This window comes from Ereboglobus luteus, from assembly GCF_003096195.1.
GTDB lineage: Bacteria > Verrucomicrobiota > Verrucomicrobiia > Opitutales > Opitutaceae > Ereboglobus > Ereboglobus luteus.
The window spans coordinates 1,123,874-1,181,544 of the sequence record NZ_CP023004.1; the positions used below are offsets into that span (position 1 = coordinate 1,123,874).

General features: G+C 61.3%; 47 protein-coding genes and 1 other RNA gene (2 of these 48 running past the window's edge). 29 read left to right on the forward strand and 19 right to left on the reverse strand.

The annotated features are described in order from the left end of the window. The 6 genes from CKA38_RS04120 to CKA38_RS04145 all read right to left on the reverse strand — a co-directional run. Positions 1-552, reverse strand: partial view of a PAS domain-containing hybrid sensor histidine kinase/response regulator gene (locus CKA38_RS04120; protein ID WP_108824357.1) — the 5' portion only. Its footprint begins 1,692 nt before the window's first position; the window shows 552 of its 2,244 coding nt (coding positions 1-552); its start codon is at positions 550-552; the stop codon falls past the left edge of the window. Positions 553-664: 112 nt separating this feature from the next. After that, positions 665-898, reverse strand: a complete 234-nt coding sequence (locus CKA38_RS04125) for an SWIB/MDM2 domain-containing protein (RefSeq protein ID WP_202863956.1) — start codon at positions 896-898, stop codon at positions 665-667. 248 nt (positions 899-1,146) lie between these two features. Continuing rightward, complete coding sequence (locus tag CKA38_RS04130; protein WP_152032667.1) at positions 1,147-1,734, reverse strand: hypothetical protein; 588 nt, start codon at positions 1,732-1,734, stop codon at positions 1,147-1,149. Positions 1,735-1,804: 70 nt separating this feature from the next. Continuing rightward, complete coding sequence (locus CKA38_RS04135; RefSeq protein ID WP_202863957.1) at positions 1,805-2,128, reverse strand: protein tyrosine phosphatase; 324 nt, start codon at positions 2,126-2,128, stop codon at positions 1,805-1,807. Between the two features lie 51 nt (positions 2,129-2,179). After that, positions 2,180-2,536, reverse strand: a transfer-messenger RNA (tmRNA) gene (gene ssrA / locus CKA38_RS04140). A gap of 167 nt (positions 2,537-2,703) precedes the next feature. Continuing rightward, a complete protein-coding gene (locus tag CKA38_RS04145; protein ID WP_161554717.1) occupies positions 2,704-3,195 on the reverse strand; it encodes a class I SAM-dependent methyltransferase in 492 nt (163 codons plus the stop codon). Between the two features lie 382 nt (positions 3,196-3,577). Here CKA38_RS04145 and CKA38_RS15650 point away from each other — a divergent pair, with 382 nt between their 5' ends. From CKA38_RS15650 to hpt, 10 genes are all read left to right on the forward strand, one after another. Next, complete coding sequence (locus CKA38_RS15650) at positions 3,578-3,739, forward strand: RagB/SusD family nutrient uptake outer membrane protein (protein WP_161554718.1); 162 nt, start codon at positions 3,578-3,580, stop codon at positions 3,737-3,739. 62 nt (positions 3,740-3,801) lie between these two features. Beyond that, entirely contained in the window at positions 3,802-4,557 is a 756-nt protein-coding gene (gene rsmI / locus CKA38_RS04155; RefSeq protein ID WP_108824363.1) for a 16S rRNA (cytidine(1402)-2'-O)-methyltransferase, read from the forward strand. Positions 4,558-4,695: 138 nt separating this feature from the next. Further along, positions 4,696-5,625, forward strand: coding sequence for a Ppx/GppA phosphatase family protein (locus CKA38_RS04160; protein WP_108826404.1), 930 nt, complete (start codon positions 4,696-4,698; stop codon positions 5,623-5,625). Between the two features lie 123 nt (positions 5,626-5,748). Then, entirely contained in the window at positions 5,749-6,975 is a 1,227-nt protein-coding gene (locus CKA38_RS04165) for an MFS transporter (protein ID WP_108824364.1), read from the forward strand. Positions 6,976-7,075: 100 nt separating this feature from the next. Continuing rightward, the gene (locus tag CKA38_RS04170; protein WP_152032668.1) at positions 7,076-7,723 is read left to right on the forward strand and encodes a hypothetical protein; all 648 of its coding nucleotides are present in this window, start codon (positions 7,076-7,078) and stop codon (positions 7,721-7,723) included. 103 nt (positions 7,724-7,826) lie between these two features. Continuing rightward, complete coding sequence (locus CKA38_RS04175; protein WP_108824366.1) at positions 7,827-10,970, forward strand: DUF2339 domain-containing protein; 3,144 nt, start codon at positions 7,827-7,829, stop codon at positions 10,968-10,970. Then, positions 10,967-12,256, forward strand: coding sequence for a DUF3999 family protein (locus CKA38_RS04180; protein ID WP_108824367.1), 1,290 nt, complete (start codon positions 10,967-10,969; stop codon positions 12,254-12,256). Before CKA38_RS04175 ends, CKA38_RS04180 begins: the two co-directional genes overlap by 4 nt. A 170-nt stretch (positions 12,257-12,426) precedes the next feature. Beyond that, complete coding sequence (locus CKA38_RS04185) at positions 12,427-12,903, forward strand: YiiD C-terminal domain-containing protein (protein ID WP_108824368.1); 477 nt, start codon at positions 12,427-12,429, stop codon at positions 12,901-12,903. 92 nt (positions 12,904-12,995) lie between these two features. Beyond that, positions 12,996-13,586: a dual specificity protein phosphatase family protein gene (locus CKA38_RS04190; RefSeq protein WP_202863958.1), complete on the forward strand. Its 591-nt coding sequence runs from the start codon at positions 12,996-12,998 to the stop codon at positions 13,584-13,586. 76 nt (positions 13,587-13,662) lie between these two features. Continuing rightward, positions 13,663-14,238, forward strand: coding sequence for a hypoxanthine phosphoribosyltransferase (gene hpt, locus CKA38_RS04195; protein ID WP_108824369.1), 576 nt, complete (start codon positions 13,663-13,665; stop codon positions 14,236-14,238). Positions 14,239-14,258: 20 nt separating this feature from the next. Here hpt and purB read toward each other — a convergent pair whose 3' ends face one another. After that, positions 14,259-15,704, reverse strand: a complete 1,446-nt coding sequence (gene purB / locus CKA38_RS04200; RefSeq protein WP_108824370.1) for an adenylosuccinate lyase — start codon at positions 15,702-15,704, stop codon at positions 14,259-14,261. A gap of 298 nt (positions 15,705-16,002) precedes the next feature. Between purB and CKA38_RS04205 the strand changes: the two genes are divergently transcribed. Next, a complete protein-coding gene (locus CKA38_RS04205; RefSeq protein WP_108826406.1) occupies positions 16,003-17,250 on the forward strand; it encodes an L-rhamnose isomerase in 1,248 nt (415 codons plus the stop codon). A gap of 145 nt (positions 17,251-17,395) precedes the next feature. Beyond that, a complete protein-coding gene (locus CKA38_RS04210; protein WP_108824371.1) occupies positions 17,396-18,700 on the forward strand; it encodes an O-acetylhomoserine aminocarboxypropyltransferase/cysteine synthase family protein in 1,305 nt (434 codons plus the stop codon). A gap of 118 nt (positions 18,701-18,818) precedes the next feature. Here CKA38_RS04210 and CKA38_RS04215 read toward each other — a convergent pair whose 3' ends face one another. The 5 genes from CKA38_RS04215 to CKA38_RS15935 all read right to left on the reverse strand — a co-directional run bounded on the left by CKA38_RS04215 (position 18,819) and on the right by CKA38_RS15935 (position 23,013). Then, entirely contained in the window at positions 18,819-20,042 is a 1,224-nt protein-coding gene (locus CKA38_RS04215; RefSeq protein ID WP_108824372.1) for a COG3014 family protein, read from the reverse strand. A 224-nt stretch (positions 20,043-20,266) separates the two neighbouring features. Beyond that, positions 20,267-21,004 carry a hypothetical protein gene (locus tag CKA38_RS04220; protein WP_108824373.1) on the reverse strand — a complete coding sequence of 246 codons (738 nt, stop codon included), beginning with the start codon at positions 21,002-21,004 and terminating at the stop codon, positions 20,267-20,269. Between the two features lie 38 nt (positions 21,005-21,042). Beyond that, positions 21,043-21,471 carry a DUF1425 domain-containing protein gene (locus CKA38_RS04225; protein ID WP_108824374.1) on the reverse strand — a complete coding sequence of 143 codons (429 nt, stop codon included), beginning with the start codon at positions 21,469-21,471 and terminating at the stop codon, positions 21,043-21,045. A gap of 123 nt (positions 21,472-21,594) precedes the next feature. Beyond that, positions 21,595-22,248 carry a penicillin-binding protein activator LpoB gene (locus CKA38_RS04230; RefSeq protein WP_108824375.1) on the reverse strand — a complete coding sequence of 218 codons (654 nt, stop codon included), beginning with the start codon at positions 22,246-22,248 and terminating at the stop codon, positions 21,595-21,597. A gap of 120 nt (positions 22,249-22,368) precedes the next feature. After that, on the reverse strand, positions 22,369-23,013 hold the full coding sequence (locus tag CKA38_RS15935) for a hypothetical protein (protein WP_108824376.1): 645 nt from the start codon (positions 23,011-23,013) through the stop codon (positions 22,369-22,371). Positions 23,014-23,538: 525 nt separating this feature from the next. Here CKA38_RS15935 and CKA38_RS04240 point away from each other — a divergent pair. The 13 genes from CKA38_RS04240 (at position 23,539) to CKA38_RS04300 (ending at position 37,998) form a co-directional block, all read left to right on the forward strand. Continuing rightward, positions 23,539-23,916 (forward strand): NADH-quinone oxidoreductase subunit A, encoded by a 378-nt coding sequence (locus CKA38_RS04240; protein ID WP_108824377.1) that lies wholly within the window; start codon positions 23,539-23,541, stop codon positions 23,914-23,916. Positions 23,917-24,151: 235 nt separating this feature from the next. Beyond that, positions 24,152-24,748 (forward strand): NADH-quinone oxidoreductase subunit B, encoded by a 597-nt coding sequence (locus tag CKA38_RS04245; protein WP_277509290.1) that lies wholly within the window; start codon positions 24,152-24,154, stop codon positions 24,746-24,748. Between the two features lie 166 nt (positions 24,749-24,914). After that, a complete protein-coding gene (locus CKA38_RS04250; protein WP_108824379.1) occupies positions 24,915-25,580 on the forward strand; it encodes an NADH-quinone oxidoreductase subunit C in 666 nt (221 codons plus the stop codon). 25 nt (positions 25,581-25,605) lie between these two features. Then, positions 25,606-26,856: an NADH-quinone oxidoreductase subunit D gene (locus CKA38_RS04255; protein WP_108824380.1), complete on the forward strand. Its 1,251-nt coding sequence runs from the start codon at positions 25,606-25,608 to the stop codon at positions 26,854-26,856. Between the two features lie 174 nt (positions 26,857-27,030). Continuing rightward, positions 27,031-27,708, forward strand: coding sequence for a 4Fe-4S dicluster domain-containing protein (locus CKA38_RS04260; protein ID WP_108824381.1), 678 nt, complete (start codon positions 27,031-27,033; stop codon positions 27,706-27,708). 12 nt (positions 27,709-27,720) lie between these two features. Continuing rightward, entirely contained in the window at positions 27,721-28,953 is a 1,233-nt protein-coding gene (nuoH, locus tag CKA38_RS04265) for an NADH-quinone oxidoreductase subunit NuoH (protein WP_108824382.1), read from the forward strand. 147 nt (positions 28,954-29,100) lie between these two features. Further along, positions 29,101-29,631, forward strand: coding sequence for an NADH-quinone oxidoreductase subunit J family protein (locus tag CKA38_RS04270; protein WP_108824383.1), 531 nt, complete (start codon positions 29,101-29,103; stop codon positions 29,629-29,631). 100 nt (positions 29,632-29,731) lie between these two features. Beyond that, positions 29,732-30,049 carry an NADH-quinone oxidoreductase subunit NuoK gene (gene nuoK, locus CKA38_RS04275; RefSeq protein WP_108824384.1) on the forward strand — a complete coding sequence of 106 codons (318 nt, stop codon included), beginning with the start codon at positions 29,732-29,734 and terminating at the stop codon, positions 30,047-30,049. A 157-nt stretch (positions 30,050-30,206) separates the two neighbouring features. After that, entirely contained in the window at positions 30,207-32,297 is a 2,091-nt protein-coding gene (locus CKA38_RS04280) for a proton-conducting transporter transmembrane domain-containing protein (RefSeq protein ID WP_108824385.1), read from the forward strand. 152 nt (positions 32,298-32,449) lie between these two features. After that, entirely contained in the window at positions 32,450-34,015 is a 1,566-nt protein-coding gene (locus CKA38_RS04285) for a complex I subunit 4 family protein (RefSeq protein WP_108824386.1), read from the forward strand. 40 nt (positions 34,016-34,055) lie between these two features. Beyond that, on the forward strand, positions 34,056-35,636 hold the full coding sequence (locus tag CKA38_RS04290) for a complex I subunit 4 family protein (protein ID WP_108824387.1): 1,581 nt from the start codon (positions 34,056-34,058) through the stop codon (positions 35,634-35,636). A 1-nt stretch (position 35,637) separates the two neighbouring features. Further along, positions 35,638-37,164 carry an NADH-quinone oxidoreductase subunit N gene (locus CKA38_RS04295; protein WP_108824388.1) on the forward strand — a complete coding sequence of 509 codons (1,527 nt, stop codon included), beginning with the start codon at positions 35,638-35,640 and terminating at the stop codon, positions 37,162-37,164. A gap of 210 nt (positions 37,165-37,374) precedes the next feature. After that, positions 37,375-37,998 (forward strand): plasmid pRiA4b ORF-3 family protein, encoded by a 624-nt coding sequence (locus tag CKA38_RS04300; protein ID WP_108824389.1) that lies wholly within the window; start codon positions 37,375-37,377, stop codon positions 37,996-37,998. Positions 37,999-38,022: 24 nt separating this feature from the next. On the opposite strand, the gene CKA38_RS04305 is transcribed toward CKA38_RS04300, so the two are convergent. Further along, positions 38,023-38,247 carry a hypothetical protein gene (locus CKA38_RS04305; protein ID WP_108824390.1) on the reverse strand — a complete coding sequence of 75 codons (225 nt, stop codon included), beginning with the start codon at positions 38,245-38,247 and terminating at the stop codon, positions 38,023-38,025. Positions 38,248-38,493: 246 nt separating this feature from the next. Here CKA38_RS04305 and CKA38_RS04310 point away from each other — a divergent pair, with 246 nt between their 5' ends. Next, positions 38,494-39,030, forward strand: a complete 537-nt coding sequence (locus CKA38_RS04310; protein ID WP_108824391.1) for an NADPH-dependent FMN reductase — start codon at positions 38,494-38,496, stop codon at positions 39,028-39,030. A 117-nt stretch (positions 39,031-39,147) separates the two neighbouring features. Beyond that, complete coding sequence (locus CKA38_RS04315) at positions 39,148-39,843, forward strand: SIR2 family NAD-dependent protein deacylase (protein ID WP_108824392.1); 696 nt, start codon at positions 39,148-39,150, stop codon at positions 39,841-39,843. Between the two features lie 6 nt (positions 39,844-39,849). Here the strand turns inward: CKA38_RS04315 and CKA38_RS04320 are convergent, their stop codons facing one another. Continuing rightward, positions 39,850-42,753 carry a DUF748 domain-containing protein gene (locus CKA38_RS04320; RefSeq protein ID WP_484489034.1) on the reverse strand — a complete coding sequence of 968 codons (2,904 nt, stop codon included), beginning with the start codon at positions 42,751-42,753 and terminating at the stop codon, positions 39,850-39,852. Between CKA38_RS04320 and CKA38_RS16255 the strand changes: the two genes are divergently transcribed. Beyond that, on the forward strand, positions 42,740-42,979 hold the full coding sequence (locus CKA38_RS16255) for a hypothetical protein (protein WP_236919150.1): 240 nt from the start codon (positions 42,740-42,742) through the stop codon (positions 42,977-42,979). The genes CKA38_RS04320 and CKA38_RS16255 overlap by 14 nt on opposite strands. A 23-nt stretch (positions 42,980-43,002) precedes the next feature. Here CKA38_RS16255 and CKA38_RS04325 read toward each other — a convergent pair whose 3' ends face one another. Next, entirely contained in the window at positions 43,003-44,046 is a 1,044-nt protein-coding gene (locus CKA38_RS04325; RefSeq protein WP_108824394.1) for an outer membrane beta-barrel protein, read from the reverse strand. A 341-nt stretch (positions 44,047-44,387) separates the two neighbouring features. Between CKA38_RS04325 and CKA38_RS04330 the strand changes: the two genes are divergently transcribed. Further along, on the forward strand, positions 44,388-44,831 hold the full coding sequence (locus tag CKA38_RS04330; protein ID WP_108824395.1) for a hypothetical protein: 444 nt from the start codon (positions 44,388-44,390) through the stop codon (positions 44,829-44,831). A 61-nt stretch (positions 44,832-44,892) separates the two neighbouring features. Here CKA38_RS04330 and CKA38_RS04335 read toward each other — a convergent pair whose 3' ends face one another. From CKA38_RS04335 to CKA38_RS04350, 4 genes are all read right to left on the reverse strand, one after another. Next, a complete protein-coding gene (locus CKA38_RS04335) occupies positions 44,893-45,807 on the reverse strand; it encodes a diaminopimelate dehydrogenase (protein WP_108824396.1) in 915 nt (304 codons plus the stop codon). A 645-nt stretch (positions 45,808-46,452) separates the two neighbouring features. Continuing rightward, entirely contained in the window at positions 46,453-47,682 is a 1,230-nt protein-coding gene (locus CKA38_RS04340) for an ABC transporter permease (protein WP_108824397.1), read from the reverse strand. Continuing rightward, complete coding sequence (locus CKA38_RS04345) at positions 47,679-48,461, reverse strand: ABC transporter ATP-binding protein (protein ID WP_108824398.1); 783 nt, start codon at positions 48,459-48,461, stop codon at positions 47,679-47,681. The genes CKA38_RS04340 and CKA38_RS04345 overlap by 4 nt, the downstream gene beginning before the upstream one ends. Positions 48,462-48,655: 194 nt before the next feature. After that, positions 48,656-57,671: the 3' portion of an autotransporter-associated beta strand repeat-containing protein gene (locus CKA38_RS04350; protein ID WP_108824399.1), read on the reverse strand. The gene runs 4,673 nt beyond the window's last position; 9,016 of the gene's 13,689 nt are visible here — the last part of the coding sequence; the start codon falls outside the window, past its right edge — the gene reads right to left on this strand; its stop codon occupies positions 48,656-48,658.

Genomic DNA, 57,671 nt, shown 5'->3' on the forward strand with positions numbered 1-57,671 from the left:
CGCCATGTTCCACACGCTGATCTCGCCGTCCAGGCGCATGATGTTGTGTTTGCCGTCAAACGAATCGACCGGCACATAGGTGGTAACCCACCTGCCCGTGGAATCGGACTGGAACTCGTTGACGGTCGTGGCGCCCGTGCGCAAGGTCGTGAGCACGTCGGCCTCGTTGATCTGGCCGGGAAAGGGATCGCCGGGGCGCAGCATGCGCGGCGAGTCAAACGGCTCGGAATCCGCGAGGCAGACGAGCGCGCCTGTTTCCGGGTTTTGCCGGAACAGGTAGATGTATTCAACGTTGGGATGGGCGGTGTTGAGCTTTATCAACTGGCGCTTGATTCGCCCGTAGGCATCGGTGCCCTCGTCGGCGCGCGTGCCGGTGAGTTTGGAAAGTTGCTCGGGGTGGATGGCGAGCGCGCTGCGCCGCGCGTTGCCCGCCACCGCGGCGAGGCGGGCCTTGTGCGCATTGCGATACTCCCACAAGCCGGCGGCGAGCCCGGCGATCACTATGGCGATCACCGTTATCGTGATTTTTGTCCTGTAGGAAAACATCGGCATGGGAGGTGCGGCGATTGCTTATAACATTTGTGCGGACACAAAAGCACAAAAAAAACCGCCGCTATTTGGAAGCGGCGGTTTTTCTTAAACAAAGCAGGGGATGCCTTGGCTCTTATTTGACGAGGTGCGTCGAGACGAGCTTGGTCATGTCGAACATGTTGACGGACTTCTTGCCGTTGAAGACGGCCTTCAGCTTGTCGTCAGCATTGATCTGGCGCTTGTTCTTGGCGTCCTGGAGACCGTTCTTTTTGATGTAGGCCCAGAGTTTCTTGGTGAGCTCCGTGCGGGGGAGCGCTTTGTTACCGACGACGGCCGCGAGGGCTTCATCGGGCTGAACAGGCTTCATGAAAGCAGCGTTCGGCTTGCGGGTGGTTTTTTTGGTTTTAGTAGATTTTTTAGCCATACAGGAATCCGGTGTAGTGCGGCGTTTTGCGAAGGCAACATATTTTCAGAGGGAAAATTTTTCATTTCAGAGGGAGAAAGTTTGCCAAGTCGTTGAAAAAGGTCTTGGCGGTGCGCGCGATTTTTCACCGCGCCCGTGTTGTATCAAGATTTTGGATACACAACTCGCCGGGCCCGCCGGACGGCAATCACTTACCGGCGCTGCTGGTTTTGCTGCGCGCTCGCCTCGCGCTGGGCGCGGCGGCGGGCGACCTCGGCGCGAATCGCCTCGAGCCGCTTGGCCTCGTCGGCGCTTCGTTGCTGCGTGTTTTGCTGGCCGGGGGTATTGGCGCGGGGCGTGCGCCCCTGGACGGGTTGCGCGACGTTTGTTCGCGCGCCGCCCGCGGGCACGGGAGCCGAAACCGCGATGCTTTTGCCGGGCCCAAACTTGGGCTCGACAAGCGCGATGGTCTGTGTCCTGCCCTGGTAGTCGACATTGATGCGATTCGTGGCGGCGTCGTAGGAACGCACGACAAACGGCTGCCCCGTCTCATCGACACTCACCCACGTGCCCTCTTTTTTGGCGGGGTCGTAAATCGCGAAGCGCGGGCCGTTTTCGTCGGACACGATCGCGCGCAACTCGATGGGCGTGTTGTTCGCGATCTTGCCGGCCGCGGCCGAGCCGCGCGGAACAAATGGGGAATCGGTCGAAACGCCCGCGCGCATTGCGACGCAGCCAAATGCGATCAGGACAAAAATAATGCGGCGGATGTTCATGGCAGGGTGTTTGATTCTTGTCATGACGAAATCAAACGCACGAGGTTGCGTCAAGGCGGGTAAAAGAATCGCCCGGGTGCCGGGCCGCCATGGCCTAACCGTTGTTTGCAAGCAAGTGATCGATTTCCGGGTCGAGCATGGTTTTCAGGATTTCGACGAGGTCCGGCTCCATGAACTCGAACTCGTCGGGAACATCAAGGACGTCGACGGGCGGAAAGCTGAAGTCGGAAAGGCCGGCGAAACGCGTGGCGATGGCATGCTTGTGCTCTCGTTCCATGACAAAAACAACATCCGCCCAGCGAAGATCGTCCTCTGAAACGCGGCGGTTTGCGCCGGTTCGCACGCCGGCGGACCGGACTTCGACGCGCGGATCATTGCGATAAATCCGCTCGGCTGTCGAACTGCGCCGCCTGTTCATTGCGCAGACAAAGAGTATTTTCAAGCGACGCGCGCGCATTAGTTTAAAAATTGGTGGAGGTGGCGGGATTTGAACCCGCGTGCCCCTGACCTTCTCATATCGCATCTACCGTTATAGTGTCGTGTTTATCTCGCTGATGTCACGCGACTCCACGCGCTTGGGCATCAGCCAACTCCCAGATTTGAAGTATACGGCGCAAGGACTGCGAGTCTCTCCATGCGCTATGCCTGCTGTCGACGCTCGCAGCGGCTAGCAGGTGTCGCCGTGCGAACGAGGCCGCGCTTAGGCGGCCAAGGGCATCTCTTCGTAGTTGCCTATTATTGGTGTGAAGGATGATTAACGAGGCCAACCTTCATCCTCGAACGGCAGCAATATAATCCAACCAAGGGTCGAATCCAGAACACCCCCAAAATGATATTGGATTTCGCGACGCGGGTTTTTGATCGCTCAAATCGCGCGCCTGAAAAATCCGACTGGTGTGTTTTGCCAGTCAAAGAACGAGGCGCAAACGATGCAGGTTCCCCGTCGGAGTGCAAGCGACGAAATTCGCGCCCGCGAAACCGGAGAAGGCCGAGTCACTCGCTCACGCACTTATACACAAAGGCCGGCGGAAAATTCAACGGCGTGTAACCGAGTCGCACCGTCTCAAAATGCCGCTTCATCAAGCGGTAATCGAGCAGCGAATATTGGAACTGGCTGAAATGCCCGCCCGGCTTCAAAATCGCCTGCACCGTGCCGAGGACGGCCAGCTTCGTGCGCCTGCCGAAATTGCCCATCGGCAAACCCGACACGATGTTGTCCACGGAGCGCGGCTCCAGCATTGTCGCGGCCAGCGTGGCCGAGCCGTGAACCGCCGTCAGGCGGGGATCGGTCTCCGCGATCGATTTGATTTCCTCGTAAAAAACCGCGTTCAGCTCGAAACTGATCAGGCGCGCGTCCGGCCGCATCCTGCGCAATATCTCGCGCGTCACGTAGCCGCTGCCCGGCCCGAATTCGACGATCAGCCTCGCCTCGGAAAAATCCACGTCCGCGAGCAGGGAGCCGACCAGATACCTCGAGCTGTGCATCAATGTTCCGACCTGCCAGAAATGGCGCACGGATTCCTTAAAAAATTTCCACCTTTTACCCATGGTTTTGTGTTGAGGCGTTTAAAGCCCGACGATGAGTGGCATCCCGGCCTTTGCACACCATGGGTGACACTGGATAAAAAAATTACATGAACACCAGCCAAAATCGTGACATTTTTTTTGAACGCGCGAGGCGCCGGAAACGCAAAGGGCGGCGCGCCGCAAAACCTTGCGGAACCAAACCGCCTCCGCGCAAGTCCGACAAACATCGACAAACATCGACAAACATCGACAAACATCGACAAACATCGACAAACACTCGCCTTGCACTCCGCCGACCAAACACCCATACATTTCCCTCACAGCCGATTCTCGAAACACCATGAAAAAATTTCTCATTGCATTTATGGCCGCCGCGCTCCTCGCCATTTTCAGCGGATGCACAACCCAGGACTCCACGGACACCACGATCCCGTGGAGCCGCCCCGCCGACTGGGAAGGCGGCATTCCCGGCATGGGCAACGCCGGCGAGCAACGCCGCTGATTTTTGCCGCGCGCACTCTCTTTTGTTTCGCAAAAAATCCGGTCCTGTGACCGGATTTTTTTATGTCCGCAACCGACGACACGCCATCAACGCCCTCGCCGCGCCCCTCCAACGCCTCGCTCACCCCGCTCCCCGGCTATCTCTACGTCGTCGCCACGCCCATCGGCAACCTCGCCGACCTCACCGAGCGCGCGCGCGCCATCCTTTCCTCGGTCGACCTCATCGCATGCGAGGACACACGCACCACCGGCGCGCTCCTCAGCCGCCTCGCCCTGCCTCGCCGCGAACTCACCGCCTACCACGACCACAACGAAACCGAGGCCGCCGAACGCCTCGCCGCCCAGCTCGCCGCGGGCAAGTCCGTCGCCGTCGTCAGCGACGCCGGCACGCCCGCGCTGAGCGACCCCGGTTTTCGCATCGTGCGCGCGTGCCGCCGCCTCGGGCTTCCCGTGGTGCCCGTTCCCGGCGCGTGCGCCCTCGCCGCGGTCATCAGCGCCGCCGGCCTGCCGACCAACGGATTTCTCTTCGCCGGATTTCTCCCGCCCAAAACCTCCGCCCGCGCCGCCTTCCTGGAAAAGTATCGGGATTTTGAATACACACTCGCGCTCTACGAAAGCTGCCATCGCATCGACAAATTCGTGGACGAAATCACCGCCGTGCTCGGCCCCAAACGCGTGATTTGCGTCGCGAAGGAAGTCACCAAGCTCCACGAAACCTTCCTCACCGGCCCCGCCGCCGCCGTGCAAGCCCGCCTCGCCAAAACCGCCCTCAAGGGCGAGTTCACGCTCCTGATAGCGCCAAATGGATTTGTCCTCTGATGCGCATCCCTAACTCGCAATTCACCCGCATGCTTTTGAATTCTCGATTTTGTATTGGGAGCTTTCGCTCCGTTTTCGTTTCGAGCCCCGCGCGGTAGCGCGCAATCCAAAATCGAGAATCCAAAATCCAAAATAACAATGACTGTCGCCGTCATCGATATCGGTTCCAATTCGATCAAAACACTTGTCGCCACGCGCAATCCGTGCCGCGAACCCGTTTCGCTTTTCTACAAAACGCTCGAGGCGCGCATCAGCGCCGGCATCGACCGGACAAACCCCGCGCTCACCGGCGAATCAATGGCGCGCGGGCTCAAGGCCATTCAGGAACTGCTCGCCGACACCGCGCAATTCGCCCCCGACCGCACAATCCTCGTCGCGACAAGCGCGGTGCGCGACGCAAGCAACGGTGATGAATTCCGCGGCATGGTTCGCGCCGCCACGGGACACGACATCCTCATCCTCACCGGCGACGAGGAGGCCAGTTACATCGGGCGAGGGCTCGCCTGCGATCCCGCGCTTTCCGGCCTGCGCGATTTCTACGTCTTCGACCTCGGCGGCGGCAGCCTCGAATGCCTCGCCTTTCGCGACCGCCGCATTGTCCGCGAAAAAAGCCTCCAGCTCGGCTGCGTGCGCCTCAGCGAGCGCTTCGTGCCCGACATGGCGCAACCCATTCCCGTCGCCGCCAGCCGCGCCATTTCCGGGCACGTCAAGGCGACGCTCGAGACGGGCGGTTTCACTTTCGACCTGCCGCCCGTCGCCGCCGCCATTGCGACCGGCGGCACCACCACCACCGCGCGCGCCGTCATCGGCGCCGCCGCGGGCAAAATGCTCGCCGAGACCAGCCCGCGCCTCGCGCTTCCCGATCTGCGCGCGCTTTACGAACGCATCGCCGGCATCGACCTCGCATCGCGCCGCCAAATCCCCGCGATGCCCTTTGGCCGCGCCGATGTTTTTCCGACCGCGCTCGCCACTTTCATCGCGCTCGCGGAGTTCGCGCATTTCGAGACATTCGAAACCTCGCTCTACAACCTGCGCTGGGGAATCGCCGCCGAGGCGCTCGACGTTTGAAGCGCGAGCAGCGGCGAAGGGGAACAGCCTCCATTTGGCTTCAAAGATTTCGCGTTCGGCGGGCCGAAGCCTCGCTCAGTTCATGCTTGTCAAGGCCCCGAGGAATCGGGACTTGGTTGCGCGGTGGAAAAATGGAAAAAAGTTTTTGCGATCATTTGGGCCGGCCAGTTCCTGTCGATCCTTAGCTCCACCATTGTCAATTTCGCCGTCATTTTGTGGCTGAGCATCGAGACCGGTTCCGCGCAAATACTCGCGCTCGCGGCCATCGCGGCGATGCTGCCGCAGGCGTTGATCGGACCCGTGAGCGGCGTCTTCATCGACCGCTGGAATCGCAAATACACGATGATCGCGGCGGACAGTTTCATCGCGTTGTGCACGCTCTTGCTCGCGGTTTTGTTTGCGCTGGGGATTGCGGAGACATGGCATATTTTCCTGCTGCTGGCGCTGCGCTCGGTGGGATCGGCGTTTCACATGCCGGCGATGCAGGCCTCGGTGCCGTTGCTCGCGCCTGAATCGCAGCTGACGCGCATCGCGGGCATCAACCAGATGATTTATTCGGTCGGCAACATCGCCGGTCCCGCGCTGGGAGCGCTGTGCATCACGATTTGGGACATGCAATATGTGCTGCTGCTGGACGTGGCGGGGGCGTTGTTTGCGTGCGGCACATTGCTGTTTGTCGCCATTCCGAAACCCGCCGGGACCGAGGCGCGCGCGCAATCAATCGCGCGCGAAATGAAGGAGGGGTTCCTGACCGTGTGGGCGAATCGTCCGCTGAGCCTGGTTTTTCTTTTTTCCATACTCGTGATGTTTTTCATCATGCCGGTGAGCGTGCTTTTTCCGCTGATGACGCTGGAGCATTTCAAGGGGAACGCGTTTCAAGTGAGCCTCGTGGAAGCGTTGTGGGGAGTCGGCTCGCTGGTCGGCGGAGCCGTCATGGGCATGAAAGTTTACAACATAAACCGGGTCGCGCTCGTGAACTGGATGTATCTGTTGCTGGGCGTGACGTTCGCGCTGTCGGGCACGTTGTCGCAGAGTGGCTTTGCGTGGTTTGCCGTTTACACGGCGATCGGCGGCGTGGCGGGCGCGGTGTATATGGCGACATTCACCGCGATCATACAAACGAACGTGGCGTCCGCGTCGCTGGGGCGCGTGTTTTCGATGTTTCACACGGTGAGCATAATCCCGTCCCTCATCGGCCTCGCGGGCATCGGTTTTTTTGCCGAAAGGCTGGGGCTCACGCTTTCGTTCGTTGTCTGCGGGGTGATCATTTGCCTGATCGGTCTCGCGGCGTTCATGGCGCGCTCGACCTTGCAAATTGATAAAAAGCAACCTGCGCCGGCCAATGGCTAGCCGTCCATTTGTGCATTGTTTGTAAACCGGCCCGGCTTTCGAAAAATCATTTTGCGAACAACACATTTTGGGATTTGTTGTCTTACTAAACATGAAACCCATGACCAAAGCATTGCCGCAACTGTTGGGCGCGTGCGCCGTCCTGTTCGCCGCGTTGCAACTTGGCGCGCAGACAACCACGGCATCGGGAACCTCGACGACCGTGCAACCGCCGCAACCGGAGCGCGCGCTGTCGCCCAGGGCGTCGGCGGCGATAACGGCCGGGTTCAAATATACACCGCCCCCGCCGCCCAAGCCGGTGGATGAAGACGACGAGGTCGATCTGCGCGACGTCGACAAGCCGAAAAATGAAATCGTCCGCCTGCCGCGATACACGGTGACCGCAAAAAAACCGGAGGTTTTCACCGACCGCACACTCTACACGCAAGACGAGCTCAAGAAGCTCGCAATGTCGCGCCACTTGAGCGGGCTCGACACGGGACTACTCAACAAATGGACGGCCTCCATGCGCCTTAATTCGTGGACGACGGTCGGTTTCGGCGCGTCGAACGAGGAGCGGGCGATGGGAATGTATCTCGAGGATGAGCGACTCCGAAACATGGCCGGCATGAAGGACGAAATCTCGCTCATGCGCGCGACCGGCGAAACAGAACGCGCCGACCAGACCCAGGCCGATTATTACGACATGTTCCTGCGCCGCCGCGACGACGTCCACACGGACGCATTCACGCGCCAGCAGGGCAAATGACCGGTTGAGCTGCTTGCGCCGGGGCGCGGGACTCCGCGACGACAAACCTTGCACCGGCGCGATGCGGGCGTGATATTGTCGCGAACAAATATCCGCGCCCATCATGGAGCCAATCCTCATACTCCTAGCATTCCTGCTGCTTCTCGCCTTCATTGCATTTCCAATCTGGGTCATCGTGCGCATCGCGGACCTGTCGCGCGAGACGCGGCGCATGCGCGAAGAAATGGCCTCGCTCCGCGAGCGCGCGGGGAAAACACCCGCCGCGCCAGCGCACCCGCAAGAGCGGGCGGAACCGGAAAAAACGCCGGCGACCGCCCCGGTTGCACCGCCTCCAATGGCAGCGGTGCCGCCGGCGGTTCCCAAAGTCGAAACACCCGCCCCGGCCATCCCGAAGCCGCCGCCGATTCAAGCCAAGGCGCCCGCGCCGCCCGTTTTCACTTTGCCACCCAAGACGGCCGCGCCCGCCTCCCCGGTTTTGCCGCCGCCAGCTCCGCGGGCACCGGAGCCGAAAAAAGCGGAACCCGCGTTCAACTGGGAGGTTTTCATGGGCACGAAGTTTCTCTCGTGGCTCGGCGCGGTGGCGGCGTTTCTGGCGGTGGCATTTTTCCTGAAATACTCAATCGATCGCGGGCTCATTCCGCCGATCGTGCGCGCGGCGATGGGATTTGTTTTCGGCGCGGGGCTTGTTGCCGGCGGGTTGTTCGCCGTGAGGAAAACATATCCGATTCTCGGCCACGCGCTTTGCGCGGCGGGCATCGTGAGTTTGTATGGCGTCACGTTTGCGTGCCGGGCGCTGTATCATTTTCCGTTTTTCGGAGTCGTGCCGACGTTTGCGCTGATGTCGCTCATCACGGCGGCGGCGTTCACGCTGGCGGTGCGGTTGCGCGGAAAATTTATCGCGATCCTCGGTTTGCTCGGCGGTTTCGCGACGCCGGCCATGCTTTCGACGGGCGTGGACAATCCGCTCGGGCTCTTCGGCTACATCGCGCTGCTCAACATCGGTCTTTACGCGGTGGCGCTGCACCGGCGCTGGAATTTTCTGGTGGTGCTCGGCGTGATAGGCACGGTCTGCATGCAAGTCGGCTGGGCGGTGAAATTTCTCGGCGACCACAACACGCTCACGGCGATGATCGTGTGCCTCGTTTTTGACGCGCTGTTTCTCGCGGGTTATTGCGCGGCGCGGCGAATGGGGCGTGAAACCGCAACGCACGGCCGCAGTGTCGCGGCGATGGTGTTTGTTTCGCTTTGCTTTGCGCTGTATTTGGGCGTCGACACGGTCGCTGCGTGGCGCCCGTTGTGGCTGCTCGGTTTTGTGTTTCTGGCCGACGCGTGCGCTCTGGCCGTGGCCGCGCTCGACCGGCGCGCGAAGGATTCGGTGTGGCTGCCCGCGGTCGCGGGCAGCGCGGTGTTTGCCGTGCTCGCCGCATGGACTCCCGTGAACGTGAACCCGCACTCGGGCTTGCTGCCGTGGGCGCTCGGCGCGTATTTTGTTTTTGCGGTGCTGCACACGGCGTTTCCGCTGATTCTCGCGCGGGTGCGCCCGGAGCTGAATCGCGCCGCGGGCGGATTGGTCGCTCAGTTTTTCGCCCCGCTTGCGCTGCTGCTCGTCATCATGCCGGTGCTCAAGGATCCCAACGTGCACTGGCTCGTGTGGCCGGCGATTTTGCTGATCGATTTTGTCGCGATCATTTGCGCGGCGATGACACGGTCGCTTGGCAGCGTGGCGGCGTCGCTCGTGCTGACGCTGGTGACGGCGGCGGTCTGGGTGTGCAAGATTCCCGTGACGATGGCGGCCATCCCCGTGCCGGTGCTGCTGGTCACGGGCGGGTTTGCGATTCTGTTTTTCGCGGCGTCGCTCTGGCTCGGACGGCGGTTCGGCGGCGCGGACAAATCGCCGGATGGATTCAAGCTGGCGCTGCCCGCGCTCTCATCGCTGCTGCCGTTCGTGCTGATCGTGATGATGCTGGCGCGAATCACGCTGGTCGACCCGACACCGGTGTTCGGGCTCGGGCTTGTGCTCACCGTGATGACACTCGGCCTCGCGAAGATTTTGAAAAACGAATGGCTGCCGGCGTGCGCGCTCGCGGGCGTGCTGGCGATTTGCTGGGTGTGGTTTCAGGACGCGCACAAGATGGCCGTTGTTTTCGACGCCGTGCGCATGATTGGCAAACCGCCCCCCGCAAACGCGTATATCGGCCTGGGATGGTTTGCCGGGTTCTATGCGATCTTCGCGGTGTTTCCGTTCGCGTTCCGTGGTTGTTTTTCAAACACACGCGGCCCGTGGCTGACCGCCGCGGCGGCGGGCGTGCTGTTTTTCCCGCTCGTTTATTGGATGATAAAACTGTGGTGGCCGAACGACGTGATGGGGCTCGTCCCCGCGATGTTCGCGCTGCCCGCGCTGACGAGCCTGACAGCGGTGTTGCGCTATGATCCGCCGGGGCATCCGCGCCGCATGGGGCGGCTCGCGCTTTTCGGCGGGGTGGCGCTGCTTTTTGTCACGCTGATATTTCCGATTCAGTTCAGCCGCGAATGGGTCACCATCGCGTGGGCGCTCGAGGGCGCGGCGCTGTTCTGGCTCTACACGCGCGTGCCGCATCGCGCCCTGCCCTGGGCGGGCGCTGCGCTGCTCGCGGTGACGTTTGTGCGGCTGGCGCTCAACCCCGCCGTGTTCAGCTATCATGTGCGCGGCGATGTGCCGGTTTTGAACTGGTATCTCTACACCTACGGCATCGCGATTGCGTGCATGTTTGGCGGCGCGTGGCTGCTGAGGCAGGCGGTGGCGCAAAACAAGTTCACCGCCGTCACGGCAAAAATTCTTCCCGGACTCGGCGCGGTGCTCGCATTTCTGCTGCTGAACATCGAGATCGCCGATTTCTTCACGGCGCCCGGCAGCCGCGTGCTCACACTGGAGTTTTCCGGCAATTTCGCGCGCGACATGAGCTACACGATTGCGTGGGCGCTGTTCGCGCTGGCGCTGCTGGTGGCGGGCATCTGGCGGCGCCAGCGTGTGTCGCGTTACGCGGCGCTGGGGCTGCTCGCGATCGTGGCGATCAAGCTCGTGTTTCGCGACCTCGACAAACTCGACACGCTCTACCGCGTCGGCGCGCTTTTTGCCGTGGCGATTGTGATGAGCCTCGCCTCGTTTCTTTATCAAAAATACATCGCGCCACGCGAGGGCGGAAAAACATCCGCGCCGCCACCCATTCCTTCGGATACTCCGCCGCCGCAACCTCCTTCCGAATCATGAAAAAACTACTCGCACTCATCCCGGCAATTTTTGTTTTCGGCGCGACTGCGCACTGCCTCAACCAGTCCGACTGGGAGTGCCGCCAGTCGTTTGATGTCGCGCAAGCCGGCCCCGCGCGCGTCTCCGTGCCGATCGACACGCTCGGGCGCGCCCAAGCGGATTTGCGAGACCTGCGGATCGTCGGGCCGGACGGCGCCGAGCTGCCCTACGCGATGCTGGCGCTGCCCGATGCGCGCGCCGCCTATCGCGTTTCGCAAACCGTCGCGCCGCGCGCATTCGGCGCCGCGCTCGACGGCACGACCACGGTCGTCACCATCGAGACCGGCGCGGACAAGCCGATCGAAAGCATCGAGCTCAGCATCCCCGACGCGAAAGACTACATGAAACCCGCGCGCGTGGAGGTTTCGACAGATCGGAAAAACTGGACGACGATCGCCGGCGGCCAGCCGCTTTTCCGGCGCAACCAAAGCGGACGTTACGACGCGGTCGCGCAAAACACCCTTCCGCTCGGCGGGCGCACGGAGCCGTTTGTGCGCGTCACGATTTACGACCAGGGACACGAGCCGATCGCCGTCGCAGGAGCAAAACTCAAGGTGGTTGACGAGGTCGCCGCGCGCGGCACCGTGCCGGATGAAAATGTCGCCGCGACGATCACAAACGTGAAACAGCTCGCGGACGAAACCGTGCTCACAGTCGATCTCGGCGCGGCAAATCTCCGGTTGACCTCGCTCAGCCTCGCCGTCGGCGATTCGCTCTTCGCGCGTTCGGTGACCGTCACGCTGCCCGCCGCCGGGGACGACACGACGGAACGGGAAAGCACGCTCGCGCGCAACCGGCCCGTTTATTCGCGCACCTCGATCGGCGGCATCGAGACATCCGGCAAAACAACGGTGGCGCTCGGTGGCGCGCCCGTGCCCTCGCGGACGATTCTTGTGCGCATCGCCAACGGTGACAGTCCCCCGCTCGATATTCGCGGCGTGGTCGCGACACGACGTCCGGCGCACCTCGCCTTCAACCCGTCGGTCGCGGGTCGCCACACATTTCTTTCCGGCAACCCGCAGGCCGCCGCGCCGCGCTACGACATCGCGATGCTCTCCAGGGAACTCGCGCGCCTGCCGTTGACGGAGATCGCCGCGGACACGCTTGCGGTGGCGCCCGACTATCGCGCCCCCGCCGCGCCTTCGGGACAAGTCACCACGCGCGTCCTGTTTTGGATCGCGCTGGCCGTGACTGTCGGCGTGCTGCTTTACGTGATCGGCCGGTTGCTGCCCAAAACGGACAAGTGACAACGCTGGTTTTTGCTTTTACAAGGAGCGCGCAACTTGATTCAATCCAACAGATTACAAGAGTTATCATTTTCTTTTGAAAATTGATTTCAGTCTGATTTTGACGAACGCAATAAACTTGTTCATTTTATGCGACTCTAGTTTTTCGATCAGTCACGCCAATTCGAACCATGAAGCCGGTCAAAATTCCAGCATTTGAGCATTTCCTGCACGAGATGATTCCGCTCGCGAAGGCGATGGGCGTGGGCGTGGATTTGAGCGATGAAAACGCGCTCGTGCTCCGCGCGCCAAAGGAGCAAAATCGCAATTCGCTCAACACCGCGTTTGGCGGCAGCCTTGTTTCGCTGGCCACGCTCGCGGGTTACGGCGTCGTTTGGGATGTGATGCGCAGCGAGCCCGCGGACGGAAAGGGCGCGACCGAAAAACCCCAGTGGCACATCGTCGTGAAGGAAAGCAAGGCCGCTTATCGCCGCCCCGTGATCGGCGACCTGATCGCTATTTGCGAGCGTCCCGCGCAAGCCGCCATCGCGGAGTTCAAGGACGCCTTCTCGCGCTACGGCAAGGCGAAGTTGAAGTTGCGCGCGCGCGTCGTCGAGGATGGCAAGACGGCGGTTGATTTTCAGGCGGCCTACGTCGTGTCGAAATAAGCGGCGTCATGAAAGCGCGGGCTTTGCATGTGGGGCAGCCGGAACGCCGATTCTCCGGCGGGAGGCCCTTACGGCTTGTGTTGTTTTTGTGCGTGTTTGCCGCATGCGGATGCAACAGCACAAATGCGACGCAACCGGAAACAACCGAATCCGCGAACGCGGAGGCGCGCAATCCGGAATGGGCCGTGCTCGTCAACAAGGAGATGAATCTCTGGCGCGTGACGCCGACGTTTTACCGCTGCGAACAATTCAAAAAAAGCGAGGTTGCCGAGCTGCAGCGGCTGGGCATCCGCACGTCGGTCAATCTGCGCAATTTTAACTCGGACGACAAGGAGCTGGAAGGCTCGACCATCAAACAAGTGCGCGTGCGCATCAACACATGGAGCATCACCGACAAGCATGTGGTTGCGGCGCTGGCCGCGATCCAGGCCGCGCAGGCGGAAGGCCCCGTGGTGTTGCATTGCCAGCACGGCGCGGACCGCACGGGGCTGGTGACGGCGATGTATCGCATCGTTTACCAGGGATGGACAAGGGATGCCGCGCTCGACGAGTTGCGCAACGGCAGCTACGGTTATCACTCGATCTGGAAAAACATCCCCAAGTATATCCAAAAAGTGGATACGAAAAAAATCCGGAAGGCCGTTGACAGGCGGCTCGCCGAAGAGGCGGCAAAAGCCGGCTGAGCGAATTCCAAAAAGGAAACCAGTTGCCAGCCGGCGACACCGCCGCTATCGGTGGGAAACTTCATTCATAAATCCCATGCCTCGCAAAAAAGTCTCCGTAAAAGCGCCGTTGAGCTCCGATCTTGCAAGCGTCCTCGTCACACCCGCCGCAATCAAGCGCCGGCTCAAGGCGCTTGGCGCGAAAATCAGCAAAATCTACGGCAAGGAGGAGGTCACCGTGGTGCCCATCATCAACGGGGCGATTTTTTTCACGGCGGATTTGCTCCGGCATGTGCACAACCCGATCCGCCTGGATTGCGTCCGCATTTTCAGCTACCGCAACAGCACCAAGTCGCACGGCAAGCCGAAGCTCCTGCACAGCCTCACGCTCGACATCAAGGGCAAGCATGTGCTCGTGATCGACGACATTCTCGACACCGGCAAAACGCTTTCCGCCGTCGTCAACCTGCTGAAAAAACAAAAGCCGGCGAGCCTGCGCACATGCGTGCTCCTCGACAAAAAAGTCCGCCGCGAGGTGGACTTCGAGGCGGATTTTGTCGGGTTCGAAATTCCCGACAAATTTGTGGTCGGCTACGGCCTCGACTACGCCGAGCGTTACCGCGGCCTGCCGTGCATCGGCGTGCTCAAGCCGGAAAAACAGAAGCTGGAGTGAGGCCGCAAAGGCGCCCGGACTTACAATAATTTCCCCGGCTGGTAGGTGGATGCGCCCTTGACCTTGGCGGCGGCGCGCTTGGCACCGGCGACAAACACATCGACCTGTTGCGGAGCAGCGCCGACAAAACGCGCGCTCTCGCCGAGAATCGACTCGAGCTTCGCGCGGGTGAGCCTGAGACGAGCATCGCCCGCGAGCCGTCCGACGAGATCGGGATCGCCCCCGCCGGTGCGCATCGCGTTCGCCGCGGCAAGCGCGTGCTCCTTGATCGCCTCGTGCGCCGTTTCGCGGCCCGCGCCGGCCTTGACCGCCTCCATCAGGATTGTGGTCGTGGCGAGGAAGGGCAGATTGCGCGTGTTTTCGGCGGCGATCGCTGCGGGAAAAACATTCATCTGGCGAAGGATTGTCAGGTAGGTTTCAAGCAGTCCGTCGATGGCGTAAAACGCGTCGGGCAGCGCGATGCGGCGCACCACCGAGCAGGAAACATCGCCCTCGTTCCACTGGTGCCCGGCGAGCGCGCCGGTCATGGTGACGTAGCCCGAAATGATCGTGGCAAAACCGCAAACGCGCTCGCAGTTGCGCGCGTTGACCTTGTGCGGCATCGCGGACGAGCCGACCTGGCCCTTTTGAAAACCCTCGGTGAGAAGCCCCTGCCCCGCCATGAGCCGGAGCGTGGTGGCGAAGCTCGCCGCCGCCGCCGCGACCTGATGAAGCGCGGAGACAACATCAAAGTCCAGCGAGCGCGGATAGACCTGGCCAACGGCGTTAAACGCGGTGCGGAAACCGAGGTGCTTGACAACGCGGGCCTCGAGTCGCGCGACTTTTTTCGCGTCGCCGCCGAGAAGCGTGAGCTGGTCGAGCTGCGTGCCGACGGCGCCCTTGAGCCCGCGCGCCGGATACCGAGCGCAAAGCTCCTCGAGTCGCGTGAACGCGAAGAGCAGTTCCTGCCCGAACATCGCGATGCGCTTGCCAAGCGTGGTGGGTTGCGCGGGCACGTTGTGCGTGCGCCCCGTGATCATGAGCGCGCGATGCGCGCGCGCCTGCTTCGCGAGGGCGAGAAGCGCGGCCGCGGTTTTCATGCGCACGACGGCGAGCGAGCGCTGGATTTGCAGCTGCTCGACATTTTCCGTGAGGTCGCGGCTGGTCAGGCCGAGGTGGATGAACTCGTGGCCGGCAAGATCGGAAAACTCCTCGATGCGCGCCTTCACATCGTGAAGTGTGACGCGCTCGCGCGCGGCGATGCTGGCGAGGTTGATGTTGTTTTTGACGCGCTCGTAATCGGCGATTGCCTTCGCGGGAATCGCGACGCCGAGATCACGCTGCGCCTTCATGACTGCGATCCAAAAATCGCGCTCGATGGCGATGCGCCCCGAAGGCGACCAGATGGCCTTGAGCGCGGGCGAGGCATAGCGCTCGGCGAGGACGTTGGGAATGGAATCAGCGGCGGAGTTGTCAGTGGTCGTCATGGAAATTGAAAAATAAAACTGATGCAGGAAAACCGTGTTCGCGCAAGGAAGCGCTGCAACGAAAACGGAAAGTGGGAATCCGGCTGTGCTCCCCCATGCCAATTGAAGCGCCCTGCCGCATTTTCACCATGCCGCCAAGGTGCAAATAGCGCTCGTTTTTATTTGCGCGACTCCAGTCATATCCGGTAGTGTTTCTGACTGTTGGATGCCCGCCGCTGTTTCAACGGCGGGCATTATCCCGCAAGTTCTCCCGAAAGTTTTTCCCTCAACACTAATTAATCCCAACCCTTCGTATCACATGGATGCCTTCAACCTCGCCAAAGAACGCTACGCCGAAATCGGCGTGGATGTCGAAAAAGTCCTCAAGACGCTCGCGCGCACACCCGTCTCCCTCCAATGCTGGCAGGGTGATGACGTCGGCGGCTTCGAACGCGCCGGCGCCGAGCTGACCGGCGGCATTCAGGCCACCGGAAACTATCCCGGCAAGGCCCGCACCGCCGACGAACTGCGCGCCGACCTCGACAAGGCCCTCTCGCTCATCCCCGGCAAAAACCGAGTCAACCTCCACGCCTCCTACGCCGAGCTCAATGGCAAAAAAGTCGACCGCGACGCCTACACGATCGCGCAATTTGAAAACTGGGTCGCCTGGGCCAAAAAGCGCCGCATCGGACTCGACTTCAATCCCACCTATTTCTCGCACCCGCTTTCCGCCGACGGCTTCACGCTCTCGCATCGCGACGCCGGCGTGCGCAAATTCTGGATCAACCACGGCATCGCCTGCCGCAAGATCGCGCAGGAAATGGGCCGCCGTCTCGGCAAAACCGTGATCACCAACTTCTGGATGCCCGACGGTTTCAAGGACACCCCGGTCAACCGCCGCGAATATCGCGAGCGCATGGAGGATTCGCTCGACAAAATCTTTGCCGTCAAGATCGACCAGAAGCTCAACCGCGACGCGGTCGAGAGCAAACTCTTCGGCGTGGGCGTCGAGTCGTGCACCATCGGCTCGCACGAATTCTACATGGGTTACACCGTGAAGAACAAAAAAATCCTCTGCCTCGACGCCGGCCATTTTCATCCCACCGAAACGCTCGCCGACAAGATTTCCGCCATCCTCCAATTTGTCCCCGAAATCCTCCTGCACGTGAGCCGCGGCGTGCGCTGGGACAGCGACCACGTCGTCACACTCGACGACCAGACCCGCGCGCTCATGGAGGAAATCGTGCGCGGCAATTATCTAGACCGCGTGCACATCGGCATGGACTTCTTCGACGCGAGCATCAACCGCCTCGCCTGCTGGGTGATCGGCGCGCGCAACACGCAAAAAGCGCTGCTGCTCGCCCTCCTCGAACCCGCCGCGCAACTCCGCAAATACGAGGCCGCCGGCGACTACACCTCGCGGCTCGCCCTTCTTGAGGACGCGAAGGTGATGCCCTTCGGCGCCGTTTGGGACGAGTTCTGCAAACGCAACAACGTTCCCACCGGCCATGCCTGGCTCGCCGAGGTGAAAGCCTACGAGAGCGATGTGCTCGCCAAGCGCGCGTAAACGCAAGCACGCCAGGATCGCAACTTCCCAGCCAATGCGCGTCCCGCATTGGCTTTTTTGCATATAAAAACCGGCCAACCGTTTTTTGCATCACGCCGCCGCTTGCTTTCCACCCGCTACTCGCTAGCATTACCCGATACTTTTTATGAAACTCACAGGACTTGGCACCAAAGCGCTTCACGCCGGACAAAAACCCGACCCGACCACGGGAGCCAGCGTGGTGCCCATTTACCAGACCAGCAGCTACGCCTTCCGCGACACCGAGCACGCCGCGAATCTTTTCGGCCTGAGGGAGTCGGGCAACCTCTACACGCGACTCGGCAACCCCACGACCGACGTGCTCGAGCAGCGCGTCGCGGCGCTCGAAGGCGGCAGCGCGGCGCTCGCCTTCTCGTCGGGCCAGGCCGCCATCACCGCCGCAATCCTCAACATCGCCGGGGCGGGCGACCACATTGTCTCCGTCGCGCAACTCTACGGCGGCACCTACACGCTCTTCCACTACACGCTCAAAAAGTTCGGCATCGACGTGAGCTTTGTCGACGCGCTCGATCCCGAGGCGTTCCGCCGCGCCGTGCGCCCGAACACAAAAGCCTTTTACGGCGAGGGCCTCAGCAACCCCGCGCTCAATGTGTTTGATTTCGAAAAAATCGCCGCCATCGCCCGCGAGTCCGGCGTGCCGCTCATCGTGGACAACACCTGCCTCTCGCCGATTCTCAACCGCCCATTCGAATGGGGCGTCAATGTGGTCGTGCATTCCACAACCAAATACATCGGCGGCCACGGCAACTCGATCGGCGGCATCGTCGTGGACGGCGGCAATTTCGACTGGGGCAAACACGCCGCGAAATTCCCCGGCTTCACCGAGTCCGACCCGAGCTACCACGGTCTCTCGCATTGGGACGCGTTCAAGGCCTTCCCGCCCGCCGGCGGGGCAAACGTCGCCTACGTCATGAAAATGCGCCTGCAGCTTCTCCGCGACACCGGCGGCTGCCCCTCGCCCTTCAACTCCTTCATGATGCTCGCCGGCATCGAAACGCTGCACCTGCGCATGGCGCGCATCTGCGAAAACGCGCTCAAAACGGCCGAGTTTCTCTCCGCGCATCCCAAGGCGGCCTGGGTCAACTATCCCGGCCTTCCCGCAAGCCCGCACCACGCCAGCGCAAAAAAGTATTTGAAAAATGGATACGGCGGGCTTGTCGGCTTCGGCGTGAAAGGCGGCTACGAGGCGGGCAAACGCTTCATCGAGTCACTGCAAATGTTCTCGCACCTCGCGAACATCGGCGACGCGCGTTCGCTCGCGATTCATCCCGCGAGCACGACGCACAGCCAGCTCAACGAGGACGAGCTGAACGCCTCTGGCGTGTCGCAGGACTTCATCCGCCTGTCGATCGGCACGGAGGATTTTGTCGATATCCAAGCCGACCTCGAACAGGCGCTGGCAAAGGTCTGATCGCTTGCAACCGTGAGCGCGCGTCAGGTTTTTTGAAGACCAAACGCGCGGCGGGGTCGGCGTTTCGAGCAATAGCGGCAGTCTGCCAACCGGCCGGCCACACTTGCTCTAACGCCGCTCAATTTCGCATCTGGCTGCGGTAGATAACCACGTCTTTGGACGCCGCCCCGATAGGCAGCGCGGCGGGGTCGGGCACGGTGATCATGAAATTCTGAGTCTGTTGTTTGTATTGGGCTCCCTTTTCATCGAAGAAAGCGAGCTCGGCTTGGTGCGTGCCGGGCGGCAACTGAATCGCGGCAAAACTGAGATAGCGCGGAAGGTTGTCCCAGCAGCGGGTGTCGGCGCGCGTTCTGGTCGAGGCGGAGATGATTTTTGAGGCGAACCCCGCGAGGAGCAGCGCGCCGGTGATGATCTGCGCATCCTTGCTATCGGAGCTGTTCGACACGGCCATGGCGCCGATCAATCCGACATCGCCAATGGTGTCGGTCGTGCGCTTGAAGGCGGCTTTGTTGCCGAGGATTTGATCCATGACGCGTCCGCCGCGCGTGATGGCTTGAAAACTCACGTCGTCGTAGGGCGGCAGCGCGTAACTGCGGCCGCCAACGCTCAGGCGCGCGGAGGTCGCCGAGGGCGGCAGGACGCGGTAGAGGAGTTGCTGGCCGCTGTCGCCGCCAGCATATTTTTGCGGCCCGGCGCCATAGTCAACAAACACCATGACGTTGGCAGCCGTGTCGTAATCGGGAGGCGCGGCGCGCTCCTGCGCGGCGGCGCTGGCACGGGCGCGCTTGAGCGCGTCGGCACCGGCGTCGGGACTGTGCGGGTTGAGTTTTGCCGAAACGTAGCCGTCGAGGTAATCGAGCAACACGTAGTCGCCCGCGTATTCCTTGTTCAACGTGTCGGAGTCGAGCAACTGCCCGGTGCGGAAGAGGGCGCGCGCATTGTCGGGCTCGCCCGCGGCCCAGTAGATAATGCCGCGATAAAAATTGGCCATGACGCGCTCGTAGGCCTCGCCGACAAAGGGTTTGCTGGCCTCCTGGGTGAACATGCCGCGCGACTTGGCGGCGGCCTTGTTGATGTTGCCGTAATTGGCCGCGACAAGGGAGAGCGCGTCGTCGAGGGCCGGCTTCGCGATGCCGGCCTCGCCCCGGCGGAGCGCGGCAAGCCCGAGCCGGTATTGCCAGAGGGCGCGATCTTTTTCGGGCGCGGCGTCGAGCTGGTTTTGGTAATCCACAACGGCGTCGCCTGTGAGCGGCGGCGGTGGTGGACGCGGAGGCGTGGTCGTGCAACCGCCGGCAATGAGCAGGAGGGCGAGGATGGCGGTGCTTTGAACGACTAAACGCATCTGGAGGGTGGAAATCTCAAATCACGAAATCCCAAATCCCAAATAAATTTCAAACTCCAAAATCTCAAATCACAAAAGAAAACCAACGGAACCGAGGCCGGGCGCCTGCGTTGAGATTTTGTGATTTTGTCGGTTGGAATTTATTTGGGATTTGGGATTTGGGAGTTTGTGATTTGAAAATTATATATAATTATATCGAAAAAACATTGTGTATAAACACCCCGTCACTTCGCCCGCGCGGTCATGTCAGCCATGAGGTTGAACGCGGTGGCTTCGAGAGCGTCCTGGACGCCCAGGGTTCCAAGCGAGGCGGGTGGCAGCTGGTTGATAATGTCGTTGGCGGTGGCCTGCCCGATGATCGCGGCATCCGAAAGGCGGATGGCCGTCATTTGAATGTCTGGAATCGTGACGGTCGGGTCGTTGCCCGAGATCGTGGGAACGATCACCTGGCGGCTGGTCACGAGGGTTTCAATGGCGACGTCGTTGCTCGCGGGCGCGGGTTCCGCGGTGCCCGAGGCGAGCGCGGCGGCGGTGGCCTGGTCGGCAATGGTGGCGCCGGCCTGGGTGAAGGGCCGCGCGGCGATGCGCTCGATGTCGCGCGCGGTTTGCTTGTCAGCCAGCTTGTCCTTGGCGGAATGCGTTTTCGAGGACGGCCGGGCCTTGCCCTTGAGGTCGCGGTTTATATAAAACACGAAACGGGGCTTGCCGAGCTTTTCATAAACGGGTCGGAATTCGTTTATTATTTCCGCGGCGTGCGTGTATTGGGGAAGCGGGACGCCCTCGGTTCCATACAGGCGCTGGTTGTCCGCGCGCACGGTTTCGTTTTGCGGGGCGGCGACCGTCGTCACCGACGTGACGGGCGCGGGCTCGGAGGGCTGTGTTTTATATCTGCTGGCGCAACCCGCGAAAAGGGGAATCGCCGCAAGTGCCGCCGCCAGCGTGAACGCGAATGGGATTTTCATGATTTGTCGGCTTTCCGTTTATATTATTTAATTATTGCTCAGCGCGACTGGCGCACCCGGATTGTATATGTCTTGGATTGCGCGTTGGAGGCGGTGAAGCGGACGGCCTCGGTGGCGTTTTCACCAAGAATCAGTGTTTGCCAGGGCGTTTCGTCACCCGTGGAAAAACGCTGGGCGTCCTTGAACACGCAGCTGATCTGGACTTGTATGCGACGAATCTCGCGGTTTTTCACGTTCGCCACGATTTCGAGGCGTCCGTCGGCCGTGGTGCGCTCCTGCAATCCGGTGCAGGTGATCGAGTATTGCGCGGCCTGGTCCATGAGCACGAAATTCTCCGTGTTTTCGATCGTGTATTTGGTGGTGTCCTGCGGCAGGTAGGGACCGGTGCCGTGCGTGTTTTTCGACGCGCAACCGGCCGTCACGAAAAGCGCGGCTGCAATGGCGAGGACTGAAAGGAGTGTTTTCATGATGTTTGGCGATTTTATAATTTTTATATTAACCACGGGCGCGGGCTTCGTCTTGCTTGTATTTGTCCGTGATATCCGTGCAATCCGTGATTAGTATAATTTTGGCATGTTTTGTTTTATATATTAACGATACGCGGCATCCTCGAGGCCCTGCTTTTTGATTTCGGCCATGTCTTCCCAAACGATTGCCGAGGTGCGCGCATTGATGAGCTGGAATGAATACATGACGTAGTCGCTCAGGCCCTGGCTGGTGCGGGTGGAAAGGCTGCTGAGTTTGCCCGTGAGAAAATAATCGGCGCCCTTGAACTCGACTGTGTTGGGATCGGCGCTGGCGGTGACCTGGCCGCTTTGCTTGAGTTGCTGCTCGCGCTGGAGGGCGGCCATGCGATCGCGCGCGAGGAAGGTGACCTTGCCGGCGGCCTTCTGGTTCAGCGAAATGCGGATGCGGTCGAGGAACATGTCCTTCTGGATCGCAAAGCGCGTGTCGTTGACGACGGGATCGAGGATGATCACAGGCGGCGTGACGGCGTTGGCGATTTGCGGGATGCCGAGGATGCTGCGCGCCATCTTGTCGGTCACGGCGACGAGGTCCTGCGATTCGATGCCGGTGCCGGCGACGGAGCCGCGTTCGTCGGGGTTGACTTCGACGACGGGAACGCCGGATGGATATTGCACGCCCTTGCTCGTCGAGGAGCAGGCGCTGATGAGAACGAGTGCGGAGAGCAGCGAGGCCGCGAGTAAAAGCCTTTGGGCGGCGGTTGGTTTGCGTGTGTTCATATTAGAAGTTTGCTTGGTGCGGGTGAGGTCTCGAGACAGCAAAGAACGCGCGGGAGTTCAATAAAACAACCTTCAAGTTCGTTTTTCGAAGAATTATGACGGCGAGCAACGGCACGCGGTTCAGCGTCCGAAAAGCGCGTTGGCCTGGCTCATCGGCGTGCTAACGGGCGCGGTTTGGCGGCGCGGTTGTTGGGGTGCCGGCGTGGAGGGCTGCTGGACGGCTGGCTGCCGGCGGAGATAGAGCATGTTGTCGGCTTCGATTTGGGCGGCTTGCTGCTCGGCGCGTTGCTGGCGCACGGCGGCGTTATCTGCCGCGCTTCCGGCAAGGAGGCCGATGGTGCTGCCGATGGCCGCGCCCGCCCATGTGTTGTGCCTGCCGGAATTGTTTCCAATTATGCCTCCGAGAACACCACCGGCGAGCGCGCCGCCGAGCGCATAACCGGGCGCGCCAGAATCGGCGTAGGTCGTGTAGCTCACGCTCACGCCCGGATAAGTGTATCCGTATGAACCGTAATAATATGGATACGAGCTCGTCACATAATAGGGCCATCCATAATAACCGTGGCGATACCGGTAATGGCCATGCGGGCGGCTATAGTGGGAACGGTGCACGACGGCAGGGCGCGACGAATGGCTCGGACGCTTGTTATAATGATGCGAGCCTTGCGCCGACGGACGGCGATTGGGTTGCGCGCTGGCCACATCGGCTCCCGCAAATGCAAAAATCAGCCCAAGGACAAGAAGTGGTGTTATTATTTTTTTCATAAGCGATTGTGGGTCTTGTCTGTTATTGGTTGTCCGCGCGTTTGTGCGAATGAGTGTCTTTCGGTTAGACGCCAATTTCACAAGAAAGGTGCCGTTAAATTGCGCCTTGAGAGGGAATATCTGGAGATTTCAGGTCAAATACACGAAAACAAAATCGCGCATCACAAATATGTGCGTTTTTTGGATACGGTTTGCGCGAATATTGCACTTGGTTGGTGGTTTTTGTGATCCGCGTGGAATCGTTGGATCATCGCCATTGGTCACCTCGCAACATGGGATCGGAGGTAAACAATTTGAGATAAAAACACATCATAACCTATTGTTATACAATCTGTTTCAAGTTTCAAAAATTCAGGGGAATAAACAAATTCTCATCATCGCAAAGCGAATATTTAATCAAGAAACAGCTAGTTCTCGCCAAAAAATGGATGCCCTTTCCCGTTGAATGCTCACCCACACAAGGTTTTACTAATCATCTTTTTTCTTAATCTTATCTAATTTCAGTTTTTCCCACCGCACCAAGCCATGACAATCGCTTCGCATCCCTACGCATTTATTGCCCTTTTTGTTGCCGTCGCTGCCGCGTTTCCGCTCGGGCTGTTGCTGGTGTGCCGCCTGTGGGTCTGGGCTTTCCAGCCGCCAAAACCCAGTCCGGTCAAAAACGGAATCTACGAATGCGGTCTCGAGTCGAAGGGCGACTCGTGGATTCAGTTCAAGGCGCATTATTATTTGTATGCGATTTTGTTCCTGATTTTTGACGTCGAGGTGCTGTTCCTGCTGCCGTTCGCGGCGTCGTTCAACGTGCTGCCGTGGCAGGCGCTTCTTGTGATGCTCGCGTTCATCCTCCTGCTCGCCGAGGGCCTCGTATGGGCATGGAACCGCGGACACCTCGAATGGAAATAAAGGAAAAGTAGGAAGTGGAAATTAGGAATTCCAAACAGACGCAACAAAACCGCACCCGCATCTTTTTCATTCATAATTTCCACAGACCAGCACACGACGAAGTCCGATTCTTTTTAATTTCTAAATCCTAATTTCTAATTTTCCCCCGCTCATGAGCAATCCCGCCAACACACCAACATCGACGCACCTTCCCACGCCGCCGCCGGCGGGCATTTCGGTGGAGGAGCGCGAAAGCATGCGGAGGCAGGGCGTCCTGCTCACGAGTTTCGCCGAAATCTACAATTGGGGCCGCGCCAACTCCATCTGGCCGCTCCAGTTCGGCCTCGCCTGCTGCGCGATCGAGATGATTTGCGTGGCCGCGGCGCGTTTCGACATCGCGCGTTTCGGCGCCGAGATTTTCCGCGCCTCGCCCCGCCAGGCCGACCTCATGATCATGAACGGCACCGTCACGAAAAAAATGCTCCCGCAAGTCGTCCGCCTCTGGAACCAGATGGGCGAGCCGAAGTTTTGCATCGTCATGGGCGCGTGCGCCAGCTCCGGCGGCCCCTTCAGGGAAGGCTACAACGTCGTCAAGGGCATCGACCGTTTCATCCCCGTCGATGTGTATGTGCCCGGCTGCCCGCCGCGCCCCGAGGCGCTGCTCCACGGCCTCATGGAGATTCAGAAAAAAATGCGCGAGGAACCGCTCACCGGCCCTGACGCCCCGCGCTACTTCCGCAAGGACACCACCTGCGAATATCCGATCCCCGAGTTCGGCGAGCACGACCTCGTGCCACCATACAATTCCGAACTCTGGAAACCGCCCGCGCCCATCGTGCGCGAGGGAAAGTAACTGCCGCCCTGTTTTCAAACCATTCAACCACGGAGAACACTGAGAGACACAGAGCCAAGCCAATGGAATATTCAACCCATGCAATTCGTCCCGATTTTCTCCTCTCCGTGCTCCTCCGCGACCTCCGTGGTTAATTAATTTCATATTCAAATTTTCAATTTTTCCCGTGGAAACCCTCGAACAAATCCGTGACCGCATCGTCGCCAAGTTTGGCGCCGACACCGTCACGCTCATCACAAACCCAGGCCCCTCCGCGCAACACTCGCTCCTGCTCGTGGCGCACGCCGCGCGCGACATCGCCCGCTTCCTGCACGACGACCCCGCGCTCCGCCTCGACTACTGCTCCAACGCCACCGGCGTTGACTGGCCCGACAAGGAAATCGTCGAAACCGTAAAGACCACCCAGCCCGATCCCGCCGGCGGCCCCGACAAAGTCGTCGAGACAAAAACCAAGCGCATCCAGCCCGGCTGCCTCGAAGCCGTTTACCACCTCTACTCGATCGCGTTGAAAAGCGCCGAGCCCGTTATCATCCGCATGCGCACGGCCAACCGCACCGACGACGTCACCCTTCCCTCGCTCACCCCCGTCTGGCGCTCGTGCGAGTTTCAGGAGCGCGAAATCTACGACCTCTACGGCATCGTTTTCACCGGCCACCCCGACCTCCGCCGCATCCTCATGTGGGACGAATTTAAAGACCACCCCATGCGCAAAGACTACGTCGGCCCCGACGACTACGAATGGGAACCCACACCTCACGGCGAGGTGCTGGAGCGCGCCAAAGCCCATTATCCGACACCACCAGCCAGCACCTCGCCGAAGAGTGAAGAGTGAATGGTGAAAAACAAACAGCCGTCTCATGAATAACGCATCCACATCTTCCGCTCCCACAACAGCAAATGCCACCGAAGCCGAAGCTCCGGTTTCACCCTTCCCCCTTCACTCCTCACCCTTCGGGCCGTCGTCCGCAAGCGGAGCGACTGTCCGGGCGGTGAACGACGAATTCCACGGCGACCTGCTCGAAATCTCCCTCGGCCCGCACCACCCCTCGACTCACGGCGTGTTCCGCATGAACGCCGCGCTCGACGGCGAGATCGTCACCAAGCTCAAGCCCGTTTTCGGCTACCTGCACCGCAACCACGAAAAACTCGGCGAGACGAACTCCTACCTCGCCAACGTCCCCTACACCGACCGCCTCGACTACCTCGCCTCGCTCACCAACAACTGGGCCTACGTGCACGCCGTCGAAAAACTCGCCGGCATCACCCCCACCGAACGCTGCGAATACCTCCGCGTCATCCTCGGTGAACTCGGCCGCATCATCAACCACGTCTGCCTCGTCGGCTTCCTCCTCAACGACCTCGGCACCTCCTTCACCCCGCTCCTCTACTCCCTGCGCGAACGCGAACGCATGCTCGACCTGCTCGAGGAACTCACCGGCGCGCGCATGATGTATAATTTCTTCCGCTTCGGAGGCCTCCGCACCGACGTCTCCGCCGACTGGCTCGCCCGCCTCAAGCACTACCTCGAAGGCCTCTTCGCGCGCTACCTCGACGAGCAGGACGCGCTCCTCACCGGCAACGAAATCCTCCTCGCGCGCACCCAGGGCACGGGCATCCTCAAGCCCGACCTCGCCATCAACGCCGGCTTCACCGGCCCCGGCCTCCGCGCCAGCGGCGTCGATTACGACATCCGCAAAGTTGACAAATACTCCATCTACGACCGCTTCGATTTCCGCGTCCCCCTCGGCGAGCACGGCGACACCTACGACCGCTTCATGATGCGCATGCTCGAAATGCGCGAGTCGGTGAAAATCATCCTGCAAGCCATGCGCGACCTGCCCGACGGCCCCGTCAACGACCCCAAGGCCAAGTCGCGCGGCCTCCGCCCGAAAGCCGGCGAAGCCTACGGCCGCATCGAATGCCCGAAAGGCGAACTCGGCTTCTACCTCATCAGCGACGGCACGCCCAATCCCTATCGTTACCGCGTGCGTCCGCCCTCGTTCATCAACCTCACCATCCTCGAGGACTTGTGCCTCGGCCAAACCCTCGCCGACACCATCATCATCCTCGGCAGCATCGACATCGTGCTCGGGGAAGTGGACCGCTGACGCGCTGCGCGCTAATGAAAAATGAACAATGAAAAATGTATAATGATGAAAACCTCCAAATTTCCCGATTCTGATATTTTTCATTCGACAATCGGATGCCGCGGTTGGTGCGAACAGCGCGCCAGCGTTCCGGCCATTATACATTCTTAATTATAAATTATACATTTTCTTCCCATGCTCGGCTTAGGCATACTCAAAGGTTTTTATATAACGGCGAAAAATCTCGTCGGCAGCTATTTCACGACCGAGCGGTTGACGACCCTCGAGTATCCGGAAGTGCGCGCCAAGCTCCCGCCCGCCTCGCGCAGCTTCCCGTTCCTCGTTTACGACGGCGACAACCCGGTTGACGGACTGCGCTGCGTCGCCTGCCGCATCTGCGAAAAGGAGTGCCCGCCGCAGTGCATCTACATCGTCCCCGAGCGCGACGAAAAGGGCAAGGTCATGAAAAAGCCGCGCATCTTCGACATCGATTACAGCGTGTGCATGGGCTGCCAGATTTGCGTCGAGGCGTGCCCCTTCGACTCGATCAAGATGGACAACATTTACGAAATCGCCGTGCGCAACCGTTACGAGCCGCTCCTCATGCACCGCGAGCAACTCTCGAAACCCAACACCTACTTTCACGAAATCAACCCGGTCGACGCGATCGAAGTGGACACCCGCCTCGCCGAGGAAAAACGCAAGGCAGAGGAGCGCGCCAAGGCCGCCGCTGCTGCAAAAGCGGTCGCCGCCGCGAAAGCCGCAGCAGCAACTCCCGCCGCCCCCGCCGACGCAGCGCAGACTGCCAAGTCTGCCCCCGCTCCCGCGCCCGCGCCGACCCCCGCCAAACCCACCACACCCGAAACCAAATAAGCATTTCCAAGCATGAACCCTTTCACTGCCACAATTTGGTTTGAATCCTTCGCTCGCCGGGCCGAAAGCCTCCCCGTCCGCATCCACGATTGGATACTCGGCCTCCTTCCCGCCTGGCCCTGGCTGCACTGGCTCGTCACCGCGCTCCTCGCCATCGTTGTCATCCTCACATTTTACGGGCTCTTCTTTGCGATGATCACCGTCACCGAGCGCAAGGGCTTGGGACGTTTTCAAAACCGCCCCGGCCCCAACCGCACCGGCCCGTGCGGATTGCTCCAGCCCTTTGCCGACGCCATCAAGGCCATCTGCAAGGAGGACATCGTCCCCGCGACCGCCGACAAAGTCCTTCACTTCATCGCGCCCTGCGCCACCGTTTTTTTCGGCCTGCTCACGCTCGCCATCATCCCCGCCGGACCGTATTTCACGGCGCTCAACCTCGACGCGGGCGTGCTCTATTTCTTCGCCGCCGGCGCCGCCTCCGAACTCGCCATCTTCATGGCCGGCTGGTCGTCGCATAACAAATACTCGCTCATCTCCTCCATGCGCGCGCTCGCGCAGCTCATCTCGTTCGAGCTCCCGCTGCTCCTCATCTCCGTGTCCGTCGTGATGGCCGCCGGCACGCTCTCGCTCCCCGGCATCGTCGCCGGGCAAAGCTCCTGGACGCTCGGCGGCATCATCCCGCAATGGAACATCCTCACGCCCTGGGGCATCTTTGCCTTCATCATCTTATTCATCGCCGCGCTCGCCGAGACGAACCGCTGTCCGTTCGACCTTCCCGAGGGCGAGTCCGAAATCATCGCCGGGCACCTCACCGAGTATTCAGGATTCAAATACGCGCTCTTCTTCATGGGCGAGTATTTCGGCATGCTCGCCCTCTCCGGGCTCGCCATCACGCTCTTCTTCGGCGGCTGGAACGCGCCCTGCGAATTCCTGCAATTCATCCCCTCCTACATCTGGTTCCCGGTGAAACTTTTCATGATGATGTGCCTCTTCATCTGGATACGCGCCACGCTTCTGCGCCTGCGCATCGACCAGCTCATGCGTTTCGCGTGGAAGCTCCTCGTGCCGCTCTCGCTCGTCAACCTCGTTGTCGTTGCGTTCTGGATGCGGACGGGCGACTGGGCGGGCCCGCTGCAACTCGTCCGCTGGGCCGGCGCCTTCGCGCTCGAGTTCGTGCCCTTCCTCCTCATCGGCCGCCACATGAGCAAGGGCCTCGGCCCGAGAAAATACAAATACGCGCAGTAATTTTTCCAAACCAATCAACCACGGAAAACACGGAGCAACACAGAGCCAAGCCAATGAAGCACCCATCGCCATGTCTCCTCTTACTTTCCTCCTCTCCGTGCTCCTCCGTGCCCTCCGTGGTTAATTAATTCCGAAACCGCATTTCCCATGTCCCTCTCGCTTCTCATCTTCATCCTCATCGCCATTGCCACGCTTGGCTCGGCGGCGGTCGCGCTCGCGTTGAAAAACATCATCCGCGCGGCGCTCCTGCTTGTCGTGAGCTGGATCGGCATCGCGTCGTTTTACCTGTGGGCCGACGCGCAATTCGTGGCCTTCGCGCAAGTGCTCGTTTATGTCGGCGCCATCTCGATGATCGTTCTCTTTGGCGTCGTGCTCACGCGCCGCGCGCCCGTCAGCGTTGTTGACACCACCGTCACGCCCTCGATGCGCGCGGTCGCCGGGGTCGCCTCCGCCGGGCTCGTCGCGCTCGCCGTCGTCTGGGGAATTCTCGGCACCGAGCTGCCGCAAACATCATCGCGCGCCGCCGCGCCCGTCGTGGACATGCGCGCGATCGGCCTCGAACTCATGGGCCAATACGCCGCCGCCATCCTCATCGTCGGCGCGCTCCTCACCGTCGCGCTCCTCGGCTCCGTCGTTGTCGCTTCTCATGAAGAGAAGCTAATGAAAAATGAAGAATGAAAAATGAAGAATCAGGAGAAGGCCTCCGGCTAATCCGAAAAAGCAACCGACGACGCATGCGCCATTATCCATTATACATTTTAAATTATACATTTTCCTCATGAGCGCCCTTCACCTCTGCCTGATTTTTTCGACGCTGCTATTTGCGCTAGGCCTCGCCGCCGCGCTCTCCCGCAGCAACGCCATCCTCGTGCTCCTCGGCGTCGAGCTGATGCTCAACGCGGCCAACATCAACTTCATCGCCTTCTGGCGTTTCTCGCCGCAATTCGCGAGCAACCCGCACGCCGGCGTCATCTTCGCGGTCTTCTCGATCGCGGTCGCCGCCGCCGAGGCGGCAGTCGGCCTCGCACTCATCATTGCCGTTTACCGCCACTACAAAAACGTGCGCCTGCAAGACGCCGACCAGCTCAAGGGCTGATTTTTCAAACCAATCAACCACGGAGAACACGGAGAAACACAGAGCCAAACCCATGAAGAATTTAACTCATGCAACCCGTCTCCTTTTCCGCCTCTCCGTGCTCCTCCGTGCCCTCCGTGGTTAATTAACTCCGAGAAAAATTTCCAAAACACTCTTCATGCTTTCCGCAAAATACATCTGGCTCATTCCGTTGCTTCCGCTCATCTCCGCGGCAATCGGGACATTCCTCCCGCGCGGCGGCAGCTCGCGCAAAATCGCCTCCGCCTCCGCGATCCTCTCGATGGCCGCCGGATTTGTGCTCTCGTGCCTCGCGCTCCGCGGCGCGCTCGCCAATCCCGCCGCGCACGACACTTGGAATTTTCGCTGGCTCGATTTCGGCGCCACCACGCTCGAACTCGGTTTCATCAATGACCCGCTCACCGCGTTCATGCTCGTGATGGTGACGTTTGTCGGTTCGCTCATTTTTATTTTCAGCACCGGCTACATGAGGGAGGACGCCAACGCCGCGAAGTTTTTCTGCTACCTCTCGTTCTTCGCCGCCGCGATGCTAGGCCTCGTCGTTTCCAACAGCCTGCTTCTCCTCTTCGTGTGCTGGGAACTCGTCGGGCTCGCCTCGTATCTGCTCATCGGTTTCTGGTTCACAAAACCCGCCGCCGCGGCCGCCGCGAAAAAAGCCTTCATCACCACGCGCATCGGCGACCTCGGCCTGCTCATCGGCATCTGCTGGCTCTACAACGCCGGGGGCACGCTGCTATTCTATGACGGCGGCAACGGGTTTCTCGAAACCAGCGTCCTCGGGGCACTCACCGTCGTGCTGCCTTGCGGACTTGCCGTCTCGACCGCAATCGGCCTCCTCATCTTTTGCGGCGCGGTTGGCAAATCAGGCCAGTTCCCGCTGCATGTCTGGCTCCCCGACGCGATGGAAGGCCCGACACCCGTCTCCGCGCTCATCCACGCCGCAACAATGGTCGCGGCTGGTGTGTTTCTCATTGCCCGCGTTTATCCGCTCATGGCGCTGGATCAGGCCAACATTTTACGTGATGGATTCGATGCCGTGCTCAGTGGAGCGCCTCTCGAAATTTATTCCTCCACCGGTATCAAGGCCCTCACCGTCGTCGCCATCATCGGCGCAATCACCGCGCTCTTCGGCGCGGTCGTCGCCGTGGCACAAAACGACATCAAGCGCATCCTCGCGTTTTCAACCGTCTCCCAACTCGGCTACATGATGCTCGCCATCGGCGTCGGCGCGTGGCCCGTGGCGATCTTCCATCTTCTCACGCACGCGTTTTTCAAGGCGCTGCTCTTCCTCGGCGCGGGCAGCGTCATCCACGCCGCGCATCACGAGCAGGACATCCGTTATCTCGGCGGACTCGCCCCGCGCATGAAAATCACCTTCGCCACCTTTGCCATCGGCATGATGGCGCTCGCCGGCGTGCCGTTCCTCTTCTCCGGTTTCTGGTCGAAGGAAGGCATCCTCAACGCCGCCTTCGAGTGGGGCTATAATTATAATGCCATACCTTTTGTCGCCGCTCTCATTGCCGTCATTCTCACCGCCTTCTACATGACGCGCCTCGTGTGCGAAGTTTTCTTCGGTAAAGCCCGCTCGCACGCTGCCGAACATGCGCACGAAAACAACCCCGCGATGACCGTGCCACTTATACTTCTCGCCATTTGTTCAATCGGTCTCGGTTTTCTCGGTATGCCATCATGGCCTTGGATCCAATCAATGCTTGAAGGCATTCCTTCCGATAAAATTCACGCCCACTCTGGCGAATCAATTGTCATGGTTGCTTCCATCGTGCTCGTCGCGCTCGGCATCGGCGTTGGTTGCGCGCTCTATTATTTCCTGCGCAAACGCAACACCACCGGCGAACTCGACCCGCTCGAAAAAGCCGCGCCCGCGCTCTGGACCGCGCTCGCCAACCGCCTTTACTTCGACGAACTCTACGCCGCGACCTTCGGACGCCTCTTCGACGCCATCGCGTGGCTCTCCGACGCGTTCGACCGCCACGTTTGGGGCGGCCTCATAAACCTGATCGGCGGCCTCGGCCTGTTCGCTGGCGGCGTGAACCGCGAGTTCGACGAAAACACCCTCAACGGCGGTTTCGACACCGTGAGCGAGGACCTCCGCAAAACCGGCAAGGCATACAGCCGCGCCCAAACCGGCGACGCCCACGGCTACCTCCGCACCATGGCCCTCGGCTTCGCCGGTCTCATCGCAATCGTAATCCTCATCGTCGCCATCTGATTTTTAACCACGGAGAACACGGAGTAACACAGAGCCAAACCAATGAAACACTCACTGCCGCATCCTTTCTTCCTTTTTCTTCTCTCCGCGCTCCTCCGCGCTCTCCGTGGTTAATTAATTCCGCACTCCGAAATCCGCATTCCGCATTTTCCGTGAACTCCATTCCGCTTCTTTCTCTCATCATTTTTACGCCGTGGGTCGGCGCGCTTTTGGTCGCGCTGCATCATCCGCGCAAACCCAACGCCATCTCGCGCGCCGGCGCGGTCGTCTTCTCGCTCTCGACGATCATCTACGCCATCGCCGCGATCGTGCTCCCCGGCGGATTCAACCCCGACGCCGTCGGCCTCCAGCTCACCGAAACACACTCGTGGATCGACTCGCTCAACGTCCGCTACTCGCTCGGCCTCGACGGACTCTCGCTCATGCTCGTGCTCCTCACCGGCATTATCGGCCCCACCGCGCTCGTCGCCTCGTGGCGCGTCGCGCCCGTCACGCGCGAATCGAATCTCTACCCCGTCCTCTTCCTCCTCCTCCAGGGCGCGTCGCTCGGCGTGTTTCTCGCGCAGGACTTTTTCCTCTGGTTCCTGTTCTGGGAGCTGAGCCTTTTCCCGGCGTTTTTCCTCATCAAAATGTTCGGCGCAAACGCCGCCAAGGCCACGCGCGCAGCGTATCAATTTGTCATCTACACGATGGGCGGAAGCGCGTTCATGCTGTTCGGTTTCGCCGCGCTCTACGCCACCACCGGCACGCTCGATTTCACCGCGCTCGCGCAACTCGGCGCCGACGGCACGCTCGTCGCGAAGCTCGCCGAGATCGGCGGCATCTGGCCCGGCGTCGTGTTTGGCGGCGTGCTCCTCGGCCTCGCGGTGAAAGTGCCGCTGTTTCCCTTCCACACCTGGCTGCCCTCGGCCTACGCGGAGGCGCCCGCCGGCACGTCGATGTTTCTCACCGCCGTGCTTTCAAAAATGGGCGTTTACGGATTCATCCGAATCCTCTGGCCGATCTTTCCCGCGCAACTCTCCGCCGCCGCGCCTTGCCTGATGGTGCTCGCGCTCGCGGGCGTGGTGCTCGGCGCGTTCGCCGCGATGCGCCAGCGCGACCTCAAGCGCATGATCGCGTATTCGTCGGTCAACCACCTCAGCTACTGCCTGCTCGCGCTCTTCGCCGTCGCGCGCGTGGCGGGGCGGACAACCCACGACGCCGCGGTGTCGTCCGCGCTCAGCGGCACGATTCTGCAAATGTTCAACCACGGCCTCTCCGCCGCCGCGCTCTTCTATTGCATCGGACTGCTCGAAAAACGCTCGGGCGGCTTGCGCGGCATCGGCGATTTCGGCGGCATGCGCGCAGTCGCTCCGGTCTTCGCGGGCCTGTGCGGCGTGGCGATGTTCTCCTCGCTCGGCCTGCCCGGCCTCAACGGTTTCGCGGGCGAGTTCCTGATCTTCCGCGGCGTGTTCGGACTCGCGCCGTGGTTTGCCGCCGCCGCGACACTCGGCCTGCTCGTGACCGCGCTTTTCCTGCTAACCTTCTGGCAAAAAGTTTTCCACGGCCCGGTCGGTGAAAACGTCAAGGGGATGAAGGATCTTTCCTGCTGCGAAATCGCGCCTCTCGTGCCCGCCATCGCGCTGATGTTCGTGCTCGGCATCGTCCCGCAAGTGCTCGCCGCGCTCTTCAACCCGCTGGTCGCCCAATGGACAACCAGCATCTCCAGCCTGCCTTAATTTTTTCACTCTTCACACTTCACCTTTCACTCTTCGACTCATGTCGCTTCTTCCCTGGACCATTTACCTGTCGTTTGCCGGCGCGTTTGTCGCGCTGATCGCGGGCGCGCGCTGCAAATGCGCCGCGCGCGTCACCGCGCTTGTGTTCTCGCTCGCCGCGCTCGGCGTCACCGCGTTCGCGGCTTTCGACTTCACACCCGGCCCCGCGCTGCAAACCCTCGTCAACGTGCCGTGGATTCCGCAGCTCGGCGTCAGCTACCACCTCGCGGCCGACGGCATCAGCCTCACACTCGTCGTCCTCACCGGCATCGCGTCCGTGGCGGGCATTTTGTTTTCGTGGAACATCGAGGAAAACGTCGGCGAGTTTTTCGCGCTCTACCTCGGGCTCATCGGCGGCGTTTACGGCGTGTTCCTGAGCGCCGACGCGTTCGTGCTTTTTGTCTTCTACGAAATCGCCATCGTGCCGAAATACTTCCTCATCGCGAAATGGGGCTCCACCAACCGCGAATACGGCGCGATGAAGCTCGTCCTCTATTCGTTCATCGGCAGCGCGCTCGTCATGGCCGGGCTGCTGTGGGCGTTCGCCTCGGCGGCGACGATCCTCAAGGCAAACGGCTACGCGCCCTCGTTCTCGCTTTCCGTGATCGCGCAAGTGGCCGTGCAATTTTCGCACGCGCAGCAACTCGGCATGTTCGCGCTCGTGTTCACCGGCTTCGCGGTGCTCGCGGGCATGTTTCCGTTTCACACCTGGGCGCCCACCGGCCACGTCGCCGCGCCCACGGCGGCGTCGATGCTGCTCGCCGGCGTCGTCATGAAACTGGGAGCCTACGGATGCCTGCGCGTGGCCATCCCGCTCTTCACGGAAGGCTACGCCGCGTTCGCGCCCGTCATCGGATGGCTCGCGGTGATCGGCATTGTTTACGCCGGATTGGTCGCGCTTGTGCAGGAGGATTTTAAATTTGTCATCGGTTACTCGTCGGTCAGCCACATGGGTTTCGTGCTGCTCGGCCTCGCCGCCGGAAACCTCGCCTCGCTCGGAGGCGCGGTGCTGCAAATGTTCTCGCACGGCATCATCGCGGGACTGCTCTTCGCCGTCGTCGGACGCATGGTTTACGAGCGCACGCACACGCGCAACCTCGCCGACCTCACCGCGATGCCGTTGCACAAATTGATGCCCTTCGCCGCGGTCGTCTTTGTGCTCGCCGGACTCGCCTCGATGGGCATGCCCGGCTTCAGCGGGTTCCCCGCCGAGCTCAGCATCCTCGTCGGCGCGTGGAAAACCTCGCACATCTGGACGCTCGTCGCCGCGTGCGGCGTGCTCATCGCCGGCGCGTTCACGCTGAAAGTCGTGCACGTTTCGTTCTTCGGAAAAGCGAATGTTTTTGAAGGGAGTCAGGATAAGGCGCGCGCCGCGATTTCCGCCATTCCGCATTCCGAAATCCGCATTCCGCATTCATCACTCCCACCAATAACGTGGCCCGAAAAAATCGGCGCGCTCATCCTCGTCGCCTCGATGATCATCATCGGCGTCAAACCCGGACTGCTTTTGAACTGGATAAATCCCGCACTCGAATCGCCTGCCTTCCAAGCCGCGATGAACGCACTGAAAGGAGGCCTGTAATATGAACGCGACGATCAACTACGCCGAACTCGTTTACGCCCTGCGCCCCGAAATCGCGCTCACGCTCGGGCTGCTGCTGGCGCTTGGCTACGACATGGCCTTCGGGCGCCGCATGTCCGATTGCGCGCGACGCGGCGTCGCCGTGCTCATCGGAATCGTGACGCTCGCCTCCGCCGTTTTCCAAACGCTCCACACAAACGTGCCGCCCGTCGGCCACGCGGCGTATTGGTTTCACGGCGCGTTTGTTTACGACACGCTCGCGCACGGCGTGCGGCTGGGCGTCTTCGGCCTGTCCGCGCTCACGCTGCTGCTCATCGCCGGTTCCATTCCGCATTCCGCGCTTCGCACTCCGCATTTCAAACACCCCGCCGAATACGTTGCCATCCAGCTCCTCGCCACGATGGGCTTCTCGCTCATGGCGGTGTCGAACAACCTGCTCATCGCGTTTCTCGGCTTCGAACTCGCGAGCCTCTCGCTCTACGTGATGGCCGGCTTCGACAAAACCAGCCGCGCCTCCGCCGAGGCCAGCCTCAAGTATTTCCTCTTCGGCGGCATGGCGGCGGCGTTCATGCTCTTCGGCTTCTCGCTCATTTACGGAATGACCGGCACGATCGTGCTGCCCGAAATCGCGCGCTCGCTCGCCGTGCAAGGCCCGAGCCCGCTGCTCCTCGTCGCGCTCGTGATGGTGCTCGTCGGCTTCGGTTACAAGGCCGCCGCCGCGCCCTTCCACCAATGGGCGCCCGACGTCTATCAAGGCGCGCCCGCGCCGGCCGCCGCGCTCATCGCCTCCGCGTCGAAGCTGGCGGGCTTCGCGTTTTTCGCGCGCCTGCTCTTCAGCGGACTCGGAACCGTGTCGGGCGACGCGATCAATTTCGGCGGCCCCGCCGGATGGATAATGGTGGTCATAATCATATCCGCCGCCTCGATGCTCCTCGGCAACATCGCCGCGCTCGCGCAGACAAACGCGCGCCGCCTGATCGCGTATTCGGCGATCGCGCACGCCGGCATCATGCTCCTCGGCGTGATCGCGGTGCGCGCCGAAGGCGCGGGCCCGCTGTTTTATTACGCGCTCACCTACGGCATCGCGACCATCGGCGTGTTTAGCGTGTTCGCCGCGATCGAACGCACGGCGCCCTGCCAGCGCATAAGCGACCTCGCCGGCCTGTGGAAACGCAGCCCGTTCCTGGCGCTCGTGCTCTTTGTCTGCGTGCTCTCGCTCGCCGGCATCCCGCCGCTCGCGGGCTTCTTTGGAAAATTTTATCTCTTCGCCGCCGCGCTCTATTTGAACGGCCTGATGTCCCCCGCCGGCTGGCTGGCCTTCCTCGCCATCGCCATGAGCGCCGTCGGACTCTACTATTATCTCATCATCCTGAAAGCCGCGCTCGTGACAAACGCCACCGCCGGCGCTTCCGCCGCAACAGAAAAGATTCGCGTCCCGCTGAGCACAGTTATCGCCCTCGCCACCTCTGCCGCCCTGACAATCGCCCTCGGCATCTGGCCGGACGTGGTGCTGGGATTGTTCAAGTAAGGCATTCCCAATGATAAAAATAAAAAGCGCGGCACCACACAGCCGCGCTTTTTTGCGGCCGGCCGGGTGCGATGCAACGTGACACCCCGAAATCATGCATGCGATCAGGAGCGGTGTTTTCCCCAATTCCCAAAACTTGATTGCGTCGATTTGTGATTTGCCCGGCGGCGCGAGGCTGGTTTTCTAACGGGAGTATTTTTTCCGAACTCAATGATCTCAACCCTTGACGGCCAACACGGCGCGCCAGCCGAAAAGAAACCCAACGACCGGGCGCTGGTTCTGCTTGCCCGCGTGGCGGGGTGCGAACCGCTCATTTGGCGGCGCCTGACCGTGCGTGAATCGATGTGGCTGCACCAGTTGCACGATGCCATCCAGATCGCGTTCGACTGGTTCGACTACCAAACGCATGAGTTTGCCATTGGAAACACGCGTTATGGAAACCCGTTCAAGCGTGACAATATCGTCATTGAGGATGACCGCGATGTGACGCTTGCGGACGTCGGCCTGGCAACGGCGGGGATGGCGCTTTACCGCTATCATTTCGGCGAGGGATGGACGGTGGAGTTGCAGGTTGAGAAGACGGAACCCTGCAAAAAGAATTTCTCCCCTCCGACGTGCGTCGCGGGCGAGCGCGCGGGTCCGCCGGAGGATTGCGGCGGTGTGGAGGCTTACAACGACATGCTCGCGTGCATCAAGGAACCGCACACCGAGATCGGCCAGGAGTGGATCGAATGGCTCGGCCCCGAATACGACGCCGAAAGATTCGACATCAACGCGATCAACAAGGCGCTAAAGGAACGCGCCAAGCATGAGGGCAAAAAGGACGGGGAATAGGGCGTCGCCGGGGCGAACGCGGGTTTACTTGAACAACCGCCTGGCAGTCTTGGAAATTTTCTCGGTGGTGTCCGCAGCTTTGTTCACGGTGCTGTCGGCGGCGTTGATGCCGTCGGCAACCCGGTCGGTTTCCTTTTGTCCACGCTGCGCGGTCTGACCCGCCGGGGTTGAGCAGCCCGCAAATGCGAAAACGGCGCCCGCGAGCGCGAATGTGGAAATAATAATACGAACGAGGTTGCGTGTGGTCATTGTATATTACAGTTAATGTTATTGTGAAAATCAGGTGAATTTTTGCGCGATGAGATTGATCGCATGAATGCTGCCTTTCGGCGCGCCAAAAAGTAAATCCCCTTGTCATTACAAATGTTGGGAAATTTTGTAATCTCCGCCCGCGCAATCCAACCCGGCGATTAGTATCGCGCCGCCAGTCCGGACATCGGGCATTATCTTCGTGCCGAAATTGATTATCACGATTTTCTGTGCAATATATACAGCATGATCGAAATCATTAGTGGAACCAATCGCCCCGGCAGCAATAGTCGCAAAGTTGCCGCGCAAATTTTGGAAATTTATAAAAGACACAATGCAGCCGCGCGGATTTTTGACATCGCGGAGATTCCTGCGGAGATTTTTTCGCCCGCCTCCTACACCGAAAAACCCGCCTCGTTTGCTCCGTTTTCACAACGCATCCTTGATGCGAAAGGCCTGCACATCATCACGCCGGAATACAACGGCTCGTTTCCCGGCGTGCTGAAATACTTCATCGACATGCTGCAATTCCCCGAGAGCTTCGAGCACAAGCCCGTCGCGTTCACCGGCATCTCGGCGGGCATGTGGGGAGCGCTCCGCGCCGTCGAGCAACTGGAGCCGATTTTCGGCTATCGCGACGCGCATATTTTTCCCGCGCGCGTATTCATTCCGGGCATTTTTAACGAACTCGACGAATCCGGAAAAATCAAGTCCGCCGAACTCGTGCAACGACTCGAAAAACAGGCGGGTGGTTTCGTCGATTTTGTGAAACGCATCGGGTAGATTTTCCCGTTTCATCGCGCGTTTTGGCGCAGACTGCCAAGTCTGTCTTCAATAAAAATCGCGCGCTTTGCGGAAGCAGACTTGGCAGTCCGCGCCACGCGCGGCCATTTTGGTCGCATGAAGAAAACCCTTGTTGTCCTCACCGGCGCCGGCATGAGCGCGGAAAGCGGAATCCCGACGTTTCGCGACGCCGGCGGCTTGTGGGAGGGACATCGCGTCGAGGATGTCGCGACGCCCGAAGCATGGATGCGCAATCCCGCGCTCGTGCTTGATTTCTACAACCAGCGCCGCCGCAAACTCGAACAGGTCGAGCCCAACGCGGGCCATATCGGACTCGCATCGCTGCAGGAGCATTTTGAAGTGCATATCATCACGCAAAATGTGGACGACCTGCACGAGCGCGCGGGTTCGAAAAGCGTGCTTCATTTGCATGGCTTGCTCACGCAGGCGCGCGGCACGCAGGCGGGTCCCGGCGAGCAAGGCAACACAATCATCGACATCGGATATCGCGATATTGCGATCGGCGACAAATGCCCGCGAGGCTCCCAACTGCGTCCGCATATTGTGTGGTTCGGCGAGGATGTCCCAATGATCGGCCCCGCCATCGAACTCGCGGGACACGCCGATCTATTTGCAATCATAGGCACGTCGCTTGTCGTGTATCCGGCCGCGAGTCTCATCGACCATGTGCCGCCCGGAGCGCCGGTTTACCTGATTGATCCGGCAACAACATCGGGACGCCTGAACGTGCGTCACATCACAACCGGCGCCAGCGAAGGCGTGCGCCAGCTTATGACGGAATTGGTATCGTAGCGCGCCTCACTGCAGTTCCAGGCTCGCGAGCGCGCCGGTGGCGGGTTTGCCGGAGAGTGTGACACGGGATTCCGCGACTCCTTTATCAACAAGGAAGCTCCTCACCGATTCCGCGCGCGCGGCGGCCAGTTGGCTCAACTGATCGTCGTCGATCCGGATTGTTTCGATCAGTTGCGCCCGCATCGCCTCGGGTGTCGGCGGCGTTTCGGCGCGGGCTTGTTCCGCCGCGGGGATTTTTTTCCGGTAAAGGATTTCAACAAGGCGGGCTTCGATGGCGGGCGCGAGTTGCAATGCGTCGGTGGAACCGGCGGAGACTTGTCCACCGCTGTTTTCGTTCAGGTATTCCTGTTTCAGGTCGGCTGAAAAGCGGATGCTGCGAAGCGCGGCGCTGTCGGTGTCGGCATCGAAGCCGCCGGAGATTGCGAGGTGCAGCGCGGGGCGTTCGCCAAGCGCCTTGGCGAGCAGGGTGAGTTTCTTTTGGCTGGCTTCGTTCAACGTGTTCGCACCCGCGTGGAACTCGGCGCGGGAAAGGTCGAGCTCCGCGCCGCCGTCCGCCTTGCCGCCGATGCCGAGCACGGAGGTGAGCAGGGAGAAGGGCGCGGTGGCGGCCTTCATGATGATGTTGGCGAGCGCGTGACGGACGGCGCGGCCGTATTTGAATTCGGGGTCGTCGAGGCTGCCCTTGATTGGCACGTCGAGGATGATTTTTCCGTTGCGATCGCGCAGGAGCGACACGGCGAGGCCGACCGGCAGGCTGGTCGCTTCGGGGCTGCCGGTGTGCTCGCCAAACTCGAATTGGTCGAGCGTGATGACATTCGCGCTGTCGAGAAAACGCTTCGAAACTTTTGTGCTCACATCGACATTGAGCGTGCCGCCGGCGAGCGTGCGCCCGGCGTATTTTCCGGCGTAGGGACTGAGCGGCGCAAGCGCGGCGCTGTCGATCGCGAAACGCAGGTCGGAATAAACATCATTGCTGAGCGGGTTGACCTGGCCGGTGAGCGAAACGGGCGCGGCGCCGTTGATTTTTGCACGAACATCCACGTCGGCGTGGGCGATGTTTTCCGAGGAGAGCCCGGAAACCGCGCCGTTGATTTCATCAAGCGACATTTTGACAACGGGCGCGATTGACTGGTCGGAAAACGCGACGCGACCTCCGTTGAGCGTGACTTTGCCAATGGTGACGAGCAGGCGCGGCTCGCTTGCCGTGGATGCCGCCGGCGCCGCCGGCACGGGTGTTTGGTTTTCAGCGGACGGTGCGGGTTGCGGCGGCTCGCTTTGCTTGGCGAGGGCGGCGATGTTGAGCAGGCCGTCCGGCGAGATGTTTATTTGCGTGCTGGAGCCGTCGAGCGCGATTTCAGTGATCGCAATTTTTGCGGCGGGCTTTTCGGCGTAGACGATTTCGCGCACGGCAAGCGTCTTCCACGATTGAAGCGGGCCGCCGGAGGCGTCTTTTACCGCGAAGTCCGTGACACTCGTGCTGCCCGCGACGGCGAGGCCGCTTTCGGGATCAATGGTCGCGGCGGCCTTGACGGCGAGGCGGCCTTTCTCGATGCGCGCGTTGAGGAACTGGCTGACGTGGGCGTCGGCGAGCGTGAGGGGAAGGTTGCCCAGTTCGGCGGAAATTTTTCCGCGCATTGGCGAAAGGGCGAGTTCGCCGCCGGCGCGGAGTTCGCCTTCGTCGGCGATGCGCATGGCGAGTTCGATCGCGAGGGGCGAGTCGAGTTTTGCGAGTGAGAAATTCTTGGCGCTCATCGTGTCGATGACGGCCTTGGTGAGCAACGGCGCGTCGAGCGTGGCGTCCTCGATGTTGATGGTGAAATCGCGCACGGCGACTTCGCCCACCGTTATATCGGGCGCGGGTGCGGGTGCCGCGGCGGGGGCGGGTGCGCTTGTGGCGAAGGCGGGCGAATCGGTGGCCGCGGGGGAGAAAAGCTCGGCGAGGTTGATTCCGCGCGCGTCGTGGCGCAGCGCGACGGCGCCGTTGTCGAACGCAATGCGCCCGATGCGCAGCACGGGCGCGGCGGGTCGCGCGGTGTGGATTTCGGCGGTGATTTCGGAGAGTGCGATCGCGCCGATGCCGACGGCGGGGACGGGTTTGCCGCGCTCGGAAATCTGGAGGTCGCGGAGCGCGATGTCGCTTTGGGCGGTTCGGATGGCGATGCCGTCCGCGTCGGCTGCGACTTCGTAGCGCAGGTTGATGTCGAGCTTGCCGTCGGTCACGTCGAAGCGAACGAGGTGCCCGTAAAAGGGCGTGTATTTTTTAATGGCGAGGTTTCCGACGCGGATTTCGCCGCGCGAGGAAACCGGGGCGACGGCGAGGCTGCCGCGCCACGAAAGCGTTTCGCCGGACTCGGTGGTCGCGGAAAACTCGCCCGGCGCGAGGTCGGGGCGGCCGGTTTGGAAATCGCGCACGGTGAAATTGACCGGGCCGAGTTGCGTGGAGAAAGGTTGCGGCAGGGAAGCGTCGGAGTAGTCGATGCGCGCGTTGGTGACCGAGAGTTCGTTAATGTGGAGGGGCGCGGATTTTTTGTTTTCATCGGACGCAACCGGCTCGTCTTTTTCATCCGGAATCAGGTCGGCAAAGTTGGGTTTGCCATCGGGCAGGATCGCAATGCGACCGGCGAAACCGTCGAGCGCAATTTTGCGCAGACGCCATTCGCGAGAGATTAGCGTTCGCAAGTCGAGGCTTGCCTGAAGGCTGTCCCAACTGACGAGCGGATCGCGTCCGCTGGCGGTTATGGAAAGGCCCTCGACGGAGCAGGAGAGCGCGAGGGGATTGATGCGGACGCGCTCGATTTGCGCGACTCGCGTGACCCGGGGCGTGGAAAGATGCTTGGTGAGCTGCTCTTCGAGGATGTTTCTAGCGATGGGCGGCGCGATGAAAAAGCCGGCCAAAATGAGAACGATCACAACGATTGCAATGACGCGAACTATGCGCGCCCATCGCGGCCAGCGGCGGCGCGTGTTTTTGTCTGTGGTGCGTGGAGTTTTGTTACTGTTTGCCGGGGATGTCATAATTGAATGTCACTTTAATCTTGTTGTGCGACTCGCGCAACTCTCGGGGAGTCAATATATCATAAAACAAAACCCCGATGGCATTTTCGCCACCGGGGTTTCGCTGCTTAAAGCTGAATAATATTAATCCGTTTCGGGATTATATTAGAATTTGAAGACGGCCTGGACACCGGCGAACCACTTGCTCTTGCCGTAGCCGGAAATAACCTTAGCGTCCTTTTCATATTTGGTGTAGCTGACCTCAGCGCCAACGCTAAGGTTTTGGGTGACGGCGTAGGCAGGCTGCACTGAGAGTTTCCAGAAGTCGAGTTTCAGCTTCTTAGGCAGAAGATCTGATTTGATCTCTTCATTTCCGAGGCTGAAACGTCCGGCGAGGCTGAATTTTTCGGTGAACTGCTGCTTGACCATCACGAGGCCGTAATAGTCTTCAACATTGTTGCTGGAGTTTTCACGGCTCTTGCTGTAGAAGAGTTCCGCACCGATCGTGGTTTTGTTATTGATAACATATTGAGCCCAGACATCGGCGATATACGTATCGCCCAAGAGGATTGGGTTGTAATCATATTCACGGTCGTCGCGGGTGTTCTGGTAGGCGAGCGTGGCACCGATGGAGAGAGCGCCGTCGTTGTAGCCGAAGTGACCTTCAACACCGTAGCCGTCGCTGAGACTGCCATCACCGCGATATTTGTCCTCAATGTTGTAGACGGAGTTAACAACCGCGACGCCGAAGCTCATCTTGTCGAGGGCATAGTCAAAACGAATGCCTTCGTGGAAGTTCGGAATGATCCATCCCAGCATATCCGTGCCGTAGGTGATGAAGTTGCAGTTCGGGATATCGAACGCTTCATAACCGATCCAGCTTTGGAAACGACCGCCGGTGAGGCTGAAACCGTTGCCAATGTCGTAGGTGGCGTTGGCCTCAAGGATGTTGATTTCGTCGGCACCATGATCGGCATAAACGCTGATCTTGGCGGTGACGGGAGCGAAATTAAACGCGAGACCAATCTTGGCGGCGTCGAGATCCATCTCGGTGTCCGAATTACCCTTGTCGGGCTTCGAATACTGGACGGAACCTGCGGCGTAGCCGTAGACGCTCACATTCTGGTGAATGGCAACGTCGGCGCGGGCCGAGAGAGCAAAAGCGGCGGCGAGAGCCAGACCGGCAACTTTGATGATGTTCTTGTTCATAGTTTGGTTTAGGTGTTCTTTCAATGATTAAGGGAGAATCTGGCGGGGTGAACCGCCGCTGCTGCCTCAACAAGTCAAGATGCATTGAGACAGCCAACTCAGACAGCAGGTGTCGAGGAAATGTTACAAAAAATTAAGTTGGGTTCAAAATTTAGCATGATTTTTTTGAAACACATAATACATTGCATTACAATACAATACGAATAACCCAGACGAACCGAAATCGTTTTGCAAAAAATATTTTCCGGAAAATCCCCATAAATACACCCGTTTAGTCGCAAAAAACGGAGCCCAAATAATTCGCCCTCGCCCCTTCCCTCTCTCAAGACAACCTTCAACACATGAAAACCGACCTCCCACGCACGCTGAAAATTTCGCGGCGACCATTCGTTTCCTTCGCGGTGGCTCTGGCACCCTTGCTCGTGCTCGCGGCGGTTCTTTTTAATCAACGCGGCTTTCAACCCGTCATCCTCTTCCTCGCACTCATACCGGTCGTTCTTTACGCCGCCGTCATCACCATTGTTTTTTCGCAGCGCATCACGATCCATCCCGACGGCATCGAAACCGTCACCCTGTTTCGGTTTCGCCGATTCGTCCGTTTCTCGGAAATCATCCGCACGGAAATCGACCAGCCCACCGGCCGCGACCGTCCCGTCCTCGCACATATCCACACAAAAAATGCGCAAGATCCCGTGGTTGCCCTGCGGCTGAAAGCGCTCGCCCCCGAGGACGCCGCGTGGCTTTGCGCATTGCCGGAATTAAAATCGGCGCAGCCCTCGACGTGAATCGACCCAAATCGACTTATGTCGCTTTGAGTCGAACAAAGCCGGCTTCAAAAACCGCAACTCACACCAGTGTCTTCACGAGCGTCTCGCGGTCGCCCGGAAGCAAGTCCATCGGCGCGATCTCCGGCATCGTGTAGGCGCCGGGACGCAACCGCGTCGCAGCCGCTCGCGCGCACGCCACCATAATCTGAGCGGTCAGCGCGGGGTTGTTGATCCGCATGTTGAATTCGAGCACTTGGTTGTGCGTGCTGCCGCTCACGCCCTTGCGCACCATGTTCACGCCGTGGCCCATGTCCTTGAGCGCGTCCACGCTCTCGACCTGAAACACCCGCGTGTCGTCCTTTGCAAAATAGTCGTCCGTCTTGATTGCCTTTTCGACGGCGGCGAATTTCGCGCCCTTCTCAAGCTCGACGTAAACCATGCGGCGATGCACTCCCGTGCCGGTGGGAATTGTCATCGAAAGCGCGTCGCGCACGCCCTTCTTCGACTTCGCGCACACCGAATGCCCCATGCTCATGCCGGGGCCGAAATTCGTGTAGGTGATCCCGCGCGGTGCCATCGCGAGCATCAGCGTGCGCACCATCGAGTCGCTGCCCGGGTCCCAGCCGGCGGAAATCACCGCCGCGCACCCCGACGCCTTGCCCGCCTTGTCGAGCGACTGGCGCAATTTCCACAACGCCTCGCCGTGGATGTCGAAACTGTCTACCGTGTGAATCCCGCGCTTCAAATACTGCGGCGCGGTTTCGGGAATGCTCCTCGTCGGCCCGCAAAGAATCGCCGCGTCAACCTTGCCCAGCTCGTCCACGTCGGACACGACCCTCACGCCCGCAAGCTCCGGCGGCACAACGGATTTTTTGACCGACGCGGCGCGGCGCACCACGCCCGCCAGCTTCATATCCGGCGCCTCGCGCACGGCATCGACAGCGAAACGACCGATGTTTCCATAACCCACGACAGCGATATTGAGAGTTTTCACGAATAGCACGCATACAAAAAACCTCCCGCGCCGTCACGCGGTAAAACCAAAACCCGCTCGACAATTATTTTTCGAAATATCGCGCGCGCAAAGTAGAAGCGAAGGCGAAGGCGAATGTTTGTGGGATTTTGCCGGTCGAGACATTCGTTTAACGTCGAGGCTGAGAGTTGAGCCGCCTTTGCACGTCAAAGACGCGCCACAGCTTATCCCAGGGTGGGGCTTGCGATACCCTGGGACTGTTTTTTAAAAATTCACTCCCACGAATGGGCGCAACAAATCGTCACGACACCCGCAACATTGTCGCGCCCCTTACAGGGCGCCGGTCTGCGTGTTATTGGCAACCCGGGGTTGCGCGCTTTACGCGCACCCCGGGCTAAGTTGTGTGACGCCTTTGGCGTCATGCTTGCCACTATTCTTTCAACGCCTTGACCAATCCCGAGCCGGAAACATCGCGTGGCAGTTTCATCGCGCAAACACTACGTCACGAACAAAGTGCAGCCGGATAATGCGAGGGACGTCCATGGATTCGTCAAAATACGCCTACACAGCCTCTTTTACGTTGGCGCGCAATTCGTCCAAGCTGTCACCCTCGGATGAATACCCGCGCCGAGAGCCGAGGCGGTATAGCCGCCGTCAACCTCTTCCTCACGCACGGAAAATCACGCTCTCCTTCTTAAACATCCGCACGGCGATTGCCAGGGCGGCGGCGGCGTATACGCAGGTTGAGCCGAAGATCAGGGCGATCATGCCAATCGGGAAATTGCCCGAGACCATTTCCTTGCTCACAAGCGCCACGTTCAGGAGCGGCACGAGGGCGTATTTTGCGTTCAACTCCACGCCCGGGAGCATCGCAAGCGCCGCCGGCAATATGATCACGAAAATGAGCGGCGACACATAACTCTGCGCCTCCTTGTAATTCTTCGCGCACAGCGCCACCGAGAACAGCACCGCGGAAAACAACACCGCCAGCGGCACCACCAGCACGCACACGCCGAACAATCCCGGCAGGCTCACCGAGATTTCCAGGCCGCCCTCCCCCACGACCTTCGCGCCTTGCACCGCCGCGTCGCCCGCAAGCAGGCGCACCGCGCCAAGCGCCGTCAGCGAAAGCGACGCAAGCGTGCACACCACCGTCACCAGCGACGCCGTCAGCACGAGCAGGAATTTGCCCAGCACCAGTTCCGTGCGCCCGACCGGGCTGCACAGGATCGTCTCCATCGTGCCGCGCTCCTTCTCGCCCGCCGTCAGGTCCAGCGCCGAATACATCGCGCCGGTAAAGCACAGTAAAATGAGCAAATACGGAATCAGCCCGCCGAGTTGCGCGCCGCCCACTTTTTCGGGCGGGGCGACGTTTTGCCTTTTTACGGTGAACGGGCGGTGAAAATCCGCGGGTAGATTTTTCGCGGCCAAGCGCGAGCGCACCATCTTGTCCCCATACGAGGAGAAAAAACGCGTCAGCTCCGACACCGCCGCGCCGGAATGCACGTCGCCCGCGTAATTATAAATCATCACCACCGGCGCTTTTCCCAATCGCGCCACGGTCGCGTCAAAATCATCCGGCACCTCGACCGCCGCGCGCAGTTGTTTGTTCTCGATCCGCGCGGCGTAATCATCCGCGAAGGGCACCAGTTTTATGCGTTTGTCGGCGGCGAACGCCGCGCGCAGATGCGGCGAGTTCGCGCCGCCGATCAGCATCACGGTCGGGATTTCCTCGTAGGCTTTGCGCACGCTTTTGTAGCTGACCGCCGCCGCGCCAAACATGAGCACGGGAATGACGACGATTGGCACGACAAACATCGAGATCAGCGAGCGCCGGTCGCGCAGCGTGTCGATCAGCTCCTTGCAATACACGGTGGAGATTTGCCGCCAGTTCATTGCGCGCCCTCCTTCAATCGCAAGTCGCCCGAAGCCGGACTCCCGTCCGCCCCGCCAACCACGCGCACGAAGATTTCCTCCATGTCCTGCTCGCCGTGGCGCGCGCGCAACTCCGGCACGCTTCCCTCGGCGAGCAATTTGCCGCCGTGCACAATGCCCACGCAATCGCACAGTTTTTCAACCTCGCTCATCACGTGCGTCGAATAAACGACCGTTTTGCCGCGCTCGCGACAACCGCGGATAAATTGCACGATTGTGCGCGCCGCCATCACGTCGAGCCCGATCGTGGGCTCGTCGAAAATCATGACCGCCGGGTCGTGGATGAGCGTGCGCGCGATGGACACCTTTTGTTTCATGCCCGTGGAAAATTTATCCACGCGCCGGTCGAGAAATTCATCCATGTCGAGCTCGCCCGAAAGCCGCCCGATGCGCGCGCCAATCTCCGCGTCCGCCAAGCCGTTGAGCCGCCCGAAATACACGAGCGTTTCGCGCGCCGTGAGACGTCCATAGAGCGCGGTGCTTGCCGCCATGAAACCGACGTTTGCGCGGACTTTTTCCGGTTCGCGCGTGACATCGAACCCGTTGACGATCGCCGTGCCGCCGGTGGGTTTGAGCAGGGTGGCGAGCATGCGCAGCGTCGTTGTCTTTCCCGCGCCGTTCGCGCCGAGCAACCCGTAGATGCGCCCCGGCTCGACGGTAAAACTGACATCATCGACCGCCCGAATCTCGCCGCGCTTTTTGTCGCGAAATACCTTTGTGAGATTTTGGACTGCAATCATTGGGGGAAATATTGGATGGCGGCGCGGATGCGACAAGCGCGATCAAGCAAAACAAGGCATCCCCGGCACACGCTGCGCCGGGGAAACCCGAGTTCAAGTCATAATGCCATTTGCGAACGAATTTAGACTTTGGAGCCAAGCGCGCGATCAAATCGCAGCGGGCGCACGCAAGGCGCGCGCCATCGCGTCAAAAATCACCATAGGCGGCGGTAGCCGAGGTTTAGGGACCAGGGGCGGTCGTAGTAGGCGGCCTTCGCGTATTCATAATCCAAATACAACTGGCTGGTTTCGTTGAGGCGGTAGCTCGTGCCGAAGCCAATCTCGATGCGCCTGCCGTCGTAGTCGGCCTTGAAGGTTTTGCTGTGGGCGGTGATTTCGCCTCCGTTGGAATCGACCGCGACCACGGCGAACTTGCCATAGGGGTGCCACTTGCTGTCGCGGATCCGGCGGCCCGCGCGAACCAGCGCGCGATATTGCCAGGTGTCGGAATCGCCAACGCTCACGTCGATTGCGCGCTGGCCGACGGTGGCCCGCGTCGAGTAGTCGGAGCCTTTGAGCCAGAGGACCGCCATTTGCACTCCGGGCTCGATCCACCAGCCGTCGGCGCGTTGCAGGCGGCGGCCCGCCTCAAGCGAGAGGCTCTGGCCATTGGTGTTGTATTTGCCGTGGGTGACGCGGCCGCTCACGGACTTGGCGTCGAATTCGTTGTTGTAGCGGTCGAAGCGCGCGGTGCCGTCGAGGAACCAGCCGTTGTTCCCGAGCATGGTCAGATAAACGCCCGCGCCCACGGAACGGGTTTTGCCGTCGCCGGCATTGTCGAGGCGGCGGTCAACATTGCCCATGTCGATGAAGCCGCCGATGAAGTTCACGCCGGCTTGGGTTGCGAAGGCTTTGTCCGCGCCGCCGGTGACGCCCCAGCCGTATTGCTTGAAGCTCATGCCGGAGAGTTCGTTGGCGGCGTTGAGGCGGTAGCCGCGGGAGCGGAACCACATGCCGCCGGCGGAAGGTTTGGAGCCGAGGGTTTCGGAGCGGATGTCGCCGAGGCGCGTGTGGATGGCGTCGAGGGAGCTGGCCCAGTCGAGGGCGAGGGCCGAGGCGGTGTTGATGATCGCGTCGGCGGAATGCGAGAGGCCCTGGTCGAGGAGATACCAGCTGTCCGGATTGGGCGCGTAGATGCTGCTGTCGCCGCGAACGAGCTCGATGGAGGTGAGGGCGTATTCGAGTTTGCCGCCGGGGTTGGCCATCACGAAGTCGGCGGCGCCGGGGGTTTGCGCGGTGATGATTTCAATGGAAATGTTGTGCGCGGTCGGCTCGATGCCGTTGTCGAGAATGTAAACGGAGTGCGTGGCGGAGCCGGCGTTGCCGAGGTCGAGTCGGTTGGCGGTTTGCGCGGCGAGGTCGGCGTTCATTACAAAGAGGCCCGACGTGTCGCCGAGGGTCGCGATTGCAGCGGTGTCGGAGGGATTGTCGAAGAGGAGCGCGCCGCCGCGCATGTTGAGGGTGCCGAAGTTGACGGCGTCGCGCGCGAGCTTGAGTTGCGCGTTTTGGTCGAGCGTCGTAACGGCGATGTCGTAGGCGGTGTTCGCGATGGTGATGGTGCTGCTGGTCACGTAGTGCGTGCCTTCGCCGGCGATGTTGTTTCGCAGCGTGCCGGACATGCCGGTTTGCTCGAAGGCCGCGCCGGATGCGACGCCGATGTCGGCATCGCCGAGCGTGTCGATTTGCGTGGCGACGAGGCGGCCGGCGGCGACGGTGCCCGTGCCGTGGAAGCCAGTGTTGGAGGTGGCGAGCATGACTTCGCCGCCGGCGATGCGGAGGGTGCCGGCGCCGGAGAGCGTGTTGCGCGCCGTGCCGGTGGTTTCAAAGGTGAGCATGCCGTCGAGGAGAATGTCGGCGGAGCCGAGGCCGTCGGCGTCGGTGAGGTGCGCGGTGGCGGCGGCCCCGATGGTCGTTTGCGCGGTGTAATCGGTGTTGGCGCTGGTGACGGTCAATGTGCCGCCGGCGAGGGTGAGCGCGCCGGTGCCGGTGATGTGGCCGTCGATTTGGCCGCCTTCGGCGATGGTTTGCGCGTTGCCGTTGAGGTCGAAGGTGGCGGGGATTTCGATGATGACGAGCTTGGTGTTGCCGAGGGCGTTGTCCGCGCCCGCCTGGACGGTGCCGCTCTTGAGCATGCTTGTGCCGGTGTAGCTGTTGGAGCCGGTGAGCACGATGAGCGAGCCGGTGGTGTAGGTGACGCCGCCGAGGCCGGTGATGTCGGCGCTGAGAGTGTTGTCGGTCGCGCCGGTGCTGGTGAGCACGAGGGTTTCGCCGTCCTTCACGTTGAGCTGGCGCAGCACGTAATCGTAGTAGAGGCCGCCTTCGTGTCCCGTGCTGGTGGTGGCGCTGGCGGTGATCGCGGCGTAGCCGTAGGTGGCCTCGACATTGCCGTAGTCGATGACCTGGCCCTCGGAGAGCGCGGTGCCGTCGGCCTTGACGATGTCGAGCTGGTGGGAGGCGTGCTCGGCGAGCGTGCCGGCCTTGACGAGGAGCGTGGCGTTGGAGCCGGGGCCGTCCTGATCGAGGAAGTTTTTGCCAACCTCGACGGCGGCGTGCGTGCCGGAGATGTAGTTTTCAAACACGATCACGCTGGACTCGTCGGTGATGGAGAGCGTGCCGACGTTGAGGACTTCGGAGGGATTGACGCCGTTTTTCGGAATCCAGAGTTTGCCGGAGTTGAGCGTGAGGCCGCCGATTGTTCCGGTGACCGCGTTGGTGTGGAGCGCGGAGCCGGCGTCGAGTTGAAGGGTGGCGTTTTTGAGGGCGGCGACGTTGGAGTCGTCGCCGAGGTTCATGGTGGTGTCGGCAAGAGTGACGGTGCCCTCGAAATAGTCTGAAGGGCTGACGGCTGAAGAGCCGAAGGAGAAGGTCGAGCCGGAGAGGTTGACCGAGAGCGTGCCGGAGCCGGTGAGGGTGTTGCCCCAAAGCCATGAGTCGCCGGTTTTGACCACGAGGAGACCGTCGATGTGCGTGTCGCCCGCGCCGAGATTGGCGGTCGAGGAAACGGTGCCGGAGCCGGTGATGTTCCAGGCCGAGCCAGTGTTGACGCCGGTGATGTTGACGCCGTTGGCGGTGACAAAGGTGGTGCCGGAGCCGGTGATGTTGCTGGCGTAATCGCCGGTGGCGGCGAGGTCGAGCGCGGCGTTGTTGACCATGGCGCCCGTGCCGGTGGCGGCGAGGTTTTCGAGGCGCAGCGTGCCGCCGGTGACGAGGGTCGTGCCGGTAAAGGCGGCGTTGGCGTGGGTGAGTGTGATCGTGGTCGCGGTGTCTTGTTTTTCAAAAACGCCCGCGCCGACGAGATTGGCCGCGCCGAGGTTTGCGTTGGTGGAGGCGGCGAGGTGCGAGCCGACGGCGACGTCGAAGGTGCCGGTGAAGGCGGCGTTGTTGCCTCCCAGTGTGACGGTGCTGCCGGCGAGCGCGATGTTGCCCGCGCCCGTGACGGACTTGGCGAAGGTGCCGCTCGCGGTGTCGATTGCGAGGAGGTTGTTGTTGGCGAGCGTGCCGGAGCGGCCGAGGCCGTCGGTGTTGTCGATGCGGATGGTGCCGGTGTTTGCGATGTCGGCGGAGAGGCCGGTGTTGGCGCCGCGGATGTCGAGGTGGCCGGCGGTGTTGAGCGTGCCGGAGCCGGTGAGCGCGCCGAGCGAGGTGCCGCCGTTGGCGAGGGTGAGCACGCCGGCGTTGAGATCGAGCGTGCTGCCGGCGGCGGTGTTGAGCGTGCCGGTGGCCTGGGTCTTGCCGTTCATGTCAACGCCTGTGTTGGCGGCGAGGTCGAGGAGCGGTGTGCCGCCAAAGGCGTTGTCGGTGAGCATGCGCACGGTGCCGCCGGTGACGAGCGTCGCGCCTTCGTAATTGCTGGCGGCGTTGCCGATGGAATACACGCCGGTGCCGCTCATGGTGTAGCCGCCTGAGCCGGTGAGCTTCACGCCGAGCGCGGATTGGGCGGCGTTGGAGTTGGAGAGGGTGATGGATGCGCCGGCGTTGGCGCTGAGTTCGACGAGGCCGTAGGCCCAGCCGATTCCGCTGCCGGTGACCGCGGCGTAGAAATCGTAACTCGCGGTGCCGGTGACGGCGTTGGAGGCGTCGCGGATGCCGGTGGCGATGGCGTTGCCGGAGACGGGCGTGCCGTCGTATTGGATGATGTCGAGTTGCACGCCCGTGCCGGTGACGCTGCCGGTGGCGTTGACGATCATTTGCTGGACCGTGCCGGTTTGCGCAAAGAACGAGGGGGCGTTGATCACGTCGGTGTCGTCAACCACGGTGACGGGTTTCGACATTTTGGTGGTGCCGCTGCCGGCGACGAGGTCGGTAACGGTGAGCGTGCCGGTCGGGCTGACGTGCGCGCCCGTGGTTTCGACCATGAGCGTGCCGCCGTCCATTTCCAGCGCGCCGATGACGCGGTTGGCGTTGATTTCGGTGGAGCCGTTTTGACCGAGGACAAGCGCGGCGTTGGCGAGGAGCGAGCCGGCGTTGGCATCGAGGGCGAGGTGGCCGCCGCGCATGGCGAGCGTGCCGGTGAATGAATTATTCAGGCCGGACGCGAAGGCGAGCGTGCCGGTGGCGTCGGCGAAGTTTGCCGTGAGCGTGCCGTCGCCGCCAAGCGTGTTGGTGAAGGTCCAGCCTCCGGCGGCGGGCGCGAGCGCGAGCCGGCCACCCGCGAGGCTGACGTTTCCGGCGCCGAGATTTTGCGTGCCGCTGACGGTGCCCGAGCCGGTGATATTCCACGCGGCGATGGTGTTGGCGCCGGTGAGGTTGACGCCGTTTTCAGAAACGACGGCGACGCCGTTGCCGCCGATGGTGTTGGCGAAGTCGCCGACGTCGGCGAGGTCGAGGACGGCGGAGGAAGCCACGGTGACGCTGCCTGTGCCCGTGGCGGCGAGGTTTTCGAGGCGCAATGTGCCGCCGGTGACGATTGTCGTGCCGGTGAATCCGGTGCTCGCGGCGGTGAGCGTGAACGTGCTCGCGCCGGTTTTTTCGATGCGCGCGGCCCCCTCAAAGGTGCCGTCGTATTGGGACGCGATGGTGTTGTTGAGCGTGATGCCACCGCCGGTCAGCGCGATTTTGCCCGCGCCGCCGAGATGGTTGAGCGCGAGGGAATTGGTGACAACGAGCGTCGCGCCCGCGTCGATTTGGAACGCGGTGCCGCTGGCAAAGAGCTCGCGGGGCGCGGTCGCCGCAATCGCGACGGAGCCGCTGGCGATCGTGGTGGTGCCGGTGTGGGTGTAGGCGGCGGCGGGCGCGAGGGTGATGAGATCGCCCGCGGTGGCGCCCGCGGCGATGGCGAGGTTGGCGGGCGAGCCGGCGGCCTGGGTGATGAGGGCCTTGAAGTCTTGCGCGCCTCCGCTGTTGGTTTGCGAGAGGGTGAAGGTTTTGCCGGACTGAATTTCGACGGTGGTGAGCGTGCTGCTGAGGAAGATGCCGTGGGTGCCGCCGTGCATGGCGGAGAAGGCGTAGTTGTGCACGGCCTTTGCGGTCGGGCTGGCGGCGGTGTCGGAGCCTTGGATGATGTCGCTCAGCATGGTCGTGCTGTTCAACGCGCCTTTAAGGCTGAGACTGGCGATGTTGCCGGTTACGGCATTGGCGCTTTGGGCGATGGCGGCGGTGACGCCGTCGTCGAGCGAGAGGAGTCCGCCCGCGCCGGCCGGGTTGCTGTCAACCGTGGCGGAGCCGACGATGTTGATGTCGGTTGCGCTGAGTTTTTCCTGGCCGAAATCGACGATCATCGTGCCGCCGTTAATGAGTGTCAGGTTGCGCACGGTTTGGTCGCCATTGAGATTGATCGCGCCGCCGTTGAGCGAGACGAGGGCGTTTTTGAGGACGCCGTTGGTCGCATCGCCCGCAACAGAGTCGAGATTGAGGACGCCGGTGTTGATATTGACGGTGCCGGTGAAGTTGCCGCCCTGCGCCGTGGATACGAACGACAACGTGCCGCCCGCCGCGAGGTTCAGCGAAATGTCGCCGGCGTAGGTGGACACGCTGTCAACTTTGTTGGCGAGAACAAAGCTGCCGGGTGACGCGACCCTCAAGGAACCGGCCAGGTTGAGATCCCCGGTTCCGATGTTTTCAGTCGCGCTCACAATCATCATCGAGGAGCCGTGCACGCGCCAGTCGCCCGCGTAGTCGCTGTTGTCGGCCGTGATCGTGACGGAGGCTTGTTTGACATGCGTGGTGCCGCCGCCCGCGAGGATGTTTGCAAATGTGCCGGTGAAATCGAGCGCGAGGTTTCCGGTCGCGCCAATGGTGACGGAACCGCTGCCGAGCGCGGCGGCGTTTTGGGCGACGAGGCTGCCGCTGGTGATTTGCGTGCCGCCGGCGTAGTCGTTCGAGCCGGTGACGCGAAGCGTGCCGGCGCCGGTTTTCGCGAGCGCGCCGTCGCCAGTGACGGGGCCGTTGAGAGCGAGCGCGGAGGCGGCGGTGTTTTCGAGCGAGAGTGTCTTGCCGGTTGCGAGCGCGATGGTGTTGGAGAGCGCGACGGAGGCGGCGCTGGTGTTTGATAGAATCGCGTCGCCGGTGACGTTGAGGACGCCGGCGCCGAGGGCGGTGTTGGTGAGGGCTTCGATTTTGCCGGCGGCGAGCTCGATGCCGGCGGCGTGGGCGGAGTTGTCGCCCGCGAGGATGAGGACGCCCTGGCCCGCCTTGGTGAGCGTGCCGGGGCCGGTGAGCGCGCCGGCGAGGCTGAGCGCGGCGCCGGTGTCGATCGTCACGGTGGCGCTGGTGGAAACGGTGGATGTCGCGACGTTGGCGAAGGCGAGCCGGTGGTCGCCGAGGACGCTGAAGCTGCCCGCAATGTCGAGCGGGTTGGCCAGGAGTGTGCGGTCCGCGCCGAGCGCCTCGAGCGCGCCGCCCTTGAGGATAACTTTGCCCTCGCCGAGGGGGCCGTTGGTGGCGGTGCCGTCGGCGGCGATGCGCACGAGGCCGCCCTCGAGCGCGAAGCCTTCGGTGAAGCTGTTTGCGCCGGCGAGGACGAGCACGCCCGCGCCGCGCTTGATCATGGCCTGGCTGCCCTCAATGACGCCGTTGATCGTGATGGTGCCGGAGCCTTCGTGCGTGACGACAAAGCTGTTTGATCCAACGCCTCGGTCGTATTCGAGGTTGAGCCCGGCATTAATGATCATCGAGGCCTTCGAGAGCGCGTCGCCGGTGATGTAGGTGTTGCCGCCGTCGCTATCGAGGTTGATAATGTCGCCGGTGGTGCCGATGGTGAAACTGTCGGCATAGGTGCGGCTCAGGCCGATGCCGCCGATGACCATGCCGTTGACGTTGCGAATCACCTTGCCGCCAAGGCTGGCGTCGGCATCGCCGAAGGTGGCGCCCTTGCCTTTGTAATCCGGCTTGGCGTTGGTGGGATAATAGGTGTCGCTGCCTGCGTCGTAGGAAAGCCAGTTTTCACCGTTCCACTCATCGTTGGAGGTTCCGTCCCACGCGTAGGCGACGCCGAAGGGCACGAGCACCCAGTCGCCGCCAATCTTCATGGTCTTGCCGCCGAGCGCGTATTGGGAGCCAAAGTTGACGTCGGCGTAGCGCTGCTCGGAACTCGCGCCGCTGAGAATGATCTGGTTGAGGCCGCCGCCGGTGATGGCGTTGCCTTTCCAGTTGATCAAGGCGAGCTGGCCTCCGGCATCAAAAAGGAGGTCCGCGGCGATGAACTTGGTGAGACTGGTATTGGCGCCGAAGTCGATGGTGGAATTGCCGGAGATGAGGAGCCCGCCGCCGAGTGTCTGGGTGTGACCGCCGAGATCGAGCGTGCCGTTGTCGAGGGTGAGCGCCTGCACGCCGCCGACGAGGTTGGCGGCCGCCAGGGTGAGGACGCCGCCGGTGATTTCGAGGGAGGACGCGGAGAGTTTCACGCCGACCGTGGCGTTGGACGCCCGCATGATACCGGAGGAAAATAGCGTGCCGCGATTGGCCGCGGTGGTGCTGCCAAGCGTCACGCCGTCGCCGAGGAGCGTGACGACGTTGGCGCCGGTGACGTTGAACTTGCCGCCGTTGTTGAGGACGATTGCCGACTGGCCGTCGGCGCGTTTTGCGATGGTGACGAGGGCGGGGTTGCCGGCGTCGGCTCCTTGCGTGACGATTTCGAACGCGCCGTTGGCGTTGGAAACGGTGAGGACGCCGGTGCCAAGGTAGTTGGCGGCGGTGTCCTCGGCGCCGATGGTGACATGGCCGTCACCCGCGATGTCGGCGACGGCGCGCACGGTGCCGGAGCTGGTGATGTTGATGCCGCCGGTGATGATGTTGGCGGCGTTGGAGAGCTCGATGATGCCGCCGGCGCCGTTGGCGGTGAAGCCGCTGGTGTTGTTGGTGTCGAGCAGTTGCGACTTGATGGCGAGGGTGGCGCCGGAGAGCACGTTGATGGCGTAGGAATTGCCGCCCTTGAGCGTGATGGTCGGGGTGTCGAGGATGAGGGTGTGCGCGACGTTGTCAGCGGCCAGCGATTTCCGCACGAGGAAGGCATTGCTGCCGTTGCTGAATTCGATGGCGTTTGAGAGCGTGCGCGAGGTCGTGCCGGCGTCGTTGGAATAGGGCGAGAGATAGGCGCCCGAGCTTTGAAACGTAAGCGCGCCGGTGCCGAGCGCGCCGCTTTGCACGGTGCCGTCGGGATTGAGCACGCTGTCGATGCCGATTTCCAAGACGCCGACCTCAAAGAGCGTGCCCCCGGAATAGCGGTTGGGCGCTTGGAGGCGCATGGTGCCTCCGCCGTAGTTGATTCTATAGAGGCTGCCCGTGCCGTCGAGGATGTGGTCCTTGCCAAAGATCAGGGTGTTATAAACATAAAAATAAGTGGCCGCCGTCATGGTCGAGACACCGGCGTGGTCGAAGGTGAAATTACCGCGAAATGTTTGCTGGCCTCCGTTGAAGCTGAGCGGATTGGACACAACCCGGGACGCGCCGGCGGTGGCGAGAAAGGTGTTGCCGGCCGGATTCCACGCGTGAAACCCGTTGTGCACGGCTCCGAATTTGATGACTCCGGCGGCGGCGCCAAGCGCGTGGTCGTGCCCGGCGTAGATTTCGACGCCATTGAGCGTGACGCCGCCCTCGAAGGTGTTTGCGCCCGTGAGCATGAGCGAACCGTAGCCGCCGAGGGCGAGGCCGCCGGCGCCGCTGATGTTGCCGTCGATCCTGAGCAGTTGCTGGCTGTTGCGGACCGAGGTGTCGGTGCTGTAATAGACGTTGTTT

Coding starts and splice junctions, on each gene's coding strand:
- CKA38_RS04160 (WP_108826404.1), top strand. CDS start 4,696: ATGACTGTCGCCGTCATCGATATCGGTTCCAATTCGATCAAAACACTT.
- nuoK (WP_108824384.1), top strand. CDS start 29,732: ATGAGCGCCCTTCACCTCTGCCTGATTTTTTCGACGCTGCTATTTGCG.
- CKA38_RS04310 (WP_108824391.1), top strand. CDS start 38,494: ATGATCGAAATCATTAGTGGAACCAATCGCCCCGGCAGCAATAGTCGC.
- CKA38_RS04210 (WP_108824371.1), top strand. CDS start 17,396: ATGAAACTCACAGGACTTGGCACCAAAGCGCTTCACGCCGGACAAAAA.
- CKA38_RS04125 (WP_202863956.1), bottom strand. CDS start 898: ATGAAGCCTGTTCAGCCCGATGAAGCCCTCGCGGCCGTCGTCGGTAAC.
- CKA38_RS04185 (WP_108824368.1), top strand. CDS start 12,427: ATGAAGCCGGTCAAAATTCCAGCATTTGAGCATTTCCTGCACGAGATG.
- purB (WP_108824370.1), bottom strand. CDS start 15,704: ATGACGACCACTGACAACTCCGCCGCTGATTCCATTCCCAACGTCCTC.
- CKA38_RS04255 (WP_108824380.1), top strand. CDS start 25,606: ATGAATAACGCATCCACATCTTCCGCTCCCACAACAGCAAATGCCACC.
- CKA38_RS04330 (WP_108824395.1), top strand. CDS start 44,388: ATGAAAACCGACCTCCCACGCACGCTGAAAATTTCGCGGCGACCATTC.
- CKA38_RS04175 (WP_108824366.1), top strand. CDS start 7,827: ATGGAGCCAATCCTCATACTCCTAGCATTCCTGCTGCTTCTCGCCTTC.
- CKA38_RS04135 (WP_202863957.1), bottom strand. CDS start 2,128: ATGAACAGGCGGCGCAGTTCGACAGCCGAGCGGATTTATCGCAATGAT.
- nuoH (WP_108824382.1), top strand. CDS start 27,721: ATGAACCCTTTCACTGCCACAATTTGGTTTGAATCCTTCGCTCGCCGG.
- CKA38_RS04220 (WP_108824373.1), bottom strand. CDS start 21,004: ATGAAAATCCCATTCGCGTTCACGCTGGCGGCGGCACTTGCGGCGATT.
- CKA38_RS04260 (WP_108824381.1), top strand. CDS start 27,031: ATGCTCGGCTTAGGCATACTCAAAGGTTTTTATATAACGGCGAAAAAT.
- rsmI (WP_108824363.1), top strand. CDS start 3,802: ATGTCCGCAACCGACGACACGCCATCAACGCCCTCGCCGCGCCCCTCC.
- CKA38_RS04270 (WP_108824383.1), top strand. CDS start 29,101: ATGTCCCTCTCGCTTCTCATCTTCATCCTCATCGCCATTGCCACGCTT.
- CKA38_RS04340 (WP_108824397.1), bottom strand. CDS start 47,682: ATGAACTGGCGGCAAATCTCCACCGTGTATTGCAAGGAGCTGATCGAC.
- CKA38_RS04130 (WP_152032667.1), bottom strand. CDS start 1,734: ATGACAAGAATCAAACACCCTGCCATGAACATCCGCCGCATTATTTTT.
- CKA38_RS04215 (WP_108824372.1), bottom strand. CDS start 20,042: ATGCGTTTAGTCGTTCAAAGCACCGCCATCCTCGCCCTCCTGCTCATT.
- hpt (WP_108824369.1), top strand. CDS start 13,663: ATGCCTCGCAAAAAAGTCTCCGTAAAAGCGCCGTTGAGCTCCGATCTT.
- CKA38_RS04290 (WP_108824387.1), top strand. CDS start 34,056: ATGTCGCTTCTTCCCTGGACCATTTACCTGTCGTTTGCCGGCGCGTTT.
- CKA38_RS04345 (WP_108824398.1), bottom strand. CDS start 48,461: ATGATTGCAGTCCAAAATCTCACAAAGGTATTTCGCGACAAAAAGCGC.
- CKA38_RS04295 (WP_108824388.1), top strand. CDS start 35,638: ATGAACGCGACGATCAACTACGCCGAACTCGTTTACGCCCTGCGCCCC.
- CKA38_RS15650 (WP_161554718.1), top strand. CDS start 3,578: ATGAAAAAATTTCTCATTGCATTTATGGCCGCCGCGCTCCTCGCCATT.
- CKA38_RS04305 (WP_108824390.1), bottom strand. CDS start 38,247: ATGACCACACGCAACCTCGTTCGTATTATTATTTCCACATTCGCGCTC.
- CKA38_RS04245 (WP_277509290.1), top strand. CDS start 24,152: ATGCGGAGGCAGGGCGTCCTGCTCACGAGTTTCGCCGAAATCTACAAT.
- CKA38_RS04180 (WP_108824367.1), top strand. CDS start 10,967: ATGAAAAAACTACTCGCACTCATCCCGGCAATTTTTGTTTTCGGCGCG.
- CKA38_RS04280 (WP_108824385.1), top strand. CDS start 30,207: ATGCTTTCCGCAAAATACATCTGGCTCATTCCGTTGCTTCCGCTCATC.
- CKA38_RS04225 (WP_108824374.1), bottom strand. CDS start 21,471: ATGAAAACACTCCTTTCAGTCCTCGCCATTGCAGCCGCGCTTTTCGTG.
- CKA38_RS16255 (WP_236919150.1), top strand. CDS start 42,740: ATGAGAACGATCACAACGATTGCAATGACGCGAACTATGCGCGCCCAT.
- CKA38_RS15935 (WP_108824376.1), bottom strand. CDS start 23,013: ATGAAAAAAATAATAACACCACTTCTTGTCCTTGGGCTGATTTTTGCA.
- CKA38_RS04240 (WP_108824377.1), top strand. CDS start 23,539: ATGACAATCGCTTCGCATCCCTACGCATTTATTGCCCTTTTTGTTGCC.
- CKA38_RS04315 (WP_108824392.1), top strand. CDS start 39,148: ATGAAGAAAACCCTTGTTGTCCTCACCGGCGCCGGCATGAGCGCGGAA.
- CKA38_RS04325 (WP_108824394.1), bottom strand. CDS start 44,046: ATGAACAAGAACATCATCAAAGTTGCCGGTCTGGCTCTCGCCGCCGCT.
- CKA38_RS04300 (WP_108824389.1), top strand. CDS start 37,375: ATGATCTCAACCCTTGACGGCCAACACGGCGCGCCAGCCGAAAAGAAA.
- CKA38_RS04230 (WP_108824375.1), bottom strand. CDS start 22,248: ATGAACACACGCAAACCAACCGCCGCCCAAAGGCTTTTACTCGCGGCC.
- CKA38_RS04170 (WP_152032668.1), top strand. CDS start 7,076: ATGACCAAAGCATTGCCGCAACTGTTGGGCGCGTGCGCCGTCCTGTTC.
- CKA38_RS04205 (WP_108826406.1), top strand. CDS start 16,003: ATGGATGCCTTCAACCTCGCCAAAGAACGCTACGCCGAAATCGGCGTG.
- CKA38_RS04145 (WP_161554717.1), bottom strand. CDS start 3,195: ATGCACAGCTCGAGGTATCTGGTCGGCTCCCTGCTCGCGGACGTGGAT.